We start from the raw sequence: 55692 nt of genomic DNA on the forward strand, positions 1-55692 counted from the left end.
GCTGGCCCTAATAGGCCAGCCGCCTTTTCTTTTTCAAAATGTCAGCGCTGCCACAGATCTGAAGTCATGCGCCTCATGTTTGCTGCGCGACAGCGCAGCCCGGAAGGGCTGGGTGATCTCCCACAGGGAAACGCTGTACCTGTGGGAGCGGGCGTGCCCGCGAACGAGGGCGAAGCCCTCGCAATGGGCCTTAACGCGAAGCCAGCAGCGCCTTGCCGCGGGCGACGGCCGCACGCACCTGCGCCGGTGCGGTACCACCAATGTGGTTACGGGCATTCACCGAGCCTTCCAGGGTCAGCACGGCAAACACGTCCTGCTCGATCTGGTCGCTGAACTGGCGCAGTTCGTCCAGGCTCATTTCGGCCAGGTCCTTGCCGGTGTCCACGCCATACTTCACCGCGTGACCCACGATCTCGTGGCAGTCACGGAACGGCAGGCCACGGCGTACCAGGTAGTCGGCCAGGTCGGTAGCGGTGGAGAAGCCGCGCAGGGCCGCTTCACGCATGATGGCGTGCTTGGGCTTGATGGCCGGGATCATGTCGGCAAAGGCACGCAGCGAGTCGCGCAGGGTGTCGGCGGCGTCGAACAGCGGTTCCTTGTCTTCCTGGTTGTCCTTGTTGTAGGCCAGTGGCTGGCCTTTCATCAGGGTCAGCAGGCCGGTCAGGGCGCCGAACACACGGCCGCTCTTGCCACGTACCAGTTCCGGCACGTCCGGGTTCTTTTTCTGCGGCATGATCGAGCTGCCGGTGCAGAAGCGGTCTGGCAGGTCGATGAACTGGAACTGCGCGCTGGTCCACAGCACCAGCTCTTCGGAGAAGCGCGACAGGTGCATCATCGCCACGCTGGCGGCGGCGCAGAATTCGATGGCGAAGTCGCGGTCCGACACGCCGTCCAGCGAGTTGCCGGCCACGGCTTCGAAGCCCAGCAGCTTGCAGGTGAGCTCGCGGTCGATCGGGTAGGTGGTGCCTGCCAGCGCGGCGCTGCCCAGGGGCATGCGGTTGGCACGCTTGCGGCAGTCGACCAGGCGCTCGTAGTCGCGGCTGAGCATTTCGAACCAGGCCAGCAGGTGGTGGCCGAAGGTGACCGGCTGGGCAGTTTGCAGGTGGGTGAAGCCGGGCATGATGGTTTCGGCTTCACGCTCGGCCTGCTCCAGCAGGCCCTGCTGCAGGCGGGTGATTTCGGCCAGGATCAGGTCGATTTCGTCGCGCAGCCAAAGGCGAATGTCGGTGGCCACCTGGTCGTTGCGGCTACGGCCGGTGTGCAGCTTCTTGCCAGTGATGCCGATACGGTCGGTCAGGCGTGCCTCGATGTTCATGTGCACGTCTTCGAGGTCGACACGCCAGTCGAAGGTGCCAGCCTCGATCTCGCCCTGGATGGTCTTCAGGCCATCGATGATGGTGTCGCGCTCGGCATCGCTGAGCACGCCGACCTGCGCCAGCATGGTGGCATGGGCGATCGAACCCATGATGTCGTGGCGGTACAGGCGCTTGTCGAAATCGACCGAGGCGGTGAAACGGGCGACGAAGGCGTCGACGGGTTCACTGAAGCGGCCGCCCCAGGACTGATTGGTCTTGTCGGTGCTCATGGATTCACTCATTGCAGGCGTGAACGAAAAAGTGGCGCCGATGATAGCAGGGTTTGGGCCGGCCGCCGCAGGGCGCTGGTCGACAGAAATGCGCGGAAAACGATAGAGAAGGATTTGCAGGAATGAACGGCAGTGTTCCACGGACCGTCTACAGTTGGACAGAGGACTGGCAGTGAATCTGCCGGCCGAGTGAATCTTTGGCCTTCGCACCGGTCTAGAGCGTGACCTTAGTGTCGCTCGAACCATACCTGTCTACGCTATACCTGTGCGAGACTCATTCAGGAATCCAGCGCAATTATGAATGTCCTGATCGTTGATGACGAACCCCAAGGCCGTGAGCGCCTTAGCCGGCTGCTCGGCGAACTGGAGGGTTACACCGTGCTGGAGCCTAGCGCCACCAACGGCGAGGAGGCCCTGGCGCTGATCGAAAGCCTCAAGCCCGATGTGGTCCTGCTGGACATCGGCATGCCAGGCCTGGATGGCCTGCAGGTTGCTGCTCGCCTGTGCGAGCGCGAGGCGCCTCCGGCGGTGGTGTTTTGCACCGGGGACGATGAATACGGTGCCGAGGCTTTCAAGGACAGTACCCTCAGCCATGTGACCAAACCTTTCCAGGCCCAGGCCTTGCGCGATGCCCTGCGCAAGGCCGAAAAGCCCAACCGCGCCCAGTTGGCGGCGCTCACCAGGCCGGCCAATGAAGGCGGCGGTCCGCGTAGCCACATCAGTGCCCGCACGCGCAAAGGCATCGAGCTGATCCCTTTGCCCCAGGTGATCTATTTCATTGCCGACCACAAGTACGTGACCTTGCGCCACGAGGCCGGGGAAGTGTTGCTCGACGAGCCGCTCAAGGCCCTGGAAGACGAGTTTGGCGAACGCTTCGTGCGTATCCACCGCAATGCCCTGGTCGCCCGTGAGCGTATCGAACGCTTGCAGCGCACGCCGCTGGGGCATTTTCAGCTATACCTGAAAGGCCTGGACGGTGACGCCCTGACCGTCAGCCGGCGCCATGTGGCCGGTGTGCGCAAGATGATGCAAACCCTCTGAGCCTGTACCGGCCCAATCGCCGGCAGGCCAGCTCCCACAGGTATAGTGTCAGCCTTGAGCCTTGCACGGCTTCTGTGGGAGCTGGCTTGCCGGCGATTGGGCGGTACAGGTAAGCACAGGATCCTGATCCACATCTGCTAGCGATACCGGCGATGCTGTTATCATCGACAGCATTTCTCTGGATCGGGGCGTTCCATGTCCACTCGCGAAATCCGCATTGCCACCCGTAAAAGTGCCTTGGCCCTATGGCAGGCCGAATACGTCAAAGCCCGCCTCGAGCAGGCCCACCCCGGTCTGCTGGTAACCCTGGTGCCCATGGTCAGCCGTGGCGACAAGCTGCTCGACGCGCCGCTGGCAAAGATCGGTGGCAAGGGCCTGTTCGTCAAGGAACTGGAAACCGCCCTGCTGGACAACGAAGCCGACATCGCCGTGCATTCGATGAAGGACGTGCCCATGGACTTCCCCGAAGGCCTGGGCCTGTACTGCATCTGCGAGCGCGAAGACCCGCGCGATGCCTTCGTTTCCAATACCTTTGACAGCCTCGATGCGCTGCCTGCCGGCAGCATCGTCGGTACCTCCAGCCTGCGTCGCCAGGCCCAGTTGCTGGCGCGTCGCCCGGACCTGCAGATCCGCTTCCTGCGCGGCAACGTCAACACCCGCCTGGCCAAGCTGGATGCCGGTGAGTACGACGCTATCATCCTCGCCGCCGCCGGTTTGATCCGCCTGGGCTTCGAAGACCGCATCACCTCCACCATCAGCGTCGATGACAGCCTGCCGGCTGGCGGCCAGGGCGCGGTGGGCATCGAATGCCGCAGCGCCGACCAGCAAATCCACGCGCTGCTGGCGCCGCTGCATCATGCCGATACCGCCGACCGGGTGGTGGCCGAGCGCGCCCTGAACAAACGCCTGAATGGCGGCTGCCAGGTACCGATTGCCTGCTATGCGGTACTGGAAGGTGACCAGTTGTGGCTGCGTGGCCTGGTCGGCCAGCCCAGCGGCGGTACCCTGCTGGTGGCCGATGCCCGCGCTCCACGTACTGCCGCCGAAACCCTGGGCGTGCAGGTGGCCGAGGACCTGCTGGGGCAGGGCGCCGAGGCCATCCTCAAGGAAGTCTACGGCGAGGCCGGCCACCCGTGAGTTCGTGGCGCCTGTTGCTGACCCGGCCTGCCGAGGACTGTGCGGCACTGGCGCAAAGCCTGGCAGCGGCGGGGGTAGCCAGCAGCTGCCTGCCGCTGCTGGCAATCGAGCCCGTCGCTGTGGACAACCAGCAACGCCTGTTGCTGGAAGGCCTGCAGGGCTTCCAGGCGATCATCGTGGTCAGCAAGCCGGCAGCCCGGTTGTTGCTTGAGCAACTGGCCGATGCCGGCCTGCAGCCACCCGTGCAAGGCTGGTTCACTGTGGGCGAGGCAACCGCCGCCGTGCTGCAGGGCGCGGGCCTGGCGGTGAGCTTCCCCCCACGTGGCGATGACAGCGAAGCGTTGCTGGTGCTGCCGGCCCTGCGCCAGGCAGTTGCCGTGCCGGCACCGCGGATCTTGATCGTTCGTGGTGTCGGAGGTCGCGAACTGCTGGCAGAGCGTCTTGCAGAGCAAGGTGCTAGTGTCGATTATCTGGAACTGTATCGTCGCTGCCTGCCGGCTTACCCGGCGGGCACCCTGATGCGCCGCATCGAAGCGGAACGCCTCAATGGCCTGGTGGTCAGCAGTGGGCAGGGTTTTGAACACTTGCAGCAGATGGCCGGCGCCGATTGGCCGCAGCTGGCGCGTCTGCCGCTGTTCGTGCCCAGCCCTCGGGTTGCCGATCAGGCCAGGGCCGCCGGGGCCCAACAGGTTGTGGATTGCCGTGGCGCCAGTGCCACGGCCTTGCTGGCAGCCGTGCAGCGCAGCGCTGCACCTGCCTCTTAAGGCGCTAAGCTGAACGCGATGCGCCCCCATGCAAAGGATGGATACGTGAGCGAGACTGTCTTGTCCAATAACGATCAGCCGTCGGCACAGGCGCCGGCGGAACCCGTCACCACCCCACCTGCCAAGCGCTCCGGCAGTGGCCTGGCAACGCTGGCCCTGCTGTTGGGCGCGGCCGGGGTGGCGGTAGGTGGCTGGGGTGTCTGGCAGGTGCGTCAACTGCAAGGCAGCGAATTCAACCAGGGCCAGCACATCGAGGCGCTGAACCAGCGCGCCGAGGCCCTGCAGCAGCGTGAGCAACAGATCAGCGCGCAACTGGCCAGCCTGCCAGCGGCCAGCGAGCTGGAAGACCGCCGCCGCCTGGTGGCACAGTTGCAGGGCGACCAGCAACGTCTCAGCCAGCGGCTGGAAACCATACTGGGCGAAAGCCGCAAGGAATGGCGCCTGGCCGAGGCCGAGCACCTGCTGCGCCTGGCCACCCTGCGTCTGTCTGCGCTGCAGGACATCACCAGTGCCAAGGCCTTGGTCGAGGGGGCGGACGAGATCCTGCGCGAGCAGAGCGATCCGGGTGCCTTCGCCGCCCGTGAGCAACTGGCGCACAGCCTGGCCACGCTCAACAGCACCCAGCAACCGGACCGTACCGGCCTGTTCCTGAAACTGGCCGCTCAGCGCGAGCTGGTGCAGCAACTCAGCGCCCAGTCGCCGGAGTTCGACACCAATGCCGATGCCTTGGGCGCGCTCACCGCCGATGGTGACGGCGCCAGTCGCCTGTCCCAATGGTGGGCCGAAATCTCCAAGTACTTCCAGATCGACTTCAACGCCGATGACAACGTGCGTCCGCTGCTGGCCGGGCAGCAACTGAACCAGCTGCGCCTTGCCCTGAGCCTGACCATCGAACAGGCCCAGTGGGCAGCGCTCAATGGCGATAGCAAGGTCTACACCCAGGCGCTGGACGACGCCCGCAGCGTGCTGCTGGCCAACTTCAACGCCGACAACCCGCAAAGCAAGGCCATGCTTGACAGCCTCAATGCCTTGGCCGAACAGCCGGTGTCGGTGGTTACCCCTGACCTCAGCGAAAGTCTGGCCGCAGTGCAGGCCTATATCCAGCGCCGCCACCTGCCGGCCGATGCTGAAGGGGGCAAGCCATGAAGCGTGTCTACCTGCTGGCCGTGCTGGCGATCGTGGTCGCCGCGGCGCTAGGTATCGCGGTCGCCAAGCACAGCGGCTACGTGCTGATTTCCTATGGCAGCTTCCGCTACCAGTCGGGGCTGTGGGCGGCCTTGGCCGGCTTGCTGGTTGTGGTGCTGTTGCTGTGGCTGGTGCGCTACCTGGTCGGCCTGGTGCTGACTTCCAGTGGCGTGGTCAACCCGTGGTCGCGGCGTAATCGCAGCCGGCGTGTTCGTCTGGCCATCGAGCAGGGCCAGCTGGACCTCGCCGAGGGCCGTTGGGCCAGTGCCCAGCGCCATCTGCACCGTGCCGCCGAGGCCGAGCGCCAGCCGTTGCTGTATTACCTCGGTGCCGCGCGTGCAGCCAACGAGCAAGGCCGAACCGAAGACAGCGACAACCTGCTGGAACGTGCCCTGGAGCGCCAGCCGCAAGCGGAACTGGCTATCGCCCTGACCCATGCGCAATTGCAGATGGACCGTGGCGAAAGCGACGGCGCGCTGGAAACCCTGCTGGCCATGCAGGAGCGCCACCCGCACAACGGCCAGGTGCTGCGCCTACTGCAGCGCCTGCACCTGGAACGCGGCGACTGGTCTGCCCTGATCCGCCTGCTGCCTGACCTGCGCAAGGGCAAGGTGCTGCCGGCCGCCGAGCTGGCTGCCCTGGAGCAACGTGCCTGGGGCCAGAACCTGAGCCTGGCCACCACCCGTGGCGAGGATGCGCAAAGCGCCCGTCAGGCTCTGGAGCGCGCCTGGCAGCAACTGACCGCGGCCCAGCGCCAGGAGCCACAGCTGGTGCTGGCCTATGCCGAGCAATTGCGCCAGGTGGGTGCCCAGAGCGAAGCGGAACAAGTGCTTCGCACCGCCCTCAAGCGTGAATACGAAAGCCACCTGGCCCGCCTGTACGGCCTGGTGCGCGGCGATGACCCGGCGCGCCAGCTGCAAACAGCCGAAGGTTGGCTCAAGGCCCACCCGCAAGATGCCAGCCTGCTGCTAACCCTGGGCCGTCTGAGCCTGCAGAACCGCTTGTGGGGCAAGGCGCGGGACTACCTGGAAAGCAGCCTGCGCATGGAACGCAACCCCGAGGCCTGTGCCGAGCTGGCGCGCCTGCTCGCCGGCCTTGGCGAGACCGAGCGCAGCAACCAGCTGTTCCAGGAGGGCCTCGGCCTGCTGGATGAGCGCCTGCTGGCCCTGCCTTTGCCCGAAGGCGTACGCGCCTGACCTACCCCAGGGCCCGCGCAAAGGTGCGGGCTTCGGGGGCGGGTAACTTTTCTCTCTGCGTAAGTTAAATCTGCAGTCCATTTCTTCAGACGTTTCCTACCGCACGGTTGGAAATTTCCTTCGCGATTCAGCGACTTGTCATTGCTGTCGCGCCTTGAAACAAAGCGCGTCTTTCCTCTACCGTTTCAAGCCACTTCATTATCCCGGGACCTTCACCACCCATGCTGCCGGCCCGTTTGCGCACCTTTTTCCTACCTGCCTGCCTTGCTGCACTGGCGGTACTGGCCGCGTCCTTCCACCTGGAAAGCGTCCTCGGGCTGGTGCCCTGCCCGTTGTGTTTCAGCCAGCGCCTGCTGCTTGGCCTGTACGCGCTGCTGTGCCTGGCGGCGGTGCTGCAGGCACCGGGTACGGCGGGCATTCGCTGTTACGCGCGGGCGACGCTGGGCTGTTCGCTGGCCGGGGCGCTGCTGGCAGCGCGACATGTCTGGTTGCAAGGGGATGACGGGGCCATTCCAGTCTGCCCGGTGCCGCTCGGGCGGCTGTTCGAGCAATCCTGGGGCGAGGCAGCCCGGCAATTGTTGTTCGGCGGCCCGGATTGCAACTCGCTGACCTGGAGCTTTCTCGACCTGACTCTGCCCGAGTGGAGCCTGTTGGCGTTCCTGCTGCTGGCAATGCTGCCCTTGAGTTGCCTGCTGGCGTATCGTTTCCGCACCCTGGCGAGAACATGACCTGGCGCAAGGTTGCGCCATTGGCACGACCAATGGCCGTGTAACAGGGTATTAAACACTTGTATGAACTTTGTCCGCTGCGTACCTTGAAGGGCAGCACGCGCGGGAATAATCTCCCAGCACGCATACCGAAAACACAACTGCTCGATGCCGCCTGCTGATGTCACCTTTGTGCTGCACGGTCGTGGTGCGAGGTGCAGCGGCATCTACCCAGAAGGGAAGAGATTGCCATGCTCGATAGTTGTCAGAACGCTCAGGAACGCTGGGGTGGGGTTCACAAACTGATCGACCGCTGGCTGGAGGAGCGCCAGGAACTGGTGCAGGCTTTCCGCGCGCTGCGCGATGCCAAGCCGGCCTTCGCCGACAAGGACACGAACGGGGACTTTTGCGCGCTCCTCGTTGACTACGTTTCGGCGTGGCATTTCGAAGTCTGCGAGCAGTTGGTCAGTGAGGCCAAAGCCTTCGGCGACGAGAAGGCGCTGAAGCTGGCCGAAGAGATCAACCCACGGATCAACGACAGTACTCAGGTCGCATTAGCCTTCAATGACCATTGCGCCAAGGGTGAGTGCAAGGACACCGAACGCTTTGCCGAAAAGCTGGGCAAGCTGGGTGGCCTGCTGCACGAGCGCTTCGAACTTGAAGACTGCCTGATCGAAGTGTTGCACAACGCGCACAAGGAAGAAGGCGCATTACCGGCGTGAGTGTTGGCGTCAGTCGCCAACCGCCAGCAGTTCTATCTCGAACACCAGGGGGGTGTAGGGTGCAATCAGGTCGCCCGCACCCTCGGCGCCATACGCTAGCGCCGACGGGATCACCAGGCGCCATTTGGCGCCAGCGTGCATCTTTGGCAAGGCCACCTGCCACCCTTCGATGACTGAGTCCAGGCTGAACCACTGGGGCGTCTGGTTCTGGTCGAACACCGAGCCGTCTGGCAGCCTGCCCACATAGCGCACCTGCACCTTGCCACCGGCTTTGGATTGCGCGCCCGTGCCTGCTTGCAGTTCGCTGTAGAGCACACCCTCCGGTAGTTCATGCACGCCATAACGACCACGCTCGTTGGCCATGAAGCGTGTTTCGGCAGCTTGCAGCTTCTGCATGGCGGCATCGCCTTCCCGTGCTTCCTGCTGCTGGAGCAAAGCCTGCATGCGTGCCTTGTCGAGTTTCAGCGGTTGCCCTTGATAGGACTGGCGCAGGCCTTCTACCAGCGCATCCAACTGCAGGCCCGGCATATCCTGGCGCAGCCGCTCACCCAGGCTGGCGCCGATGCTGTAGGCGAGGTCATGTTCTTCGCTGTCGGCCAGGGCGATGGGTGCCAGCAGGCATAAACCTAAAAGAAGATATCGAGGCATGGTCAGTTCCTGCGCCAATGAGCGGGGAAGTATGCCAGTGTTCCGTTTTGTATTGTGTGCTCGCGGTCCTTGCAGGAGCGGCCTTGTGTCGCGACAGGGCTGCAAAGCAGCCCCGGCAATATCTGCGGTGGTGCTGAAATCCAGGGGCTGCTCCGCAGCCCATCGCGACACAAGGCCGCTCCTGCAGGAGTGCTGTGCAATACAGATAACTGCCAAATATCAGCAATGATTTATTCAGCAACTACACTTGCTCGGAGCTGCAAGATAACAACTTTGCCCAGGCATGCAACGCGGCGTAAACAATACTGTCAACATGCCCTAGCGGCGGTAGCAGCAGAAGCATAGTATGAGCCGCAATCTCGTCAGCCAGGAGGTAAACCATGTCGGCTAAAAAGAAGCCAGTAAGCACGCCGTTACACCTGCTCCAGCAACTTTCGGGCAGCTTGCTCGAACACTTGGAAGATGCCTGCTCGCAAGCGCTGGCTGATGCGGAAAAACTGCTGGCCAAGTTGGAAAAGCAGCGTGGCAAGGCCCAGGAAAAACTGCACAACGGTCGCCTGAAACTGCAAGACGCGGCCAAGGCAGGTAAAGCCAAGGCGCAGACCAAGGCGCAAAAAGTCATTGGAGAACTTGAAGAACTGCTCGACTCCCTCAAAGAACGTCAAACCCAGACTCGTTCTTATATTCAGCAACTCAAGCGCGATGCCCAGGACAGCCTCAAGCTGGCCCAAGGTGTAGGCAAGGTTCGCGAAGCTGCAGCCAAGGCGCTTGACCAGCGTGCTGCCAAGACCTCCAAACCGGCAGCCGCCAAACCCGTCACCAAGGCTGCTGCGGCCAAACCTGCAGCCAAGCCGGCCGCCAAGGCCACTGCTGCTGCCAAACCTGCAGCCAAGCCAGCCGCCAAGGCCACTGCTGCTGCCAAACCTGCGGCCAAGCCAGCCGCCAAGGCCGCTGCTGCAGCCAAACCAGCTGCCAAAGCCACTGCTGCTGCCAAGCCTGCAGCGAAGCCAGCCGCCAAGGCCACTGCTGCTGCCAAGCCTGCAGCGAAGCCAGCCGCCAAGGCCACTGCTGCTGCCAAACCTGCAGCCAAGCCAACTGCCAAGGCAACTGCTGCTGCCAAACCTGCGGCCAAGCCAGCCGCCAAGGCCACTGCTGCAGCCAAACCTGCTGCCAAGCCAGCAGCCAAAGCCACCGCAGCCGCTAAACCTGCAGCCAAGCCAGCGGCGGCCAAAACGCCAGCCAAAGCCGCTGCTGCCAAGCCGGCCGCGAAACCAGCTGCCGCCAAGGCTCCAGCACGTACGGCCGCCAAACCCGCCGCCAAGCCAGCAGCTGCCAAGCCTGTTGCCAGCAAGCCAGCCGAAGCCAAACCGGCTACGCCAGCCGCCAGCACTCCGGCCGCCGCGACCAACTCGGCCACCCCGGCAGCTTCGGTAGCGCCATCGGCACCTGCCAGCACCCCGGCTCAGGCACCGTCTTCGGCGTCCTGAAGCGCTGCCGCCGCGACGCGCAACCGAACCAGCGCGTCGTGGTGGCGGGCCTGGTCCGGCGCCAGCCGGTCCAGCCAGTCTTCCATGGGCTCATGGGCGCCCACCGGCCACTGTTGCGAACGCTCCTGCAAGCGTTCCAGCAAGGTTTTCTCGGCCTGTAACTCCAACCCCTTCACCTGCTCACGCAACGCCGCCAGCTGCGCATTACTTTGCGCTGCTGCTCGCCACTGTTGGCGCAAACTACGTAATGGGTTGACCACTTCGCGCTGCCAGGGCTCGGTAACCTCGCGCAATGCCTGTACGCGTTCGTCCCGCACGGCCACGCCACGCGCCTGCAGCCAGGTTGCGCACAGCAGCAGACAGACATCGCCACCCAGCGCCTGCAGTTCAAGGCAGGCGGCTTCCACGCCGGGCCTGGCGTACAGGGCCAGGGCGTGATTCCACAGGTCGGTGTGCATGGTTCCACTCGCGCTATGGGCCGAGGAAGCTGGTAGACTCCGCGACCATCATGATCAGACTATCCAACCTCACTTTACAGCGTGGTCCGCAGCGCTTGCTAGAAGGCGCCGAGATGACCCTGCACACCGGTCACAAGGCCGGCCTGATCGGCGCCAACGGCGCCGGAAAATCCAGCCTGTTCGCCTTGCTGCGCGGTGAGCTGTCGCCCGATGCCGGCGATTGCCAGCTGCCCGGTGACTGGCGCATCGCCCACATGCGCCAGGAGGTCGATACCCTCGACCGCCTGGCCGTGGACTATGTGCTCGACGGTGACGTGCGCCTGCGCAAGGTCCAGGCCGAACTCGCTGCGGCCGAGCAGGCCCACGACGGTACCGCCCTGGCGCGCCTGCACATTGAGCTGGATAGCGCCGACGGCTATACCGCCGACGCCCGCGCACGCAAGCTGCTGGCCGGCCTTGGTTTCACCAACGAACAGATGGACCGCCGCGTCGGCGACTTCTCCGGTGGCTGGCGGATGCGCCTGAACCTGGCCCAGGCCCTGATGTGCCCCTCCGACCTGCTGCTGCTCGACGAGCCCACCAACCACCTGGACCTGGACGCTATCCTGTGGCTGGAGGACTGGCTCAAGGGCTACCCCGGCACGTTGTTGCTGATCTCCCACGACCGCGACTTCCTCGATGCCGTGGTCGACCATGTGCTGCACGTCGAGCAGCGCAAGCTGAATCTGTACAAGGGCGGCTACACGGCCTTCGAGCGCACCCGGGCCGAGCGCCTGGCGCAACAGCAGCAGGCCTACGAGAAACAGCAGGCCCAGCGTGCGCACATGGAAAAGTACATTGCCCGCTTCAAGGCCCAGGCCACCAAGGCCCGCCAGGCACAGAGCCGGATCAAGGCACTGGAGCGCATGGAGGAGCTATCGGCGGCGCATGTCGATTCGCCGTTCGACTTCGTTTTCCGCGAGTCGCAGAAAATCTCCAGCCCGCTGCTGAGCCTGTCCGAAGGCCGCCTGGGCTACGGTGACAAAGCGATCCTCGACAAGGTCAAGCTGCAGCTCACCCCCGGTGCGCGCATTGGCCTGCTCGGCCCCAACGGCGCTGGCAAGTCGACCCTGATCAAGAATCTCGCTGGCGAGCTCGAGCCATTGTCGGGCCGCCTGGTGCGAGGTGAGAACCTGGCCGTGGGCTACTTCGCCCAGCACCAGTTGGACTCTCTGGACGACAAGGCCAGCCCGCTGCTGCACCTGCAGCGCATTGCCCCCACCGAACGTGAGCAGACCTTGCGCGACTTCCTGGGCGGCTTCGACTTCCATGGCGACCGCGTCGACGAGCCGGTGGTGAACTTTTCCGGTGGTGAAAAGGCTCGCCTGGCACTGGCCCTGATCGCATGGGAAAGACCGAACCTGTTGCTGCTCGACGAACCGACCAACCACCTCGACCTGGAAATGCGCCTGGCGCTGACCATGGCCCTGCAGGAGTTTGCCGGTGCCGTGGTGGTGGTGTCGCACGACCGTCACCTGCTCAAGAGCACCACCGACGACTTCCTGCTGGTGGCCGACGGCAAGGTCGACATCTTCGATGGTGACCTGGACGACTACAGCCGCTGGCTGGTCGAGTACCGCCAGCGCAGCGCGCCAGCCAGTACCACCCCGGTCAACCCGGACAAGACCGACAAGAAGGCCCAACGCCAGGCTGCCGCAGCCTTGCGTCAGCAACTGGCCCCGCACAAGAAGGCTGCCGACAAGCTGGAAGCCGAGCTCAACCAGGTGCACGCGCAACTAGCCGAGATCGAGACCGCGCTGGGTGATGGTGGCCTCTACGACGCTTCGCGCAAGGACGAGTTGCGTGACCTGCTGGCGCGCCAGACCAAGCTGAAGCAGCGCGAAGGCGAACTGGAAGAGGCCTGGATGGAAGCGCTGGAAACCCTCGAAAGCATGCAGGCCGAGCTCGAGGCGCTGTCCTGATGGAGGAACTGCGTTCGCTGCTGCCAGGGCAATGGATGGACACCTTCTGGCTGGGCTTGCAGATACTGTTGATCCTGGTAGTGGCCTTCGTCCTGCAGCGCATCGTTGCACGCGGGCTGAGCCGCCTGAGCCAGCGTTACCCGTTGCCGCCGGAGCTGTTGGTGCCGGTGCGTGGCGGCCTGCGCTGGCTGATCATGGGCAGCGCGTTGCTGTTCGTGCTGGAGCGCCTGGGTGTGTCGGCGACTGTGCTGTGGACAGCACTGTCCGGCTTCGTCGCGGTGGCAGCAGTGGCTTTCTTCGCCATGTGGAGCGTGCTGTCCAACCTGCTGTGCGCGGTGCTGATCTTCACCGTCGGGCCGTTTCGTATTGGTGATGTGGTCGAACTGGTCGACACCCTCGACAAGCCGGGCGTCAAGGGCCGGGTGATTGCCATCAACCTGCTGTTCACCACGCTGATGGAAATGCCCGAGGCGGGCGGGGCGCTGGTGCAGGTGCCCAATAGCCAGTTCTTCCAGAAGTCAGTACGGCGCTGGCGCGGGGCTGAGGTGCAGACGATGCACAAAGAGGCGCCCGCCGAAGCGGACTGATTAATCCTGTACCGTCCTCTTCGCAGCACAAGGCTGCTCCTACAGCGACCGCGTAACTCTGTAGGAGCAGCCTTGTGCTGCGAAGAGGACAGTACAGGTAGAACAAATCCTGCAAAATTTACTGGTTATTTTTTCACCAACACCTTAGCTTAACGTTTTGCAACAAATGTCCGAGCGAGGTGTGTGATGTCGATGGAAGTGTGGTTGGGCTTCTTTGCCGCCTGTTGGGTGATCAGCCTTTCACCCGGCGCCGGGGCGATTGCCTCGATGTCCAGTGGCTTGCAATACGGTTTTTGGCGTGGTTACTGGAACGCCCTGGGCCTGCAACTGGGCCTGATCCTGCAGATCGCCATCATCGCCGCCGGCGTCGGCGCTGTTCTGGCTGCCTCGGCCACAGCGTTCCAGATCATCAAGTGGTTCGGTGTCGCCTACCTCGTCTACCTGGCCTACAAACAGTGGCGTGCGCTGCCCTTGGACATGAGCGATGAATCCGCCGTGCGTCCGATCGGAAAACCGCTTAGCCTGGTGTTCCGTGGTTTCCTGGTCAACGTCAGCAACCCCAAGGCGCTGGTGTTCATGCTGGCGGTGCTGCCGCAGTTCATCAATCCGCATGAACCGTTGTTGCCCCAGTATGTGGCGATCACCGTGACCATGGTCGCCGTGGATATGCTGGTGATGGCGGGGTATACCGGGTTGGCTGCGCGGGTGTTGCGCCTGCTGCGTACGCCCAAACAGCAGAAGCGTTTGAACCGGACTTTCGCCGGGTTGTTCATTGGCGCGGCCACCTTCCTGGCGACTCTGCGTCGCGCGCCAGTCTGACAGACCGTATGTAGGCCATTCGCGGGCTTGCCCGCGAATGGGCCACCTCTATTTCTGCTTGTCCACCAACCCCTTGAGCAAATCCACCGGCAGCGGAAAGACGATGGTCGAGCTCTTGTCCCCGGCAATCGTCCCCAGCGTCTGCATGTAGCGCAACTGCATCGCCCCTGGCTCCTTGCTCAGCATCTGCGCCGCCTGCATCAACTTCTCCGACGCCTGCAACTCACCCTCGGCATGGATCACCTTGGCCCGCCGTTCACGCTCGGCCTCGGCCTGGCGGGCAATGGCGCGCACCATCGATTCGTTGAGGTCTACGTGCTTGATCTCGACGTTGGCCACCTTGATACCCCAGGCATCGGTCTGTGCATCAAGCACCTGGCGAATGTCCGAGTTCAGTTGCTCGCGTTCGGCCAACAGTTCATCCAGTTCGTGCTTGCCGAGCACCGCGCGCAGCGTGGTCTGGGCCAGCTGGCTGGTCGCCACGAGGAAATCCTCGACCTGGATGATCGCCTTCTGCGGGTCGAGCACTCGGAAGTAGAGCACGGCGTTGACCTTGACCGAGACGTTGTCGCGGGTGATCACATCCTGAGGTGGTACATCCAGCACCACGGTGCGCAGGTCAACCCGCACCATTTGCTGGATTACCGGGATCAGCAGGATCAGCCCCGGCCCCTTCACCTGCCAGAAGCGCCCCAGTTGGAACACCACGCCGCGCTCGTATTCACGCAGGATGCGGAACGCCGACAGCAACAGCATCGCCAGCACGATCAGCACCGCGCCGAAGCCCAATTGCATGAACATGGTCATTCTCCTTGCGCCGCGGGCGCGGCGGCGCTCACTTCCAGCATGACGCCATGGCGCGCGGTCACCCGCACGTTCTGGCCCGCTTGCAGTGGCGTTGCACACTGCGCCTGCCATTGCTCGCCCTGGGCCAGCACAAAGCCACAGAACGGGTTGCCCGCCATCACCTGTGTGACAGTGACCAGGCTGCCGACCAGGCCGGCGTCACCGCTGACCAGCGCCCGTCGGCGGGCCTTGAGGGCCATGCCCAGCACGCCGCCGATCAGCAGCGCCGAGAGCACCGCCAGGATCCCGATCAGGGTCAACGGGATACCGAAACCAGGGGCGTCAGTGTCGATCAGGATCAGCGCGCCGACCACGAAGGCGACAATGCCGCCAAAGCCGACCACGCCGAAACTGGGCAGAAAGGCTTCGGCAATCATGAAGGCGATGCCGAGCAATATCAGCGCCACCCCGGCGAAGCTCACCGGCAACAGCTGCAGGGCATATAGCGCCAGCAGCAGGCATATACCGCCGACCACGCCACCGACCGTCGAGCCGGGGTTCATGAATTCGAACAGCAGGCCGTACACACCGATCATGATCAGAATCAGCGCCACGCTGGGGTTGGTGATGACTGCGAGCACCCGTGTGCGCCAGTCCGGCAGGTGCTCGATGAGGCTGGCGCCGGCAGTCTGCAGTTGCTGGGGCTGGCCAGCGACAGTGAGCGTTTTGCCATCGAGCTTGTGCAGCAGGTCACTCAGGTCATCGGCCATCAGGTCGATAACGTCAAGCCTCAAGGCCTCGCTGGCGGACAGGCTGACCGCCTCGCGCACGGCCTTCTCCGCCCAGTCGGCATTGCGCCCGCGCAGCTGCGCCAGGCCACGGATGTAGGCTGCCGCATCGTTGACCTGCTTGCGCGCGAGGGTATCGTCATCGCTGCCTTTGGCCTTGTCATCCTTGGGCGTGCCTGGCGGAGCACCGACCTGCACGGGGGTTGCGGCCCCCAGGTTGGTACCGGGCGCCATAGCCGCGACATGGCTGGCATAGAGGATGTAAGTGCCGGCGCTGGCGGCGCGGGCTCCGCTGGGGGCGACGAAGGTTGCGACCGGCACTGGGCTGGCGAGAATCGCCTTGATCATCTGGCGCATGGCGCTGTCCAGCCCGCCCGGGGTGTCCATGCGGATAACCACCAGTTGTGCACCCTGTGCCTTGGCCTGGTCGAGGCTGCGCACCAGGTAGTCGACGCTGGCAGGGCCGATGGCGTCATCGACACCCAGTACCCAGACTGCACCAGGCGCTGCCTGACCGCCTGGCGTGATACCAAGCAGCAACAGCAGCAATAGCCAGCGCCAGCAGCGGGCGATCACCTGTCGTCACCTCGTTTGCCTCTATTGCACAAGTTTAGCCCTGCCTGCTGGTACCCGGCCTAAAATTGGAAATTGGGGGGCGAAACCGGAGGTGCATCATGCGTATGGCAAAGACCCTGCAGGATCGCCTGGACAAGGCCAACTGCGATTACGACATCATTCCCCATCCACATTCGGCCACCAGCCTGGAGTCGGCCCGTACGGCCGGCGTGCCCGCCGAGCGGGTCGCCAAGTCGGTGATGCTCGATGACCGTCATGGCAACTACATCATGGCCGTGCTACCGGCCAACCGGCATCTGGACATGACCAAGGTGCGCATGTCCGGGGCCTGGCAACTGACCCGTGAAAGCGGCCTGCCGAGCCTGTTCGGCGACTGCGAGCGCGGTGCCGTACCGGCGCTGGGCGATGCCTACCAGATAAAGATGCTGCTTGATTCGAGTCTTACCCGCCAAGGCGATGTCTATCTGGAGGCGGGTGATCACGATCACCTGATCCACATGAGCATGGAGCAATATCTGAAGCTGGTGCCGCGCGCCGAAGTGCGTGAGCTCAGCTGATGCTCTCAACCCATGCCGGGCCGGCATCGTCGACGACCGGTCTGGCGACGAGGAGGAACCATGGATAATACGATTCATCCTTTGTCTGAGATTTTCAAACAGCTGGGGCTGTCTGACGATCCGGTCGATATCGACCGTTTCATCACCACCCATTCGCCGCTCGATGACGATATAAAGCTGGTTGATGCGCCTTTCTGGAGCGATTCCCAGCGCGATTTCCTGAAAGAGAAGTACATCGCTGATGACGACTGGATTCCGATGATCGACCAACTGAACGAGGCGCTGCACCTGCGCAAAAAATAAAGCGCCGAGTGGTGCCTGACGAGTGATTGGCCGTTGCTATGCTCAGGAAAACAACAAGGGGATAGCGCGATGAAAGATCCCTACGCACCGGGCTTCTGGTGCTCCGTGACGATCCTGGGCACATTGACGGCCAGTTATTTCTACGGCATACGGCAAACGCAACAGATGAACCAGGCAGTGCACTTCCTGTATGCCGCTGCCGCCGTCACCGTGGCGGTTGCACTGGTGGCGCTGACCTGGATCGCCTGGCAGCAATTGCACCTGAACAAGCGCGAGGTGGTGCAGGGGCGAACGTTGCTGACCATCTGGAACACCAAAGTTGCGCTGCGCCGCGTCGAGACGGTGTTCGACCGCTACTTCTGGGGCAGCTACTGGCATTCGGGGCGCACCTTCGAAGAGGTCATGGGCGAGCTCAAGGGCACGCCGCTGGAGCAGAGCCTGGATGCCCTGAAACGCCAGTGCCGGTTGCTTGACCGCGAAGTCCATGACCACCATCACCACTGGCTGGCCAATGCCCGCGACCTGTCCAGCGTGGCCCAGGCCATGGCCCGTGAACGCTACCAGCTGGATCTGGGCGAACCAACCCGCAGCGGCAACGGCAACACTGCCGTGCTCAATCGGGATCTGGAAGTGCTGGTGTACACCTGGTCGGCGCGCCTGCGCAGCTTCGACCATCAGCTGGACGAACTGGAGCGCGCCTACCATTGAGGCGCTTCATTCACCGCGTATGTATTGCTCCAGTTTCAGGATCAGGTTTGCCTGTTCGGCGATGGTTTCCTTGACCAGGTCACCGATCGACAGCAGGCCGAGCAGCTCGCCATTGCTGACCACCGGCAGGTGGCGCAGGTGGCGGTTGGTCATCAGGTTCATGCAGTACTCGAGGTTCTGCTTCGGTTCCACGGTGACCACCGGCGCACTCATGATCTCGCGCACAGGGGTGGCGGCGGACGAGCGGCCCTTGAGTACCAGCTTGCGCGCATAGTCCCGTTCACTGACGATACCCACCACCTGGTTGGCCTCGACCACCGGGAGTGCACCGACGTTTTTTTCCGCCAGCATTTTCAGTGCGTCGAGTACCGAGTCATCCGGGCCGATGGTGTACACGGTCTGATGCTGGGACTTGGTCTTGAGGATTTGTTCGACGGTCTTCATACGGGCCTCTGCTGGGAAAAAGCGATGTCTCGGAGTAAATAAAGCATCCGGCACGGCGCTCTGCACGGCAATGCAGGAAACGGCATCGAGTCGATTGAAAAACGTCATGAGCGGTCGCCTGTACCGGCCTATTCGCGGCTAAAGCTACTCCTACATGTACCTGTGGGAGCGGCTTTAGCCGCGAAGAGTTCGGTACAGCCAATCAGAGCTTCGGCATCTGCCCGATCCGCGCCACCATCTCGCTCACCACCTGCAAGTCCAGCATGAACTGCTCAACGGTCTTGAACTCGTTGTCGTTGTGCCCGGTGTACTTCACATCCGGCATGGCCAGGCCGAACTGCACGCCGTTAGGCAGGTCGTGTACCGAGGTGGCGCCCGCCGAGGTACCGAACTCGTGCTTCATGCCTAGGTTCTCGGTGGCCACGTCAAGCAAGGCCTTGACCCATTCGCCCTCGGGGTTGCGGTACATCGGCTCGTCCAGGCTGTATTCGAAGGCCACCGAGGTATGGCTCTGCCGGGTCCATTTGCCCAGCTTGTCAGCCAGTTCGTCCTTGATCGTGGCGATTGGCTTGCCTTTCGGAATGCGCAGGTTCACCGCCAGTTTCAGGCCTTTTTCATCCACCCCGACAAAGGTCAGCGAGGCGGTCAGAGGGCCCATGAACGAATCCTTGAAGGCCACGCCGAGCTTGTTGCCCAGGTAGTCCAGGCCCCAGTTGTCGGCGGCGTAGCGGGCGGCATCGGTGAAGTGGTTGTGCTTGAGCGGCACATCCTTGCCCAGGCCGTTGATGAAACCAAGCATGCGCGCCACCGGGTTGACCCCGGACTCCGGCTCCGAAGAGTGGGCGGAAACGCCGGTCACGGTGAGCAACACCTGCTTGCCATCGGCCTTGGCGGCGATGCTGAAGTCGCCGCCATTGCGCTTCACGTAATCGGCGCCGGCTTTTTCCAGCTGGCTGGCCAGCTTCGCCGGGTTGTCGGTGACCAGGGTCGCGACCGAGGTTGTCGGGATCTGGTTGGTGGCCAGGCCGCCGGTCAGGTTGACGATCTCGGCACCCTTGCCACTGGCCTGGCGCTTGCTGAAGCTGGCCATGATCGTGCCGTAGCCTTTCTCGGCGATGACCACCGGGTAGCCGCCATCGAGGGCCAGGTTGTAGTCGGGCGTGGGGTTGCGCTCGAAGTAGTAGGGGATGGCATCACCGCTGGTTTCTTCAGTGGTGTCTATCAGCAGCTTGAACTGGCGGGCCAGCGGCAGGTTTTCGTCCTTGGCCACTTTCAGCGCGTACATCGCCACGACAATGCCGTTCTTGTCGTCTTCGGTGCCGCGGCCGTACATGCGGTCACCGACCAGGGTGACCTTGAACGGGTCCAGGCGCGTGCCATCGGCCAGCTTCCAGTTGTCCGGGTTGACCGGCACCACGTCGGCGTGGGCATGGATGCCGACCACTTCCTTGCCGCTACCCAGCGAAATCTCGTACACCCGGTTGTCGATATTGCGGAAAGCCAGGCCGAAGCTGTCGGCCAGGGCCTTGATCTTGTCGGCGATCCTGAGGAACTCGGGGTTCTCGTGCTGCGGCGTGCCTTCGACGTTGAAGGTGGGGATGGCCACCAGTTCACGCAGGGTTTCGCTGGCAGCCTTGCCGTACTTGATGCGGGTATACAGGCCGAGCAGGCGGTTGATCTCGTTCTGCTGCTCGGCGGCCAATGGCTTGCCGGCCAGGTAGGCATCCAGGGTTGCCGCGAGGTTGTCGGCCTTGGCCAGGTCGCTGCCTTTGAGCTTGCCGAGGAACTGCTTGAAGTCGCTTGGGTCGCTGCCGTCGAAGGCTTTGACGATGGCCGCGGACTGCTGCTGGGTAAGGTTGGCCTGTGCCGGTTGGGTGAACAGGCCGATGCTGGCCAGCAGCAGGGTGATGGCGGTAAGTTTTTTCAGATGCATGGTTGTGCGCATTCCTTCGCCAATCATTGTTGTGGGTTACCCGTCGGGAAACGGGAAGACGCCCACGCTAACACCAATGACCCGTGGCACGGGAGTGCCAGAAACGCGACATGTCGCACAAACGAAAAAGCCCCGGGCGCGTTGCCGGGGCCTTTCCAGTGCTTCCAACGGTGATTACAGCCCGTTGGGCAGGAACCTCGTGGCACCGCTGACATCGTCGATCTTCTTGATGCGGAAGGCCTTGATGCAGGTTTCGTTGCGGGTATTGCTGTCCGGGCAGTATTGCTGGACGAAGTCGTTGAAGGCCATGTCCTGGCCATTCACGCTGAGGACGCGCTTGAAGTACTCGCCCTGGATGCCCTGCGCCTGACGCGATGCGGTCATTTCCTGGTCGACGACCAGGCGACCGTGCAGGTCGACGGTGGGGAACTTGGCTTCTTCCTGCAGGCAGCCGCTCAGCAGCAGGCCGGCCGTGGCCAGCATGATCAGACGTAGCATGATGTTGTCTCTGCAACGGGCGGTCACGGCCTGCGGGCCGGGACCGCACCTGGATGGTTACTCGCCGAACAGGCTGCCGGCGCGTTTCACTTCCGCCTTGCCGGCGTCCTCGAGCAGCGACTTGGCGCCCGAGGTGACGTTGCGTGCGGAGTCTGCATTGGACTGGATCACGTCGGTGCGTGCAGCGCTGTCGCGCAGTTCGGCATCGATGTAGTCGTTGGCGCGGGCGACCTTTGCCTTTTTCGCTTGCAGGGCCAGGCGACGCTCTTCCAGCTCCAGCGCGCGCAGGTCGTCCTCGTAGGCTTCTTCGCGGGTCTGCACGCGCTTGCGCTCGGCTGCTTGCGCCTGCTGTTTCTCGGCGGCACGCTGCGCGGAGGCACGTTGGGCCGCTGCGCGCTGCTGGCGGGCAGCAGCTTCGCGAGCTTCGGCGCGCTGCTCGGCGGCGGCGGCCTGGCGCAGGCGTTCGGTTTCCAGAGCGGCTTCGGATTGCTTGGTCTGCTGTTCGATCTGGTAGAGCTGATCGAACTGGCCCGCCATGGCAGTAGCGGCAGACAGTGCGAGGGCGGTGCCCAGAACAATGTGCTTCATGTGCTTCATGTGCTCAGGCCTCAGCTCTTTTTCGGATCTGGGCAGGTCGCATTTGGCTGGATGCGGGTTTCGTTGGAGATGGTCATGACCATCAGGGAGATGCCCCCCACTTCGAAATCGCACGGGCGGCCAACCTGGGCGGAGGTGTAGATCTTGCCATTTTCCGAGTAGCCGATCAGTACGCCAGGCACCAGCGAGGTATCGCTGACCAGGGACCCTGCCAGTGCGCCGGCGCCACCGCCTGCCACGCCGCCGATGATCGCGGTGTCCTTGTTGTGGCCTGCACCCAGCGCCGCGCCACCCAGCGCACCCAGTACACCACCCACCATCATTGCGGCTTTCTGGTTCTTCTCGTTGCTGACCTTGATCTTGGTCGGCGAGACCGTGATGATTTTCACGGTCTTGGCTTCCTGCTGGGTGTTTACCTGGCTGGCATCGAACACATCGGATTGGTATTGCTCACCGGTCGCCTGGCAACCCACGAGGGTGGCGGCGATGGTCAAGGCCAGACAGTGTTTCAGCATTTTCATTCCTGATTCCCTGGAGGGTATGGTTAACCTTGCGACGATCCATCTGAAGGATGAGGCATAATGCCACTATTCTAGGCAGATGGATCCAACCAGGTAAAGCCATCAGGACTAAAGCCGGCTTCAGTAAGCGCCAAACGAAATAACGCGAGCAGGCCGACACTGTTTTGCAGAAACGACAAAGCCCGCGCAAGGCGGGCTTTGTGAGGGATATGGCGCACTCGGCGGGATTCGAACCCACGACCCCTGCCTTCGGAGGGCAGTACTCTATCCAGCTGAGCTACGAGTGCAACGCGCACGCATGATACCCATCTGATCCGATGGCGTCCATCGCCTTGATCTGTAGCTGTTTTTACTTTCTGCCACGAAGAAGGCGAAGTGCGGCGCGGGAGCCTGGAGGGGAGGTGCTGGTGGCGCTGAGGGTGCACAGTCGACAACCAGGTAGCATGGGTTACCGGGCCCTGCTAATCGACCTGGCCCAGGCGTTCTGATTCATCCCTTCCTGCAAGGCCGTCGGTCCTCCCATCTCATTTCCAACAGCTCGGTCGTCTAACCTGTATTGGCCTCTTCTTCGTGGGCAGGCCCGCGAAGAGGCCCGTTGCCATTATGCAAATGATGAAATTTCCGCCAGGGTGTTCAACCATTCGTTCTTTTTTTCGAACAGCCTATTGTCCTACACCCCAGCAGCCGCTTAGCATTCGTTTGAGATTTCAAACGCTCGATGCCCTGCCTTGGGCGCTTTTCAACAATCAACAATTCGGGAAGCCGACATGCAGCTCAAAGACGCTCAGTTGTTCCGCCAGCAAGCCTACATCAATGGTGAGTGGCTGGATGCGGACAACGGCCAGACCATCAAGGTCACCAACCCGGCCACTGGTGAAGTCATCGGTACCGTGCCGAAGATGGGCACCGCGGAAACCCGCCGCGCCATCGAAGCCGCCGACAAGGCCCTGCCGGCCTGGCGTGCCCTGACCGCCAAGGAGCGTTCGGCCAAGCTGCGTCGCTGGTTCGAACTGATGATCGAGAACCAGGACGACCTGGCTCGCCTGATGACCACCGAGCAAGGCAAGCCGCTGGCCGAAGCCAAGGGCGAAATCGCCTACGCTGCCTCGTTCATCGAGTGGTTCGCCGAAGAAGCCAAGCGCGTCTACGGTGACACCATCCCGGGCCACCAGCCAGACAAGCGCCTGATCGTCATCAAGCAGCCAATCGGTGTTACCGCGGCCATCACCCCGTGGAACTTCCCGGCCGCCATGATCACCCGTAAAGCCGGCCCGGCCCTGGCCGCTGGCTGCACCATGGTGCTCAAGCCTGCCTCGCAGACCCCATACTCCGCCCTGGCCCTGGTCGAGCTGGCCCACCGTGCCGGCATCCCGGCTGGCGTGCTGAGCGTGGTTACCGGCAGCGCTGGCGAAGTTGGCGGCGAACTGACCGGCAACTCCCTGGTCCGCAAGCTGTCCTTCACCGGCTCGACCGAAATCGGTCGCCAGCTGATGGAAGAATGCGCCAAGGACATCAAGAAGGTTTCCCTGGAGCTGGGTGGCAACGCCCCGTTCATCGTGTTCGACGACGCCGACCTGGACAAGGCGGTCGAGGGCGCGATCATCTCCAAGTACCGCAACAACGGCCAGACCTGCGTCTGCGCCAACCGTATCTACGTGCAGGACGGCGTCTACGACGCGTTCGCCCAGAAGCTGGCCGCCGCTGTTGCCAAGCTGAAGATCGGTAACGGCCTGGAAGAAGGCACCACCACTGGCCCGCTGATCGACGGCAAGGCTGTCGCCAAGGTCCAGGAACACATCGAAGACGCCGTTGGCAAAGGCGCCAAGGTACTGTCCGGTGGCAAGATCATCGAAGGCAACTTCTTCGAGCCGACCATTCTGGTGGACGTACCGAAGACCGCTGCCGTCGCCAAGGAAGAGACCTTCGGCCCGCTGGCGCCGCTGTTCCGCTTCAAGGACGAGGCCGAAGTCATCGCCATGTCCAACGACACCGAGTTCGGCCTGGCCTCGTACTTCTACGCCCGCGACATGAGCCGTGTGTTCCGTGTTGCCGAAGCCCTGGAATACGGCATGGTAGGTATCAACACCGGCCTGATCTCCAACGAAGTGGCACCGTTCGGTGGCATCAAGGCTTCGGGCCTGGGCCGCGAAGGTTCCAAGTACGGTATCGAGGACTACCTCGAAATCAAATACCTGTGCATCAGCGTCTGATAGCACGGTAAAGGCTTTACCTCTGCCAGCGGGGCGCGAGAGCGACGTCTCGCTGGCCTTTTTTACATCGCAGTACCTGGTGGCCAGGGCGTTCACGGCAGTCGATCAACGAATACTGTTCGCGAGCACTCCCAGCCACCCCCGAATAAAAGCGCCACTCCAAACCGGCGCAATGAGGGCATTATGAGCAAGACCAACGAATCCTTGATGCAACGTCGTGTAGCCGCCGTCCCACGTGGCGTTGGCCAGATCCACCCGATCTTCGTCGATACCGCGAAGAACTCGACCGTGATCGACGTTGAAGGCCGCGAACTGATCGACTTCGCCGGCGGCATCGCAGTACTGAACACCGGCCACCTGCACCCGAAAGTGGTTGCGGCCGTGCAAGAGCAGCTGACCAAGGTCAGCCACACCTGCTTCCAGGTGCTGGCCTACGAACCCTATGTAGAGCTGTGCGAAAAGATCAACAAGCTGGTCCCAGGCGACTTCGACAAGAAGACCCTGCTGGTCACCACCGGTTCCGAAGCCGTTGAGAACGCCGTCAAGATCGCCCGTGCCGCCACTGGCCGCGCTGGCGTAATCGCCTTCACCGGCGGCTACCACGGCCGTACCATGATGACCCTGGGCCTGACCGGCAAGGTCGTGCCGTACTCCGCTGGCATGGGCCTGATGCCAGGTGGCATCTTCCGCGCTCTGTTCCCTAGCGAACTGCACGGTATCAGCGTTGACGACGCCATCGCCTCGGTCGAGCGCATCTTCAAGAACGACGCCGAGCCGCGCGACATCGCCGCGATCATCCTCGAGCCGGTACAAGGCGAAGGCGGCTTCCTGCCAGCGCCGAAAGAGCTGATGAAGCGCCTGCGCGCCCTGTGCGACCAGCACGGCATCCTGCTGATCGCCGACGAAGTACAGACCGGCGCTGGCCGTACTGGCACCTTCTTCGCCATGGAACAGATGGGCGTTGCGCCTGACCTGACCACCTTCGCCAAATCCATCGCTGGCGGCTTCCCGCTGGCCGGTGTGTGCGGCAAGGCCGAGTACATGGACGCCATCGCTCCTGGCGGCCTGGGCGGCACCTACGCCGGTTCGCCGATCGCTTGCGCCGCGGCCCTGGCCGTGATCGAAGTGTTCGAAGAAGAGAAACTGCTGGACCGCAGCAAAGCTGTGGGTGAGCGCCTGACCGCTGGCCTGCGCGAAATCCAGAAGAAGTACCCGATCATCGGCGACGTCCGCGGTCTGGGCTCGATGATCGCTGTCGAAGTCTTCGAGAAAGGCACTCACACCCCGAACGCAGCTGCCGTTGGCCAGGTTGTCGCCAAGGCTCGCGAGAAGGGCCTGATCCTGCTGTCCTGCGGTACCTACGGCAACGTTCTGCGTATCCTGGTTCCGCTGACCGCAGAAGATGCTCTGCTGGACAAAGGCCTGGCTATCATCGAAGAGTGCTTCGCTGAAATCGCCTGATGTGACGTGCTTCAGAAAAAACCCGCTTCGGCGGGTTTTTTTTGTGCCCAGGAAAGCCTTGGGGCGCTATCGTTGTCGAAGGATTTGCTCAGGAAGCTGCGATGGACTGTGTGGCAGGGCTATTCAGGAGTTGGCGATGAACGCTGCAGACCCCACCCCACCAAGCGTACTTATTGTCGAGGGCGACCCCTGGGTACGTGACATGCTCAGCGAAATGCTGCTGAGCGTGCGCTGTGATGCCCGCCTGCAGCTCTGCGCCGACGGCTCGCAGGCCTTGAGCGCGCTGTCGAGCAAGCCCGACCTGATCATTGCCGCGCGCGAACTGGCAGGTGTCGATGGGCTCGACCTGTTGCGCAAGGTACGCGCGAAAGGCTCGAGGTTGCCGTTCATCCTCATGAGCAACCGCATTGACAGTGCCAGTGTGCATGAGGCGTTGCCCCTGCACCCCACTGCCTACCTGAGCAAGCCGCTGAACCTGGAAACTCTTCGCAAGCGCCTGGAAGAGCTGCTGCTGGCGGTTGGCGAAGAAATCGCCTGCCCGGTGCCGGCCTTGCAGCCAGGTGCCAGCCTGCCGGCCTACCTCGAGCAGCGTCGCGCTACCGCCGATGGCGGGCCGCTGCTGGCCGATGTGCAGGTGGCGATCAAGCGCGCGCTCAACCCCCAGGGCCTGAACCTGAGAGTGCTCGAAGAGGAAGTGCAGGGCGACCCGCAGATCACCGCTGTGCTGATTGCGGCGGCCAACAGCGCAGCGCTGCACCGCGAAGCACCAGTGCAGACGCTGCTGCAGGCCTTGAACAAGCTTGGCAGCACCCAGAGCATGAACCTGATCCTTGGCATGACCCTCAAGCGCAGCGCTCGCCTCAGCGACCCGCTGCTGGCGGAGCATGCTGCCCGCTACTGGGAGTTGTCGCTGCACGCTGCCGAATATGGCCGCACCTTGGCACGCATACTCGAGCTGGACGAAGGGCGTTGTTATTGCGCGGGGTTGCTGCATTGCCTGGGCGACCTGGCGGTGCTGCGCTGCCTGCAGGAATGGCGGCTGGCCGGGGGCGAGCTGGATGAGGACCAGGTGCAGCTGTCGCTCAATGAGTTCGGTGCGGCGTTCGGCTCGGCGCTGCGTACGCGCTGGCGGTTGCCGCTGGGGTTGCGCGAGTTGATCGCGGCGATCTACCAGCTGGGCGGCGGGGTGTACTCGCGGGAGATCCTGGCCATGAACCTGGCCGGGCAGTTGTCGCGGCTGTCGGCCGAGCAGGGGCTGGAGAAGGTGGCCAGCAGCAAGACCGCGCGCCTGCTCAAGCTTGGCCTGCCGGAGCTGAGGCGGTTGCGTAAGGTGGAGAACCCGGAGGTGAAGCCGCAGCAGGAAGAACCGCCTTTAGCTGAGGGTGAAGTTTCGGGCTGAGGTCTTGGGGCCGCTTTGCGGCCCATCGCGACACAAGGCCGCTCCTACACGGGTACGCGGTTGCCGGTAGGAGCGGCCTTGTGTCGCGATAGGGGGGCAAAGCCCCCCCAAGGCTCAGCCGCGGACGATCTGGTTCTTGCCCTGGCGCTTGGCCTGGTACATCGCCGCATCGGCCCGGGCATACAGGCTGTCCAGCGCCACATCCTCGTCAGTCAGCCCGGTCACCCCCTGGCTCACCGTCACCCCGTAGGTCTGCTCCCCATGGCTGAAGCTCAGCCGCTGGATCTGCCGCTGCAAGCGCTCGGCAATCTGCTCCGCGACCTGGGCACTACAGCCGGGGAACACTGCCGCAAATTCCTCGCCACCAATGCGCCCGAACAGGTCACCTCGGCGTAGTACGGCCTTGCCGCTGTCGGCGATCTGCTGCAGCACCTGGTCGCCTTCCTGGTGACCGTAGCTGTCGTTGATGCGCTTGAAGTCGTCGATGTCCAGCAGCAGGAAGGCCAGTGGTGTACCGTCTTCGCGGGCGCTGTCGAAGGCTTGCTGGGCGCATTCGAAAAAGTGCCGGCGGTTGCTGCTCTGGGTCAGCACGTCGGTGGTGGCCAGGCGCTGCAGTTCACCTTCGAGCTGCTTCTTCTCGGTGATGTCTTCTGCGATGCCGACGATGATCACCCGGTCGCCATCGCGTTGCTGGTTGATGTAGCACTTGTCGCTCAGCCAGCGCAACTGGCCGTCGGCATTGAGGATGCGGTACTCGCGGTCTTCCACCGAGCCCTTGAGCAGTACCTGGGCCAGGCTGCGTTCGGCGAACTCCAGGTCGTCGGGGTAGATGCTGTCTCGCCACTCGTTGTAGTCGGCCAGCACCAGGCTGGCCGAGCGGCCGAAGATGCGTTCGTAGGCGGGGCTGACGTAAAGCACCTGACGGGTTTCCCAGTCGAAGGCCCATAGCACCGCATTGACGCTATCGAGCAGCGAGCTGAACAGCTGTTCGCGCTCGCTCAGGCGGGCAACCTCGCCTTGGGCGTGGAGTAGCGCAAGCAAGGTCTGGGCGGCTTCCGGAGGCGGGGTGCCGGGCAGTGTCGTCGGAATGTTCTTGGCCATGTGCACGGAGCAGATCTCGGCGTGAAAGCGTGCGGCCAGCATCTGGCCCGCCACGCGGGCGATGTGCCAGATATGAGTGTAAACGAGAGGGCGAAGTTCCGGGCGGCACGCCCAGCCAAAGGGGCGTGCCGATCAACGGCGGTCAGGCGCCGGTCGGGCGCAGGGAGTACGTCTTCAGCTGTGCCGCGAAGTCCCGCAGGGCGTGGATGCCGCTGGTTTCCGCCTCATGTACCCAGTCCTTCATGGCGGCCAGCATGTCGTGGCCGTTGGCGCTGGTGCGCGCCCAGATCTGCTGCAGGGCCAGGCGTTTTTCGTAGATGGTCTTCAGCGCCTGGCTGTGGGCGAGCATCGACTCGATGCGCACATGGTGACGGTCTTCCAGCAGGCTGGTCTCGCGCGACAACAGGCGCTTGGCGCGGCGGAAGTGATGGCGCAGCGAAGCATCGACGCGGGCCAGCTCCTGCTTGACCAGCGGGCCGATCACCAGCTTGCGGTACTGGGCCATGATCTGGAAGCGGTTGTTGAGGATGGCCATGGCGGTGTCCATGTCCAGGCTGGCCTTGCCTGCCACCCGGTGGGCGATGGGCGCCACGCGCTGTACCTTGGCCAGGCGCAGCAGGCAGAACAGGCGGATCCACGCCCAACCCATGTCGAACTCCCAGCGCTTGACCGACAGCTTGGCCGAGTTGGGGTAGGTGTGGTGGTTGTTGTGCAGCTCTTCGCCACCGATGACGATGCCCCACGGCACCAGGTTGGTCGCGGCGTCGCGGCACTCGAAGTTGCGGTAGCCGAGAGCGTGGCCCAGGCCGTTGACCACGCCGGCGGCCCAGAACGGAATCCACATCATCTGCACTGCCCAGATGGTGATGCCGATGGTGCCGAACAGCAGCAGGTCGATTACCGCCATCAGCGCGATGCCGCCCAGCTTGTAGCGCGAGTAGAGGTTGCGCTCGATCCAGTCGTCCGGGCAGTTCTTGCCATAGATGCGCAGGGTTTCAGGGTTGCGCGCCTCTTCCCGGTAAAGCTCGGCACCCTTGCGCAGCACCGTGCCCAGGCCCTTGTACAGCGGGCTGTGCGGGTCGTCGGGGGTTTCGCATTTGGCGTGGTGCTTGCGGTGGACGGCGGTCCATTCGCGGGTGTTCTGCGCCGTGGTCAGCCACAGCCAGAAACGGAAGAAGTGCTTGAGCGCGCCATTGAGCTCCAGGGCCCGGTGCGCGGAGTAGCGGTGCAGGTAGACCGTGACGCTGACGATGGTCACGTGGGTCATCAACAGTGTAATGCCGACCAGTTGCCAGGCCGACAAGTCGAGCAGGCCGTTGTACCACATAGGTGTAAATACCCTCGGAATGCAGGAGGAGGGGCTGATTATCCCTTGGGCAGGAAATAAATACAGTTACCCGTTCAGATAGGAAGTCACGACATGTTTCAGCCTTTATAATGCCCCATCATTTTTCATGGGCAATTGCACCCGACATGTCTGTTTCCGTTCGCGACGCCTTGCGCATGGCCGCGCTGTATGTGGTGCTCTCGATCCTCTGGCTGACGCTGGCCGAGGTGGTGTTGCACGGCATGACCGACGACCCCCTGGCACTGACCGTGGGCCGGCAGATCAACGTGGTGGTCTGGGTGCTGCTCAGCGCCTTTCTGATCTATGTGTCGCGGGTGCGGCTGCTTGACTTCATCGGTGTTGGCGCGCGTATGCGTGGTGAAGACCGTGAACGCCTGCGCATGGCTGCGGCAGTGTTCGACAGCACCCTCGAAGGCGTGCTGGTGACAGACCGCCATGGCCTGATCGTGCACGTCAACCGTGCCTTCATGCGTATCACCGGCTACCAGCAGGACGAGGTCATCGGCCAGCGCCCGAACAAGTTCAAGTCGGGCCGCCATGGCCTGGCGTTCTACCAGCAGATCTTCGCCACTCTGGCGGAAAAGGGCGAGTGGAGCGGCGAAATATGGAACCGGCGCAAGAGCGGTGAAATCTACCCGCAATGGCAGACCATTTGCGCCATCCGCGACGATCAAGGCGAGCTCAGCCATTACGTGGCGGTGTTCAGCGACATCAGCGCGATCAAGCATTCTGAACAGGAACTGGCCTACCTGGCTCACCACGACCCGCTGACCGACCTGCCCAACCGCCTGCTGTTCAACGACCGGGTCGAGCAGGCGCTGGCCGCAGCCCAGGCCAACAAGCGTGGTTGTGCCCTGCTGTTGCTGGACCTGGACCATTTCCAGAGCATCAACGACGGCCTTGGCCACACCATTGGCGACCAGTTGCTGAAGCTGGTGGGCGAGCGCCTGGCAGAGGTGCTGCGCAGCGGCGTGACCCTGGCGCGCCTGGGGGGCGACGAATTTGGCGTGCTGGCGGAAAACTGCCATGAGGTTGGCCAGGCGGGCAAGCTGGCGCAGGGCATCATCGAGCGCATGCGCGAGCCGTTCCAGTTCGACGGTCACCGCCTGTTCATCAGCGTCAGCGTGGGCATCAGCCTGTTTCCCAGCGATGCCTTGAGTGCCGAGCAGTTGCTTCGCAATGCCGACTCGGCGTTGTACAAGGCCAAGAGCAATGGGCGGGCCTGCTATGCGCTGTACACCGAAGAACTGACCGCTCACGCCCAACACCGGGTCGAAACCGCCGGCGAGCTGCGCCGAGCCTTGGAGCAGGACGAGCTGCGGGTGTTCTACCAGCCGGTGCACGACCTGGCGACCGGCCGCCAGGTCGGCGTCGAAGCCTTGGTGCGTTGGCAGCACCCTCAGCGCGGCCTGGTGCCACCGGGCGAGTTCATCCCGATTGCCGAGCGTACCGGGCTGATTGCCGAGATCGACGCCTGGGTATTACGCCAGGCGTGTCGGCAGATGGTGCGATGGCAGGGTGAAGGGCGGCAGTTGGCATTCGTGGCGGTGAACATCTCCAGCCGCCTGTTTGGCCAGCACGAGTTGTACCAGCAGGTGGCCGAGGTGCTGGACGAAACCGGCCTGGCCCCGGCCTTGCTGGAGCTGGAGGTGACCGAGAGCGCGGTGATGGAGGACCCGGAGGTGGCGCTGGAGCAGTTGCATCGCCTGCGCGAGCTGGGGGTGACCTTGGCTATCGACGACTTTGGCACCGGTTATTCATCGCTGCTGCGGCTCAAGCGCTTGCCGGTGCAGAAGCTGAAGATCGACCAAGGCTTCGTTGCCGGGTTGCCGCTGGATGAGGACGACATCGCGATCGTTCGGGTGATCATCGCCCTGGCCCGCAGCATGGGCATGCAAGTGCATGCAGAGGGCATCGAGCAGGCCGAGCAGGCCAGCTTCCTGCTGCATGAGCTGTGTCAGCTTGGGCAGGGGTACTGGTTCGGGCGGCCGGTGCCTGCCGGGGATTTGTGCTGGGGTTGAGATCGCCGGGGCCGCTTTGCGGCCCCCGAACTATCGTTTGTTCAAGCCTTTCGCCAACCGGTCGCCACCCAACTGGATCAACGCCACCAACGCCACCAGCATGGCAATCACGGTCAGCATGATCTGGCTGTCGAAGCGCTGGTAGCCATAGCGGTAGGCGATATCCCCCAAGCCCCCGGCACCGATCGCTCCGGCCATGGCCGAGGAGTTGATCAGGGTCACCAGGGTAATGGTGAAGCCCCCGACAATTCCCGGCAGCGCCTCGGGCAGCAGCACGTGCCAGACGATGTGCCAGCGCCGGCAGCCCATGGCCTGTGCAGCCTCCACCAGGCCGTGGTCGACTTCGCGCAGGCTGACCTCGGCAATCCGCGCGAAGAACGGAGTGGCGGCAATGGTCAGTGGCACCACTGCCGCCCACACGCCATACGTGGTACCCACTACCAAGCGGGTGAAGGGGATCAGCGCGACCATCAGGATCAGGAACGGGATCGAGCGGAACAGGTTGACGAATGCACCCAGCACCCGGTTCAGCAGCGGCGCCTCGAAGATCCCGCCCTTGTCGCTGGTGACCAGCAGCACCGCCATCGGTACCCCCACCAGCAGGGCGATCAGCGACGACACACCGACCATCAGCAGGGTATCGAGCAAACCTTCCAGCAGGCGATCAAACCACATGGCCCAGTACCTCCACGTCCTCAGCCCAGCGACGGGCGCGCTCCAGCAATTGATGGGTGTCGTGCGGTGAGTGCTGCACCGACAGGATCAGCTGCCCCAGGGCATGCTCGCCAATGGTTTCCACACCACCCTGCAGCAGGCGTACGCGGCCGCCAAGCTCGTTGAACAGGGCAGACAGTTCGGGCTCGCCGAGCAGGGTCAACCTCAGTACCACGGCACTGTCGCGGCTTGCCGGGCTGGCCCGAAGGCTGGCTCGCAGCGCGGCTGGCAACCTGGCTTGCAACGGTGCCAGCAGGGTACGGGTGACTTCGTGGCGTGGTGAGCCAAACACCCGCCAGACCTCACCCTGCTCGACCACTTCTCCACGTTCAAGCACCACTACCCGGTGGCAGATATCGCGGATTACCGCCATCTCGTGGGTGATCAGCACGATGGTCAGGCCCAGGCGCTGGTTGATGTCGCGCAGCAGTTCGAGAATGGAAGCAGTGGTCTCCGGGTCCAGCGCAGAGGTGGCCTCGTCGCACAGCAGGATCTCGGGGTCATGCACCAACGCCCTGGCAATGCCCACGCGCTGCTTCTGCCCGCCGGACAGCTGCGCCGGGTACACGTGGTGCTTTTCCCGCAGGCCCACCAGCTCCAGCAGTTCGCGTACCTTGCGCTGGCGTTCGGCCTTGGCCACGCCGGCCACCTTGAGGGGCAGCTCGACGTTCTGCCACACGGTCTTGGCCGACATCAGGTTGAAGTGCTGGAAAATCATGCCGATACGCCGGCGCAGGGCTACCAGGTGCTCCTCGTCGAAGGGCGCGATGTCCACCTGGTCGATCAGCACCCGCCCCTGGCTGGGTTGCTCCAGGCGGTTGATGGTACGCAGCAGCGATGACTTACCGGCGCCGCTGCGGCCGATGATGCCGAAGATCTCGCCATGGCGGATGTTCAGGTCGATGCCTTGCAAGGCCGGTTGCGCCTGGCCCGGGTAGGTCTTGCCCAGGCCGATGAAGCGCACATGGGCTTCATTGACCTCCGGGCGCAAGGCCTGCTCCCTGGCCGTTGGCGGCAGTGGTTGTGCGGTGGGCGCCCGCAGCGCGCTGGCCTGGCTCATATCAGCCCTCCCAACCGGCCTGGTAGAGCTTGCCGTGGGCTTTGTCCAAGGCTGCGCGCACCACTGGCGAGTGCTGGTAGATGTCGACGAACTTGGCCAGGCGTGGGTCGTCCTTGCTTTGCGGTCGAATGACGAACTGGATCACGTATTCCTTGTTCTCCAGGCCGTCGAACAGTAGTGCGGAGCCGGCGTCGAAGCTGTTGGCCAGGCGGATGTAGGCCGGGTAGCCCTGCACCAGGTCGGCGTCGTCATAGGCGCGAACCAACTGTACGGCCTCGACCTGAAGGATCTTCAGCTTTTTCGGGTTGGCGACGATATCGTCCTCGGTGGCCTTGTAGCCGACCCCCGGCTTGAGGGTGATCAGCCCGGCCTTGGCCAGCAGCTGCAGGCCACGGCCGCTGTTGATCGGGTCGTTGGCGATGGCCACGCTGGCGCCTTCGGGCAGGTCGGCGAAGCTCTTGTACTTTTTCGAGTACAGGCCGACGTTGTTGATGATGCCCGGGGCGTAGGGCACCAGGTTGAAGCCTGCAGCCGTCTTGGCGTTTTCCAGGAACGGGATGTGCTGGAAGTAGTTCGCGTCGATGTCGCCGCTGTTGAGGCTGACGTTGGGTGCGATCCAGTCGCTGAACTCGACCAGCTTCACTTCCAGACCTTGCTTGTGCGCTTCTTCCACTGCGGCTTCCAGCGGGATGGCAAAGGCCGAAGTTGTACCGATCTTCAGCGGTTCGGCAGCCAGCGCGCTGGCGGACAGGCCGAGAGTGAGGGCAATGGCCGCGACGGGCCGGAACAGTTTATCAAGCATGGTGCAGGGCTCCAGTCGGGGCAGGGGTAGAGGTAAAGCGGTAAGCCGAGCCAGGGTGGTCGGCGGGCAAATGCGGGTGGTCGGCCTGGAAGAGTTTTTCGCGCAGGGTGCCTTTGGCGTAGGCGGTCTTGTAGCGGCCACGCTGTTGCAACTGCGGGATGACCAGGTCGATGAAGTCCTCGAAGCTTTCCGGGGTTACGGTGCGGGTCAGGTTGAAACCGTCCAGGCCGGTTTCATCGACCCAGGCGATCAGCTGTTCGGCCACCTGCTCGGGCGCGCCGACCAGAGTCACGTAACGGCCACCCAGGGCGTGCTGCTGCAGCAGGCGCCGGCGGGTCCAGGCGTTGTCCTGCAACTGGCGCGTGGCCGACTGGATGGCGTTGCCCTGGCTGAAGGCAATCGGCTCGTCCAGGGCGTAGGCGGCGAAGTCGATGCCGGTGGACGCTGCGAAGTGCGCGACCCCGGCCTCGGCGCTGGCATGGCGCAGGTACTCGGCATGCTTGGCCTGGGCCTGCTGCTCGGTGGCGGCGACGATCACCGTGATGCCCATGAACACCTTGACCGCTTGCGAGTCGCGGCCAGCGGCTTGGGCGGCGGCGCGCACCTTGTCGACCTGGTCGCGGGTGGCGGCCTTGTCCTGGCCACTGATGAACACGCATTCGGCATGGTTGCCGGCGAAGGCCAGGCCACGCTGCGAGCTGCCGGCCTGGAACAGTACCGGTGTACGTTGCGGCGAGGGCTCGCACAGGTGGTAGCCGTCGACCTTGTAGAACTCGCCCTGGTGGTTGACCTTGCGCACCCTGTCGGGCCTGGCATAGACGCGCTGCTGGCGGTCGGCGACCACGGCATCGTCAGCCCAGCTGCCTTCCAGCAGCTTGTACAGCACCTGCAGGTACTCGTCGGCCTGGTCGTAGCGGCGGTCATGCTCGGGTTGCTGCGCCAGGCCCATGGCCCGGGCGGCGCTGTCGAGGTAGCCGGTGACGATGTTCCAGCCCACCCGGCCATGGCTCAGGTGGTCCAGGGTGGAAAGGCGCCGGGCGAACAGGTACGGCGCTTCGTAGGTGAGGTTGGCGGTAAGGCCGAAGCCCAGGTGGCGGGTGACGGCGGCCATGGCCGAGACCAGCAGCAGCGGGTCGTTGACCGGCAGCTGGATCGACTCCTTGAGGGTGACGTCCAGCGACTGGCCGTAGATGTCGTAGGTGCCGACGATGTCGGCGATGAAAAGCCCGTCGAACAAGCCGCGCTCCAGCAGCCGCGCCAGACTGGTCCAGTAGTCCAGGGTCTTGTACTGGGTCGAGGTGTCTCGTGGGTGGGTCCACAGGCCGTGGTTGATGTGCCCGATGCAGTTCATGTTGAAAGCATTGAGCAGGATCTGCTTGGCCATCAGATGGTCCCCCGGCGTGGTGGGTTGGCATCATTGAGGTAGTAGTTGCCGATGGCGTGGTACTTCCAGCGCACCGGGTCGTGCAGGGTGTGCACGCGGGCGTTGCGCCAGTGGCGGTCAAGGTTGTGTTCGGCCAGGGTGGCCTGGCTGCCGCCCAGTTCGAACAGGGTGGTGCCGGCCGCGAGGGAAATCTCGGTGCTGATGGCGCTGGCCTCGGCCACCGCGATGGACGCGGCGGCCACGTTTTCGGCAGTGCTGTCGTCGCGGGCGCGGTCCAGATATTCGCCCGCGCGCTCCAGCAAGGCTTCGGCGGCGTGCAGACGGATCGCCAGATGGCCGAAACTCTTCAGCGTCAGCGGGTCATCGCTGGCCTTGTCCAGGCCGGAGTCGACCCAGGGGCGGCTGCGGGTGCGCACGAAGTGCAGGGCATCTTCGTATGCGGCGCGGGCGATGCCGGTGTCGATGGCGGCATGAAGGATCTGCGCCAGCGGGCCGACCGGGGTGGGGCGTTCGAAGGCGCTCTGGAACGGCACCACGTCGGCGGCACTGACATACACGTTATCGAACACCACCGAGCCGCTGCCGGTGGTGCGCTGGCCGAAGCCGCTCCAGTCGTCGATCACCTGCAGGCCCTGGCTGTCGGCCGGGACGAAGGCCAGGTGCTGCACGCCCTGCTCATCGACCACCGAAGTGGGAATGCGCTGGGCGTAGATGGCGCCGGTGGAGTAGAACTTGCGGCCGTTGATGCGAAAACCATCGCCGTCGCGGGTCAGGCGAGTGGTGCGGTCGTTGGCGGTCTTGGTGCCCAGTTCGGCCAGGGCATTGCCGAAGCGGCTGCCGGCCAGTACTTCGGCGTACAGGCGCTGTTGCTGTTCGGGTGTGCCGTTTACCCGCAGCACTTCCAGGCCGTAGAAATGGTTTTGCGGGATTTGCCCGAGCGAGCCGTCAGCCTGGGCGATGCGGGCGATGACCTTGGCCAGGGTGACGTTGGACACGCCGGCGCCGCCGAAGGCCTTGGGTACGCTGATGGCCCACAGGCCGGAGCGAGTAAACAGTTCCAGTTCGGCGTGCGGCAGACGGCGCTCGCGGTCGCGCAGGGCGCTGTCGCGGCGCAGGTGTCGGGCGACTTCTTCGGCGACGTTCAGGGCCTGGGTGTCGCTGGTGATGATGTTTGTAGTCATGGTGTTTCTCCGGGGCCTCGGGGCCGCTCTGCGGCCCATCGCGACACAAGGCCGCTCCTACAGGAGGTACGCGATCCCTTGTAGGAGCGGCCTTGTGTCGCGATGGGCTGCAAAGCAGCCCCAAGGCCCTTAAATCAGATCCAGGAATGCCGTGCAGGCAAGGTGCCGTTGAGGTGGTAAGCGCCAACCGCGTGGTACTTCCAGCGCACCGGGTCATGCAGGGTGTGCACCCGGGCATTGCGCCAGTGGCGGTCGAGGTTGAACTCGGCGAGGGTGGCGCGGCTACCGGCCAGCTCGAACAGCTTTTCGCTGGCCTGCAGGGCAATCTCGGTGGTCAGTACCTTGGCCTCGGCCACAGCGATCGAGGCCCGCGCTGCGCTTTCTGCATCGATCGGCTCGGCGTTGACCTCGTCGAGGACCCGCGCGGCCTTGCGCAGCAGGGCTTCGGCGGCGTGCAGCTCGAGCTTCAGGCGGCCGATGTCGGCGATTACGTAAGGGTCGTCGCTGGCGCGGTCGACCTTGGCTTCGATCCATGGCCGGGCCTTTTCGCGCACGAAGCTGATGGCGTCCTCGATCGCTGCTTCGGCAATGCCAGCATCGATCGCCGCCTGGATCAGCTGCGAGGCAGCGCCCTGGATGTTGGGAATGTCGCGCTGGCGCCAGTTGTCGATCACCAGGTCGGCATCCACCGGGACCTGGTCGAGCAGCACGGTGCCGCTTGCAGTGGTGCGCTGCCCGAAACCGGACCAGTCATCGACGATGCGCAGCCCCGGGCTGCCTCGGCGGACGAATGCCAGGCGCTGGCGACCTTCGTCGTCCAGTGCCTTGACCGCCACCCAGTGGGCGAACAGGGCGCCGGTGGAATAGAACTTCTCGCCGCTGATGCGATAGCTGTCGCCGACGCGGGTGATCCTGGCCTTGAGGGTCAGGGTGTCCTTGGTGCCGCGTTCAGGGCCGGCATTGCCGATGCGCCAGCCATCGAGCACGCTGCGGAAGATCACCGCCTGCTGCGCCTCGGTGGCAGTCAGGCGCAGCAGTTGCAGCATGCCGAACTGGTTCTGCGGGATTTGCCCCAGGGCCGGGTCGGCGGCGCTGATGAGGCGGAACACTTCAGCCACGGTCTCGAACGACACCTCCGGGCCGCCATGTGCCTTGGGTACGCTGATGCTACCAAGGCCGCTGCGGGTGAACAGTTCGATCTCGGCCCATGGCAGTTTGCGTTGCTGGTCGCGGCGGGCGGCCTGCTCGCGGGCGACCTCGGCCAGTTCGCGGGCTGCTTGCAAGGCTTCGGCGTCGTTGCGTAGAACCTTGGCCGGCAGCAGCAGGGGCGAGCTGTCGAGATCGCTGTGGAATTGGGTATCGGGTTGGCTGGACATCAGTACCGCTCCTTGGCTGCACTCAATGCCCTGGCGTTCCGCACTGGGGTGATCGTGATCCTGACCATTCCTGACCTCGCAAATGAATTATGTCGCTAACAGCTGATCGCGACAGATGTGTGCTGGTCCGGTGGTCCGGTTTATATACCCTAATGCTTTATAAAAAGTTTATGAACTAACTCTTTGGAATATGTATAGAAGGGGGATTTTGCTGCGGATGTGCCGGCCTCTTCGCGGGCACGCCCGCTCCCACAGGTACAGCACAGATCTTGAAATCGGTGCCACACCTGTGGGAGCGGGCGTGCCCGCGAAAAGGCCGCAACAGGTTTACTCGGAGGCAGCAGTCCCCAGGAACTTGCGCAAGAACTGCCGGGTACGCTCTTCCTTCGGCGCCGCAAACAGCGCCTTGGCCTCGCCCTGCTCCACGATCACGCCCTTGTCGAAGAAGATCACCCGGTTCGCCACATCCCGGGCAAAGCTCATCTCGTGGGTAACGATGATCATGGTGCGCTTCTCCTCGGCCAGGCCGCGGATGGTCGCCAGCACTTCACCCACCAGTTCGGGGTCCAGCGCCGAGGTCGGCTCGTCGAACAGGATCACCTCCGGCTCCATTGCCAAGGCGCGGGCGATGGCCACCCGTTGCTGCTGGCCACCGGACAGGCGCCGCGGGTAGGCGTCTTCCTTGCCGGCCAGGCCGACCTTGGCCAGCAGGCGCCGGCCCAGTTCGATCGCCTGCTCGCGGGGTGTCTTCTTGACGATCACCGGCCCCTCGATCACGTTTTCCAGGGCGGTGCGATGAGGGAACAGGTTGAAGTTCTGGAACACGAACCCGGCCTGCTGGCGCAAGCGGCGAATCGCACTTTGCTGCCCACCCAGCGGGCGGTTGGCGTCGATGATGATATCGCCAATCTGGATCTGCCCGGCATCGGGTGTTTCCAGCAGGTTCAGGCAACGCAGGAAGGTTGTCTTGCCCGAGCCGCTTGGGCCGATGATGGCCACCACTTCGCCGGGTTGTACGGTCAGGTCGATACCGTTGAGCACGGTCTGGCCTTTGAACCGCTTGGTCAGGCCTTTGACTTCAATCATGCTCAATGCTCCTGGTCATGCTGGTTGACTCGCGCTTCCATGCGGTTCTGGAAGTGCGCGAGGATGCTGCACAACACCCAGTAGATGACCGCCACCGCCACGTACATGGTGAACACTTCGAAGGTGCGTGCGGTGATCAGCTGGGCCTGGCGGAACAGCTCGGGCACCTGGATGGTTGCCGCCAGGGCAGTGTCCTTGACCAGCGAGATGAAGCTGTTGCCCAACGGCGGCAGTGCGGTGCGCAAGGCCTGGGGCAGGATCGCCCGGCGCATGGCCTGGACGCGGGTCATGCCGATACTGGCGGCGGCTTCCCACTGGCCACGGTCGATCGAGGAAATCGCCGCGCGCAGGATTTCGCAGATGTAGGCGGCCATGTTCAGCGACAGGCCGATCAGCGAAGCCGGGATCGGGTCGAGTTCGATGCCGATCTGCGGCATGCCGAAGTAGATGACGAACAGCTGCACCAGCAGCGGCGTGCCGCGGAAGAACGACACGTAGACCCGCGCCAGCCAGTTCAGGGGCAATATCTTCGACAACCGCATCAGTGCCAGGGCAAAGCCCAGCACCAGGCCGAAGAACATGCCGCCAACACTGAGCAGCACTGTATAGCCCGCGCCCTTCAGCAGGAAGGGCGCGGAGTCGACAACGAGTTGCAGGCTTTCAGCGATCATTTGGTGACATCGGCACCGAAGTATTTCTCGGACAGCTTGGCCAGCGTGCCGTCAGCCTTGAGCTTGTCCAGCGCCTTGTTGATCGCTGCCAGCAGTTCCGGTTCACCCTTGCGCAGGGCCACGCCGCTTTCCAGGCGCGAGAAGGCATCGCCGGCCAGTTCGGTGTCCTTGGCTTTTTGCGCGTATTCCAACGCGGCCAGGCGGTCGATCAGGATGGCGTCGATACGGCCGTTGCGCAGGTCGGCGAACTTGCTCGGGTCGTCTTCATAGGTGCGCACATCGGCTTGCGGCACGTCCTTCTTGACCCATTGCTCGTAGTTGGTGCCCAGGCCTACACCGACCTTCTTGCCTGCCAGGTCTGCGGCCTTGTGGATGTTCAGCTGCTCGGCCTTCTTCTTCAGGATCAGCGCCTGGATGCCGGAGATAGTGTAAGGCTCGGAGAAGTCATACTTCTTCTTGCGCTCTTCGGAAATGGTCACCTGGTTGATCACCACGTCCAGGCGCTTGGATTCCAGTGCGGCGAGGATGCCGTCCCACTTGGTCGGCTGCACCTTGGCCTTTACCCCGAGCTCCTTGGCCAGCAGCTCGGACAGTTCCACTTCGAAGCCGGTCAGCTTGCCGTTTTCGTCCTGGAAGCTGAACGGTGGGTAGGTGCCTTCGAGGCCGACGTTGATCACGCCTTTTTCCTGGATGGTCTTCAGCTGCTCGCCAGCGAAGGCCTGACTGAGCAGGCCGGCACCCAGCAGGAGTGCCAGGCTGGCGTTGAGTAGCGGTTTGGCGAATTTCGACATTTCAGAGCCCCGCGCTTGTTGTGTAAGTAGTGGGTGGCGACTATAGGGTCGGCTGCTTAGGTCAGGAAATACTAAAAAATTATTTTGTTATTTCCTTTTGGTTTTTGCCAGGTGCTGGCTGCATTGAGGGTAGGCGAGGTTGCCTGCTCCGTCATCGCGGCTTATGCCTGACTTAGCGCAGGATGGAATAAAGCGTTGTTTTTTCCAAGGGATGGATTTGCCGTAGAGTGGATTGCATGTAGGCAGGTCCGGCCTCTTCGCGGGTAAACCCGCTCCTACAGAGACCGCACAGGCATCGAAACCTGTGCAGTCCCTGTAGGAGCGGGTTTACCCGCGAAGAGGCCTGGCCTGGCGATAAAAATAGTTGGCCTCTTCAGGCAGGAGAAAACCGTGAGCGAACAACCTTCATCCGGGCACTGGCAGTTGCAGAGCATCGTCACCGGCCTGCGCGGCGCCCGTGAACAATGGCGCACCCGCAATGGCCGCAGCAGCGGCGAGCAGGGCGGGCGTGAGCTGCCTTCACGCGAAGCGATGCGGCACATCCTGGAGCAACTGTGCGGCGCACTGTTCCCCATGCGCCTTGGCCCAGTCGACCTGCGCGAAGAAAGCGAAGACTTCTACGTCGGCCATACGCTGGATGCCGCCCTGACCGCCCTGCTGGCCCAGGCCCGCCTGGAGCTGCGCTACGCCGCACGGCAAAGCAAGGGCGAACTGGCCGGCGTCGATGCCCATGCGCTGAGCCTGGTGCAGGGATTCGCCGCCGCCCTGCCGGGCCTGCGCGTACTGCTGGACACAGACGTGCTGGCCGCCTATCACGGCGACCCGGCTGCGCGCAGTGTTGATGAAGTGCTGCTGTGCTACCCGGGCATCCTGGCGATCATCCACCACCGTCTGGCGCACCATCTGTACAAGGCCGGCCTGCCGCTGCTGGCGCGCATCAGCTCGGAGCTGGCGCATTCGGCCACGGGGATCGACATTCACCCCGGGGCGCAGATCGGCCCGAGCTTCTTCATCGACCATGGTACCGGCGTGGTTATCGGCGAAACCGCGATCATCGGCGAGCGTGTGCGCATCTACCAGGCGGTGACCCTGGGCGCCAAGCGCTTCCCCAGCGATGAATCGGGCACCCTGCACAAGGGCCTGCCACGCCACCCGATCGTCGAGGACGATGTGGTGATCTATGCGGGGGCCACGGTGCTGGGGCGGATCACCATCGGCAAAGGCTCGACCATTGGCGGTAATGTGTGGCTGACCCGCAGTGTGCCGGCCGAGAGCAACATTACCCAGGCCAACCTGCAGCTGGATTGCCAGGACAAGAACTGATCTGGCATTTCCTTGGCCTGTACCGGCCCTTTCGCGGGTAAACCCGCTCCCACAGGGACCCCACAGATCTTGAATCTTGTGCAGTACCTGTAGGAGCGGGTTTACCCGCGAAGAGGCCCGTGCAGGAGGGCACCAATCAGCGCCCCAATTCGCATTGAAATCCGATCCATGTTTAACTTGAACGCTTGTTCAATGAAAAAACGCTGGTCCGCTGCCGGTGTTCAACAGGAGGATTCCTTTGCTGAACCCGTTCATTCCGAGCCTTACGTCATTCGACGAGGTGCGCCCCCGATGAGTGCACCGACCCCTTCCCTTGCCAATGGCAAGATCCGCATGAACCCCCCGGTGTTCTATTTCGCGGCAAGTTTCATCCTCATCTTCGGCCTCGTGGTCATTTCCTATCCGCAAGCAGCAGGCGACTGGTTGCTGGCGGCGCAGAACTGGGCGGCCAACACGGTCGGCTGGTACTACATGCTGGCGATGACGCTGTACCTGGTCTTCGTGGTGGTCACCGCCTTGTCCGGCTACGGCAAGATCAAGCTCGGTGCCGACCACGACGAACCCGAGTTCAGCTACCTGTCGTGGGCCGGCATGCTGTTTGCCGCCGGCATCAGCATCACCTTGTTCTTCTTCTGCGTGTCCGAACCCCTGACCCACATGCTGCAGCCGCCCCAGGGCGAAGCGGGCACGGCCGAGGCCGGGCGCCAGGCGATGCAGATCCTGTTCCTGCACTGGGGCCTGCATGGCTGGGGCGTGTTCGCCTTCGTCGGCATGGCCCTGGCCTACTTCGCCTACCGGCACAACCTGCCGCTGGCCCTGCGTTCGGCGTTGTACCCGTTGATCGGCAAGCGCATCAACGGGCCGATCGGTTATGCGGTGGACGGTTTCGGCATCATCGCCACGGTGTTCGGCCTGGGTGCCGATATGGGTTTTGGCGTGCTGCACCTGAACGCCGGCCTCGACTACCTGTTCGGCATCGACCACAGCCAGTGGGTGCAAGTGCTGCTCATCACCCTGATGATGGGCGCGGCGGTGGCCGTGGCGGTCGCCGGGGTGGAGAAGGGCGTGCGGGTGATGAGCGACATCAACCTGTTCCTGGCCTGCGCGCTGTTGCTGTTCGTGTTGTTCGCCGGGCCTACCCAGCACCTGTTCAACACGCTGATCCAGAACCTCGGCGACTACCTGGGTGCCTTGCCGCGCAAGAGCTTCGACGTTTATGCCTACGGCGAGAACCGCGACTGGCTGGGCGGTTGGACGGTGTTCTACTGGGCCTGGTGGATTGCCTGGGCGCCGTTCGTGGGCCTGTTCATCGCCCGCATCTCCCGTGGCCGCACCATCCGCGAATTCGTCTTTGGTGTGCTGTTGATTCCGCTGGGCTTCACCTTGGCGTGGATGTCGATCTTCGGCAACAGTGCCCTGGACCAAGTCATCAACCACGGCATGACCGCGCTGGGCCAGTCGGCGCTGGATAACCCGTCGATGAGCCTGTACCTGCTGCTGGAGACCTACCCTTGGAGCAAGACGGTGATCGCCGTGACGGTGTTCATCAGCTTTGTGTTCTTCGTCACCTCGGCCGACTCGGGCACCGTGGTGCTGTCGACCTTGTCGGCCAAGGGCGGTGATGCGGACGAGGATGGGCCGAACTGGCTGCGTATCTTCTGGGGGGCGATGACCGCGCTGATCACCAGCGCGCTGCTGTTCGCCGGCAGCATCGACTCGCTGAAGTCGGCGGTGGTGCTGACCTCGTTGCCGTTCTCGCTGATTCTGCTGTGCATGATGTGGGGGCTGCACAAGGCGTTCTACCTGGAGTCGCAACGGCAGATCGCACAGATGCATTCGCTGGCCCCGTTCGCCCAGTCACGCCGCGGCCGTGGCGGCTGGCGCCAGCGTCTGAGCCAGGCGGTGCACTTCCCGTCGCGTGATGAGGTGTACCGCTTCATGGACGACGTGGTGCGCCCGGCAATTGCCGATGTGCGTGAAGTGTTCGAGCAGAAGGGCCTGGTGCTGATTACCCAGGACGACCCGAGTCACGACAACGTCAGCCTGAAGATTGGCCATGGCGAGGAACAGCCGTTCATTTACCAGGTGCAGATGCGTGGTTACTTCACGCCATCGTTCGCCCTGGGTGGGCTGGGTACGCAGGAATTGAAGAACCGCCGCTACTACCGGGCGGAGGTGCACCTGAGCGAAGGCAGCCAGAACTATGACCTGGTCGGCTACAGCAAGGAGCAGATCATCAACGACATCCTCGACCAGTACGAACGGCACATGCAGTACCTGCATCTGGTCCGCTAGATCGCTGGGGCCGCTTTGCGGCCCATTCGCAGCACAAGGCTGCTCCTACAAGGGATCGCGCTTCCCTGTAGGAGCAGCCTTGTGCTGCGAATGGAGGCCAAAGGCCTCCCGGTTTCAGAAGGGCGCATCCCCGAGGATGGTCGCCCGATGCATCACCCGCCGGTTCGGTCGGTAGTCATCCACCGCAAAATGCTGGGTCACGCGGTTGTCCCAGAACGCCACGTCATTCTCCTGCCACCGCCAGCGAATGCTGAACTCCGGCCGCGTCGCATGGGCGAACAGCAGTTTCAACAGTGCCTCGCTTTCCAGTTCGCTCAGCTCATTGATGCGCGTGGTGAACCCTTCATTGACGAACAACGCCTTGCGCCCGCTCACCGGATGCGTGCGCACCACCGGGTGTGACAGCGGCGGGTTGTTCCGCCGGGTTGCTTCCCAGCGCGCCAGGTCTTCCGGCGTGGTACCAAAGCGCTCCAGCGGGAACGACTTGGTGAAGTCATGGGTGGCGGTCAGCCCGTCGAGCATCTCGCGCAGCGGCGCCGACAAGGCTTCGAAGGCAGCGATGCCGCTGGCCCAAAGGGTATCGCCGCCGTAGGCCGGCAACTGCTTGGCGCTGAGTACCGCGCCCAGGGCCGGGGTCGGCAGGAAGGTCACATCGGTGTGCCACACGGCGTTGTCGCGCACATCGGTCACCGCCGTGTCGAGGATAAGCACCTGCGGGGTTTCCGGCACGTTGGGATAGATAGGGTGGATGTGCAGGTCGCCGAAGCGGGCGGCAAACCGCGCCTGCTGCTGCGGGTTGATCGGCTGGTCGCGGAAGAACAGCACCTGGTGCTGCAGCAGCGCCTGCTCGATGGCGTCTCGTTCTTCGACGGTGATATCGCGGCTGATGTCCACGCCGCTGATCTGGGCGCCGAGCGCCGGGCTGAGGGGGGAGATGGTCAGGCTCATGTCGGTCTCTTCAATCAGGCGCCAGGCTGCTGGCGTGGTCAACAGGATTCAGTGGCTCTGCCCGTGCCAAGGCACCAGTTTGCGTTGCAGGGCACGCAGGCTCATTTCCAGTGCGAAGGCGATCAGGGCGATCAGCAAAATCCCCAGCACCACCACATCGGTGACCAGGAACTGCGCCGCCGACTGCACCATGAAGCCCAGGCCGCTGGTGGCGGCGATCAGCTCGGCGGCCACCAGGGTCGACCAGCCAACCCCCAGACCAATGCGGATGCCGGTGAGGATGTCGGGCAGGGCGCTGGGCAGGATCACGTGGCGGATCAGCTGGGCCTTGGTCGCGCCGAGCGACTGCGCTGCACGCAGCTTGGCCGGGTCGACCGTGCGCACGCCGGTGGCAGTGGCAATGGCGATAGGAGCGAAGATTGCCAGGTAGATCAGCAGCACCTTGGACAGCTCGCCGATGCCGCACCAGATGACGATCAGCGGCAGGTAGGCCAGCGGCGGGATCGGCCGGTAGAACTCGATCAGCGGGTCGAGAATGCCGCGGGCCACTCGGTTGTAGCCTATGGCGATACCCACCGGGATGGCGGTGAGGGTGGCGGCAAGCAGGGCCACGCCGATGCGCCCCAGGCTGGCACCCAGGTGCTGCCACAGGCTGGCATCCATATAGCCTTGGGTCAGCAGGGGCCCGGCCTTGGCCAGGATGTCGGCGGGCGAAGGCAGGAACAGCGGCTCGATCCAGCCGGCCGCGGTCACCAGCCACCAGGCCAACAGCAGGCTGGCCAGGGTCAGGGTGCTGATCCAGCGGGTGGGCAGGGGGCGGCGCAGCTTGGTGGCTGGCCGGGGTTGGGTGTTGCGCTTGCCGGTGACCGGCAGGTCCAGGCTGCTCATGCGCGCTCCTGCAGGCTTTGGCGTTGAGAGAACACCCGCGCCAGTACGTGCTCGCGGGTTTCGATAAAAGCCGGGTTGGACTTGATAGCCCGCGCCGATTCACCCGCTGCGTAGCGCTGGCCGAAGTCCAGTTGCAGGCGCTCCACCACGCGCCCCGGGTTGGGCGCCAGCAGTACCAGTTCACTGGCGAGGAACACGGCTTCTTCGATGTCGTGGGTAATCAGGAACACCGGCTTGGCGGTGCGTTGCCATACCTGCAGCAACAACTCCTGCATCTGCTCGCGGGTGAAGGCATCAAGTGCGCCGAACGGTTCGTCCATCAGCAACACTCGTGGATCGGCTGCCAACGCCCGGGCCAGGCCAACACGCTGCTTCTGGCCACCGGACAATTGCCAGATACGCCGTTCGCCAAAGCCGTCGAGGTCGACCAGGGCAAGCATTTCGCGGGCCTTGGCCTCACGCTCGGCGCGTGGCACGCCGGCCAGTTCCAGGCCGAATGCGACGTTGCCCAGCACGTTCTGCCAAGGCAGCAGCGCATCGTCCTGGAACACTACGCCGCGCTCGGCGCCGGGGCCCTGGACGGGCACGCCGTCCAGGGTGATGCGCCCGCCGCTGGGGGCGACGAAGCCTGCGATGAGGTTGAGCAGCGAGGTCTTGCCACTGCCGGAAGGGCCCAGGGCCACCAGCAGCTGGCGTGGCCCCAGGCTCAGGTTGATGTCGGCCAGCACCGGGGTTTCGGCGCCGGGGTACTGTGCGCTGATGCGCTCCAGTTCGAGCAAGGCCATGGCAGGCTCCGGTCGGTTTCTACAGGCTTAGTTGGGGAGGTACTTGGCGCTGACGGAGGGCGAGTAGTCCGGCAGCACCGCGTCGACCTTGCCTTGCTGCTTGAGGAAGGTGGCCGTGTCGGTCAGCGCTTGGGTGGTCGGTGTGCCCAATGCATTGGCCTGGTCGACGGCCAGTGGGTACACGTTGCCCTGCAGCAGCACCGGGATGTCGGCAGGCTTGGCGCCCGAAAGTTTGGCCAGCTTGCTCACGTTGTCGGGGTTGGCCAGCCAGGCTTGTGGGTTCTTGCGGTAGTCGGCGTAGGCGTCGAGAGTGACCTTGGCAAAGGCCTTGACCACGTCGGGGTGCTTGGCGGCGAAGTCCTTGCGCACGATCCATGCGTCGAAGGTTGGTGCGCCTTTCTCGGCCAGCTCGCCGGAGGTGATCAGCACCTTGCCGTTTTCCTTGGCCACACCCAGGGCCGGGTCCCAGACGTAGGTGGCATCGATGTCGCCGCGCTTCCAGGCGGCAATGATTGCCGGTGGCGCCAGGTTGAGGATCTGCACCTTGGCCGGGTCGATGTTCCAGCTCTTCAGCGCGGCCAGCAGGCTGTAGTGGCCGGTGGAGACGAAAGGCACGGCGACTTTCTTGCCGACCAGGTCTTGCGGAGTCTTGATGCTGTCGCGGGCGACCAGTGCTTCACCGGCGCCAATCTGCGTGGCGATCAGGAAGGTCTCGACCGGCAGCTTGCGGGAGGCTGCGGCGGCCAGCGGGCTGGAGCCCAGGTAGCCGATCTGTACATCGCCGCTGGCTACGGCGGTGATCACGTCGGCGCCGTTATCGAATTTGCGCCAGTCGATGCTGGCCTTGCTGGCTTTTTCGTAATCGCCATCGACCTGCGCCACCTTGGCCGGGTCGACGGTGGTCTGGTAGGCCACGGTCAGGTCAGCAGCCTGGGCCAACCAGCTGGCGCTGGCGAGGGTCAGGGCGGCGAACAGGCGCAGCGGGGCGTGCGGGATCATGGTGAACCTCTCGTCAGGCAATCGGTGTGGTGGATGACGAGAAGGCTAATTGATCTAAGAAATGTAAAATAAATAACTTTTTTGCATTAGCTTAGGAGCCAATGGTTTGAGACGCGTTAACAGGGAAACGCTGTGATTTCGCTCAATGGTGAAATCCGAGAGTGCTGCTAGGCTTTTTCGTCCCGATAGAACGATACGGAATTAGGTTATGAGCAAACGTTTGCAAATAACTATTGGTTATGAAAAGCATGCTGCTTCTAACGAATAGCAGTAATAATTCCTAACATATTCCTTAAAAATCTTACCAATTCATAAAACGGTCATTTTGGATTTATAGGATTGTCATTATCCTGTAGCGCAGCTGGCGTCTTAGACCAAAGTCGCGAAACGTTTAGAAACGATTGACTTTACGGTCACGCTTTGGGACTAAATCGCCAATCCACGGTGAGCGGGGCAGCAGATCCCGCCACCAGAGATACACAAGAATTAGAACGTAGAGGAGCAAAACATGTACAAGTCCAGCCTGGCCCTGGCCGTGGCACTGGGGGTTCTCGCCCAACAAGCAGGCGCTGCCGGTTTCGTTGAAGACAGCAAGCTGTCGCTCAGCTCGCGCACCATGTACTTCAACGATGACAACCGCGAAAGCGGTATCGACCAGAAAGAAAGCGGTCAGGGCTTCAAGCTCGACTACCTGTCTGGTTTCACCGAAGGCACCGTAGGTTTTGGTGTCGACGTCCAGGCTTTGTGGGGCATTCACCTGGATGGTGGCCGTGGTAGCCGTCCAGATGCCAACAACACCTTCTTCCCAAGCGACTCCGATGGTTCGGCAGTTCACGACTGGGCACGCATTGGTGGTAACGCCAAGGCTCGCTTCTCCAAGACCGAGGTCCACTACGGTAGCGCCTTGGCGCCTATGCTGCCGATCCTGGTCTCCAACGACGGCCGTCTGCTGCCGCAGACCTTCGAGGGTGGCACCCTCCAGTCGAAGGAAATCGACAACCTGACCGTCAACGCAGGTCAACTGACCCACGCCATGGGTCGTGCTTCGAGCAACCGTACCGGTCTTTCCGTTTCTGGCGCCTTCCGCGACAGCAACAAGTTCCAGTTCGCCGGTGGTGACTACAAGCTCACTCCCGACCTGACCCTGCAGTACTACTACTCGAACCTGGAAGACTTCTACAAGCAGCACTTCCTGGGTGCTACCCACGTCTTCAAGATCGCCGACAACCAGTCGTTCAAGACCGACCTGCGCTACTTCGATAGCCGCAGCGACGGCAAGAATGGCGAGACCGGTTACGCCTTCGACAACAACGGTGGCTACGCGAAGAACACAGGCGAGGTCGACAACAAGACCTGGAGCGCCATGTTCACCTACACCCTGGGTGGCCATGCGCTGATGGTCGGTCACCAGCAGGTAGGTGACGATGGTGGTTTCGTCTGGCTGAACCAAGGTAGTGTCCGCAAGGACGGCTCCACTTCGTCGCTGGAAGGCAATGGCGGCTCGAGCTTCTACCTGTTCACCGACAGCATGATCAACCAGTTCGCTCGTGCCGGTGAGAACACCACCTTCGGTCAGTACTCCTATGACTTCGCGTCCCTGGGCGTTCCAGGCCTGAAGGCTTCGGTGGCCTACTTGCGTGGCGACGACATCCGCAACAAGTCGGGTGACGGCAGCTATAACGAATGGGAACGTGACGCACGCGTCGACTACACCCTGCAGCAAGGCACTCTCAAAGGCCTGGGCTTCAGCCTGCGTCAGGGCGTCTACCGTGGTAGCGGTGAGAGCAGCGCGGACAAAGACCAGACTCGCTTCATCGTGAACTACACTTACAACTTCCTGTAAGCCGTAGCTGAACAAGAAGCCTCGCCTATTGCGAGGCTTTTTTGTGTCTGCAATTTCGTATATATTTTGGTTATAAATAAATCAGTATTTATTCTTTTTATTTTTAATCGAATGCAGGCACATTGAACCCACACGGTACAGAACCCAGCACAGGAGCCGCAGCCCATGAGCCTAAAACTCGGCGATATCGCCCCCGATTTCGAACAGGATTCCAGCGAAGGCAAGATCCGCTTCCACGAGTGGCTGGGCAACAGCTGGGGGGTGTTGTTCTCTCACCCAGCCGACTTCACCCCGGTGTGCACCACCGAGCTGGGCCTGACCGCCAAGCTGAAGGACGATTTCGCCAAACGCGGGGTCAAGGCCATCGCCCTGTCGGTGGACCCGGTCGATTCGCACCACCGCTGGATCGATGACATCAACGAAACCCAGAACACCGTGGTCAACTTCCCGATCATTGCCGACGCCGACCGCAAGGTGTCCGACCTGTACGACCTGATCCACCCGAATGCCAGCGACACCCTGACCGTGCGCTCGCTGTTCGTCATCGACCCGAACAAGAAGGTGCGCCTGACCATAACCTACCCGGCCAGTACCGGGCGCAACTTCAACGAAATCTTGCGGGTGATCGACTCGCTGCAGCTGACCGATAACCACAAGGTCGCCACGCCAGGTAACTGGCAGGACGGTGACGACGTGGTAATCGTGCCCTCGCTGAAGGACGAGGAAGAGATCAAGCAGCGTTTCCCCAAAGGTTACCGGGCGGTCAAACCCTATCTGCGGCTGACTCCGCAGCCCAATCGTTAAAGGATTCCTCGTTGCATTGCTCTTAGCCAAAGCAGGGATATTCGGGCCGTTTCGACGGCCCTTTTTTATGCCTGCTGAAACTGCGTTGGCTTCTTCGTGGGTAAACCCGCTCCCACAGGGATAGCGCAAGTCTCAGGCCTTGTGCGGTCCCTGTGGGAGCGGGTTTACCCGCGAAAGTGCCAAAACAGTTTTTTGATAAAAATGGAATAAACAAATGAAAAAATATGATTTCTAGATATATGCGGAGGCTGTTAATGTCACCTCCAACAGAACACAAGGAAGCGCTGCAATGCTGGTCGTCTCAATCGGTGGTAGCCCAAGTACCCGTTCACGCTCCGGCGTGCTGCTGGAGCGTTCTCGCCAGTGGCTGCAGGACCGTGGCGTCGAGGTAGTGACGTTCCAGGTGCGCGACTTTCCCGCCGAAGACCTGCTGCACGCTCGTTTCGACAGCCCGCAGGTGCAGCACTTCCAGCAGCTGGTCGCCCAGGCCGATGGCCTGATCGTCGCCACGCCGGTGTACAAGGCCTCGTTCGCCGGAGCCCTGAAAACCTTGCTCGACCTGCTGCCCGAACGCGCCCTGGCACACAAGATCGTGTTGCCTATCGCCACCGGCGGCAGCATCGCCCACATGCTGGCGGTGGATTACGCACTGAAACCCGTGCTGTCGGCACTCAAGGCGCAAGAGACCCTGCAAGGGATCTTCGCCGACGACAGCCAGGTCGCCTACGCAGAAGGCTCCAGGCCCGCGCAGCTGGTAGCGGCGCTGGAAGAACGCCTGCAGGACGCGCTGGAAACCTTCCACGTTGCACTAGCCCGCCGGCCGCGCCCCGTGGCGCCCGGCATATTGAACGAACGCCTGATCAGCGCTCGCTGGAGCATCTGACCGGCCCAACCCGCTTCACCACCTTACTCGCCCGACAACGAGGCAAGCAGGTGCAACCCGAACCCACTCGCACAGGAGAGCGCCATGCGCACAGTCTTCTTGCGTCGCGGTCTGGTCGCCCTGTTTGCGGCGGCTGTGTCCTTCGGCGCCATCACCCAAGCCCAGGCCGAGAGCCTGCGTATCGGTTACCAGAAATACGGCACCCTGGTGCTGCTCAAGGCCAAGGGCACGCTGGAAAAGCGCCTGGCCGAGCAGGGCGTGCAGGTGCAATGGACCGAGTTCCCCGGCGGCCCGCAGCTGCTTGAGGGGTTGAACGTCGGCTCCATCGATTTTGGCGTCACCGGTGAAACCCCGCCGGTGTTCGCCCAGGCCGCCGGTGCCGACCTGCTGTACGTCGCTTACGAGCCGCCAGCGCCGCACAGCGAGGCGATCCTGGTGCCGAAGGGCTCTCCGATCCAGTCGGTCAAAGACCTCAAGGGCAAGAAAGTCGCTCTCAACAAAGGCTCCAACGTTCACTACCTGCTGGTTCGCGCCCTGGAAGACGCCGGCCTGAAATACAGCGACATCCAGCCGGTGTACCTGCCCCCGGCCGACGCCCGCGCGGCCTTCGAGCGCGGCAGCGTGGACGCCTGGGTGATCTGGGACCCGTACCAGGCTGCCGCCGAGAAACAGCTGCAGGCTCATGCCCTGCGTGACGGCAAGGGCCTGGTCGACAACCATCAGTTCTACCTGGCCACCCGCAACTACGCGACCCAGCACCCGGCGGTGATCAACACCCTGATTGAAGAAGTGCGTGCCGTAGGTGAATGGTCCCAGGCCAACCCGCAGGAAGTGACCGACCAGGTCGCGCCGCTGCTCGGCCTGCCCGCCGATATCACCCTGACTTCGGTCAAGCGCCAAGGCTACGGTGCCGCGCCGCTCACCCCGGAAGTGGTGGCCGCGCAACAGAAGATCGCCGACACGTTCCAGGCACTGAAACTGATTCCCAAGCCGCTGAGCATCAAGGACGTGATCTGGACACCCCCGGCCAAGGTCGCCAGTGCGCCTTGATTGATTCGCCCGCGTCGGGGCGCCGCCCTGGCTGAGCCCCCTTGAGGAGACAACTCCAATGAGCCTTAATATCTTCTGGTTTCTTCCTACCCACGGTGATGGCAAGTACCTGGGCACCTCCGATGGCGCCCGCGCGGTCGACCATGGCTACCTGCAGCAGATCGCCCAGGCGGCCGACCGGCTCGGCTTTGGTGGCGTGCTGATACCTACCGGGCGCTCCTGCGAGGACTCCTGGCTGGTCGCGGCATCGCTGATCCCGGTGACCCAGCGGCTGAAGTTCCTGGTCGCCCTGCGCCCCGGGATCATTTCGCCGACCGTGGCGGCACGCCAGGCAGCAACCCTTGATCGCCTGTCCAACGGCCGCGCGCTGTTCAACCTGGTGACCGGTGGTGACCCGGACGAGTTGGCCGGTGACGGCCTGCACCTGAACCATCAGGAACGTTATGAAGCCTCTGTAGAGTTCACCCGTATCTGGCGCAAGGTGCTGGAAGGCGAGGTGGTCGACTACGACGGCAAGCACATCCAGGTGAAGGGCGCCAAGCTGCTCTACCCGCCGATCCAGCAACCACGCCCGCCACTGTATTTCGGTGGTTCCTCCGAAGCCGCACAGGACCTGGCCGCCGAGCAGGTCGAGCTGTATCTGACCTGGGGCGAGCCGCCGAGTGCGGTTGCTGAAAAAATCGCCCAGGTGCGTGCGAAAGCCGCCGCTCAGGGCCGCGAAGTGCGCTTCGGCATCCGCCTGCACGTGATCGTGCGGGAAACCAACGAAGAAGCCTGGGCCGCTGCCGACAAGCTCATCTCGCACCTGGACGACGACACCATCGCTCGCGCCCAGGCCTCGCTGGCGCGCTTCGACTCGGTCGGCCAGCAACGCATGGCCGCCCTGCACAACGGCAACCGTGACAAGCTGGAGGTCAGCCCCAACCTGTGGGCCGGTGTCGGCCTGGTGCGTGGCGGTGCCGGTACCGCGCTGGTGGGGGATGGCCCGACCGTCGCGGCACGCGTCAAGGAATACGCCGAGCTGGGCATCGATACCTTCATCTTCTCCGGCTACCCGCACCTGGAAGAGTCGTACCGGGTGGCCGAGCTGCTGTTCCCGCACCTGGATGTGCAACGCCCGGAGCAAGCCAAGGCCGGCGGCTATGTGAGCCCGTTTGGCGAAATGGTGGCCAACGACATCCTGCCCAAGTCCGTTGCGCAGAGCTGAGGGCCAGGCCATGAGTCGTGCAACTTCCAACAACCTTGGCCAGCGCCTGGCGCCATGGGCGCTGCCGGTACTGCTGCTGGCAGCCTGGCAACTGGCGGTCAGCGCCGGCTGGCTGTCGACGCGCATCCTGCCCGCGCCCAGCGCCGTGGTCAGCGCCGGCGTCGAGCTGGTGCGCAGCGGCGAGATCTGGACCCACCTGGCCATCAGTGGCTGGCGTGCCGGGCTGGGCTTCGTCATCGGTGGCAGCATCGGCCTGGTGCTGGGCTTCATCACCGGCCTGTCGAACTGGGGCGAACGCCTGCTCGACAGCTCGGTGCAGATGATCCGCAACGTGCCGCACCTGGCGCTGATCCCGCTGGTGATCCTGTGGTTCGGTATCGACGAGTCGGCAAAGATCTTTCTGGTGGCGCTGGGCACGCTGTTCCCGATCTACCTGAACACCTATCACGGCATCCGCAACGTCGACCCAGCACTGGTGGAAATGGCGCGTAGCTATGGCTTGTCCGGCTTCAACCTGTTCCGCCAGGTGATCCTGCCCGGAGCATTGCCTTCGATCCTGGTAGGCGTGCGCTTTGCCCTGGGCTTCATGTGGCTGACCTTGATCGTTGCCGAAACCATTTCGGCCAATGCTGGCATTGGTTACCTGGCGATGAACGCCCGCGAGTTCCTGCAGACCGACGTGGTGGTGCTGGCCATCGTCCTGTATGCCGTGCTCGGCAAGCTTGCCGACATCGCAGCCCGGGGCCTGGAGCGAGTGTGGCTGCGCTGGCACCCGGCCTATCAAGCGGCGAAGAAGGAGGGCGCATGACCGTACTCAAGGAACAGCCGCCACGCCTGCTGCGTGGCATCCCGCTGGCTTCCAGCGGCCTGCGCAAGACCTTTGGCCAGCGCGAAGTGCTGAAGGGGATCGAGCTGCATATTCCTGCCGGCCAGTTCGTCGCGATCGTCGGCCGTAGTGGCTGCGGCAAGAGCACCTTGCTGCGCCTGCTGGCCGGTCTCGACCAGCCCACTGCAGGCCAGTTGCTGGCCGGTGCCGCGCCGCTGGAACAGGCCCGCGAAGAAACCCGCCTGATGTTCCAGGATGCGCGCCTGCTGCCATGGAAGAAGGTGATCGACAACGTTGGCCTGGGCCTGTCTGGCGACTGGCGCCCGCGCGCGCTGGAAGCGTTGGAGTCGGTTGGCCTGGCCGATCGCGCCAATGAATGGCCGGCGGCTCTGTCGGGTGGCCAGAAGCAGCGTGTGGCCCTGGCCCGGGCGCTGATTCACCAGCCGCGCCTGCTGCTGCTGGACGAGCCGCTCGGTGCGCTGGATGCATTGACCCGTATCGAGATGCAGCAACTGATCGAACGCCTGTGGCGTCAGCACGGCTTCACCGTGTTGCTGGTTACCCACGATGTCAGCGAGGCAGTCGCCGTGGCTGACCGGGTGATCCTGATCGAGGACGGCGAAGTCGGGCTCGACCTCACTGTCGACCTGGCACGGCCTCGGGCGCGTGGTTCGCACCGCCTGGCCGCGCTGGAAAGCGAAGTGCTCAACCGTGTTCTGTCGGCCCCGGGCGCTGCGCCCGAGCCGGATCCTGTAGCCCCTTTGCCCACGCAACTGCGCTGGGCGCACTGACTCACTTACCAGACTGAAGCCATAGAGAAGGAATCAAATCATGACCATCAAAGCCATCAACGTTCGCAACCAGTTCAAAGGCACCGTGAAGGAAATTCTGGAAGGCCCGGTACTGTCGGAAATCGACGTGCAGACCGCCTCGGGCATCGTCACTTCGGTCATCACCACCCGCTCCGTGCGTGAGCTGGAGCTGCAGGTGGGCAGTGAAGTGATTGCCTTCGTGAAATCGACTGAAGTGTCCATCGCGAAGCTGTGATGGGTGTGGACCATGGGGCTGCTGTGCAGCCCTTCGCGGGCACGCCCGCTCCCACAGGTACTGCGCAGGTTTCAGGTTTTGCGCGGACCCTGTGGGAGCGGGCGTGCCCGCGAAGGGCCGCACAGCGGCCCCAATGATCTCAGCTGGAACGCTTCGCCAGAAATGGCGGCAGATACAACCC

At 63.3% G+C, this 55692-nt stretch carries 54 protein-coding genes and 1 tRNA gene (1 of these 55 only partly in view); 28 read left to right on the forward strand and 27 right to left on the reverse strand.

The window, feature by feature from the left end; genetic code table 11:
* Positions 1 to 190: 190 nt before the first annotated feature.
* Positions 191 to 1585 carry an argininosuccinate lyase gene (gene argH / locus WM94_RS05610; protein WP_025337274.1) on the reverse strand — a complete coding sequence of 465 codons (1395 nt, stop codon included), beginning with the start codon at positions 1583 to 1585 and terminating at the stop codon, positions 191 to 193.
* Between the two features lie 297 nt (positions 1586 to 1882).
* On the opposite strand from argH, the gene WM94_RS05615 reads away from it, so the two are divergent.
* The 7 genes from WM94_RS05615 to WM94_RS05645 all read left to right on the forward strand — a co-directional run bounded on the left by WM94_RS05615 (position 1883) and on the right by WM94_RS05645 (position 8337).
* Entirely contained in the window at positions 1883 to 2626 is a 744-nt protein-coding gene (locus tag WM94_RS05615) for a LytTR family DNA-binding domain-containing protein (RefSeq protein ID WP_015268539.1), read from the forward strand.
* A 195-nt stretch (positions 2627 to 2821) separates the two neighbouring features.
* On the forward strand, positions 2822 to 3763 hold the full coding sequence (gene hemC, locus WM94_RS05620) for a hydroxymethylbilane synthase (protein WP_025337275.1): 942 nt from the start codon (positions 2822 to 2824) through the stop codon (positions 3761 to 3763).
* The gene (locus WM94_RS05625) at positions 3760 to 4527 is read left to right on the forward strand and encodes a uroporphyrinogen-III synthase (protein WP_061550659.1); all 768 of its coding nucleotides are present in this window, start codon (positions 3760 to 3762) and stop codon (positions 4525 to 4527) included. Before hemC ends, WM94_RS05625 begins: the two co-directional genes overlap by 4 nt.
* A gap of 45 nt (positions 4528 to 4572) precedes the next feature.
* Positions 4573 to 5673, forward strand: a complete 1101-nt coding sequence (locus tag WM94_RS05630; protein WP_061550660.1) for a uroporphyrinogen-III C-methyltransferase — start codon at positions 4573 to 4575, stop codon at positions 5671 to 5673.
* A complete protein-coding gene (locus WM94_RS05635) occupies positions 5670 to 6908 on the forward strand; it encodes a heme biosynthesis protein HemY (protein ID WP_015268543.1) in 1239 nt (412 codons plus the stop codon). Before WM94_RS05630 ends, WM94_RS05635 begins: the two co-directional genes overlap by 4 nt.
* 221 nt (positions 6909 to 7129) lie before the next feature.
* Entirely contained in the window at positions 7130 to 7636 is a 507-nt protein-coding gene (locus WM94_RS05640; protein WP_039614273.1) for a disulfide bond formation protein B, read from the forward strand.
* A gap of 230 nt (positions 7637 to 7866) precedes the next feature.
* Complete coding sequence (locus WM94_RS05645) at positions 7867 to 8337, forward strand: Rsd/AlgQ family anti-sigma factor (protein WP_023662697.1); 471 nt, start codon at positions 7867 to 7869, stop codon at positions 8335 to 8337.
* A 9-nt stretch (positions 8338 to 8346) separates the two neighbouring features.
* On the opposite strand, the gene WM94_RS05650 is transcribed toward WM94_RS05645, so the two are convergent.
* Positions 8347 to 8985: an FKBP-type peptidyl-prolyl cis-trans isomerase gene (locus tag WM94_RS05650; protein WP_061550661.1), complete on the reverse strand. Its 639-nt coding sequence runs from the start codon at positions 8983 to 8985 to the stop codon at positions 8347 to 8349.
* A gap of 380 nt (positions 8986 to 9365) precedes the next feature.
* Between WM94_RS05650 and WM94_RS05655 the strand changes: the two genes are divergently transcribed.
* A complete protein-coding gene (locus WM94_RS05655; RefSeq protein ID WP_061550662.1) occupies positions 9366 to 10472 on the forward strand; it encodes an AlgP family protein in 1107 nt (368 codons plus the stop codon).
* On the opposite strand, the gene WM94_RS05660 is transcribed toward WM94_RS05655, so the two are convergent.
* On the reverse strand, positions 10448 to 10930 hold the full coding sequence (locus WM94_RS05660; protein ID WP_061550663.1) for a TIGR02444 family protein: 483 nt from the start codon (positions 10928 to 10930) through the stop codon (positions 10448 to 10450). The genes WM94_RS05655 and WM94_RS05660 overlap by 25 nt on opposite strands.
* Before the next feature lie 50 nt (positions 10931 to 10980).
* Here WM94_RS05660 and WM94_RS05665 point away from each other — a divergent pair, with 50 nt between their 5' ends.
* From WM94_RS05665 to WM94_RS05675, 3 genes are all read left to right on the forward strand, one after another.
* Positions 10981 to 12891, forward strand: a complete 1911-nt coding sequence (locus tag WM94_RS05665; protein WP_015268549.1) for an ATP-binding cassette domain-containing protein — start codon at positions 10981 to 10983, stop codon at positions 12889 to 12891.
* Positions 12891 to 13478, forward strand: a complete 588-nt coding sequence (locus tag WM94_RS05670; protein WP_061303786.1) for a mechanosensitive ion channel family protein — start codon at positions 12891 to 12893, stop codon at positions 13476 to 13478. The genes WM94_RS05665 and WM94_RS05670 overlap by 1 nt, the downstream gene beginning before the upstream one ends.
* 186 nt (positions 13479 to 13664) lie before the next feature.
* Entirely contained in the window at positions 13665 to 14297 is a 633-nt protein-coding gene (locus tag WM94_RS05675; RefSeq protein WP_015268551.1) for a LysE family transporter, read from the forward strand.
* Between the two features lie 48 nt (positions 14298 to 14345).
* Here WM94_RS05675 and WM94_RS05680 read toward each other — a convergent pair whose 3' ends face one another.
* Both WM94_RS05680 and WM94_RS05685 read right to left on the reverse strand, forming a co-directional pair.
* Positions 14346 to 15098, reverse strand: a complete 753-nt coding sequence (locus WM94_RS05680) for a slipin family protein (protein ID WP_015268552.1) — start codon at positions 15096 to 15098, stop codon at positions 14346 to 14348.
* A 2-nt stretch (positions 15099 to 15100) separates the two neighbouring features.
* Positions 15101 to 16447: a nodulation protein NfeD gene (locus WM94_RS05685; protein WP_061550664.1), complete on the reverse strand. Its 1347-nt coding sequence runs from the start codon at positions 16445 to 16447 to the stop codon at positions 15101 to 15103.
* A 98-nt stretch (positions 16448 to 16545) separates the two neighbouring features.
* Here WM94_RS05685 and WM94_RS05690 point away from each other — a divergent pair, with 98 nt between their 5' ends.
* The 3 genes from WM94_RS05690 (at position 16546) to WM94_RS05700 (ending at position 18015) form a co-directional block, all read left to right on the forward strand.
* Positions 16546 to 17004, forward strand: a complete 459-nt coding sequence (locus WM94_RS05690) for an aminoacyl-tRNA deacylase (RefSeq protein WP_003260230.1) — start codon at positions 16546 to 16548, stop codon at positions 17002 to 17004.
* Positions 17005 to 17064: 60 nt separating this feature from the next.
* The gene (locus WM94_RS05695; protein ID WP_003260231.1) at positions 17065 to 17307 is read left to right on the forward strand and encodes a DUF2789 domain-containing protein; all 243 of its coding nucleotides are present in this window, start codon (positions 17065 to 17067) and stop codon (positions 17305 to 17307) included.
* Between the two features lie 69 nt (positions 17308 to 17376).
* Complete coding sequence (locus WM94_RS05700) at positions 17377 to 18015, forward strand: hypothetical protein (protein ID WP_023661301.1); 639 nt, start codon at positions 17377 to 17379, stop codon at positions 18013 to 18015.
* Between the two features lie 6 nt (positions 18016 to 18021).
* Here the strand turns inward: WM94_RS05700 and WM94_RS05705 are convergent, their stop codons facing one another.
* The 6 genes from WM94_RS05705 to WM94_RS05730 form a co-directional block, all read right to left on the reverse strand.
* Positions 18022 to 18459, reverse strand: coding sequence for a CBS domain-containing protein (locus WM94_RS05705; RefSeq protein WP_003260233.1), 438 nt, complete (start codon positions 18457 to 18459; stop codon positions 18022 to 18024).
* 202 nt (positions 18460 to 18661) lie between these two features.
* Positions 18662 to 20392 (reverse strand): dipeptidase, encoded by a 1731-nt coding sequence (locus WM94_RS05710; RefSeq protein ID WP_061550665.1) that lies wholly within the window; start codon positions 20390 to 20392, stop codon positions 18662 to 18664.
* A gap of 174 nt (positions 20393 to 20566) precedes the next feature.
* A complete protein-coding gene (locus WM94_RS05715; RefSeq protein WP_015268559.1) occupies positions 20567 to 20890 on the reverse strand; it encodes a hypothetical protein in 324 nt (107 codons plus the stop codon).
* Between the two features lie 57 nt (positions 20891 to 20947).
* On the reverse strand, positions 20948 to 21478 hold the full coding sequence (locus WM94_RS05720; protein ID WP_015268560.1) for a DUF5384 family protein: 531 nt from the start codon (positions 21476 to 21478) through the stop codon (positions 20948 to 20950).
* Positions 21479 to 21498: 20 nt separating this feature from the next.
* On the reverse strand, positions 21499 to 22002 hold the full coding sequence (locus WM94_RS05725) for a hypothetical protein (RefSeq protein ID WP_015268561.1): 504 nt from the start codon (positions 22000 to 22002) through the stop codon (positions 21499 to 21501).
* A 216-nt stretch (positions 22003 to 22218) separates the two neighbouring features.
* Positions 22219 to 22295 (reverse strand) — tRNA-Arg (locus WM94_RS05730).
* 480 nt (positions 22296 to 22775) lie between these two features.
* Between WM94_RS05730 and gabD the strand changes: the two genes are divergently transcribed.
* The 3 genes from gabD to WM94_RS05745 all read left to right on the forward strand — a co-directional run bounded on the left by gabD (position 22776) and on the right by WM94_RS05745 (position 27078).
* Positions 22776 to 24218: an NADP-dependent succinate-semialdehyde dehydrogenase gene (gabD, locus tag WM94_RS05735; protein WP_015268576.1), complete on the forward strand. Its 1443-nt coding sequence runs from the start codon at positions 22776 to 22778 to the stop codon at positions 24216 to 24218.
* A gap of 183 nt (positions 24219 to 24401) precedes the next feature.
* Positions 24402 to 25679, forward strand: coding sequence for a 4-aminobutyrate--2-oxoglutarate transaminase (gene gabT, locus WM94_RS05740; protein WP_003255866.1), 1278 nt, complete (start codon positions 24402 to 24404; stop codon positions 25677 to 25679).
* Positions 25680 to 25815: 136 nt separating this feature from the next.
* The gene (locus WM94_RS05745) at positions 25816 to 27078 is read left to right on the forward strand and encodes a response regulator (RefSeq protein ID WP_061550666.1); all 1263 of its coding nucleotides are present in this window, start codon (positions 25816 to 25818) and stop codon (positions 27076 to 27078) included.
* 114 nt (positions 27079 to 27192) lie between these two features.
* On the opposite strand, the gene WM94_RS05750 is transcribed toward WM94_RS05745, so the two are convergent.
* Both WM94_RS05750 and desA read right to left on the reverse strand, forming a co-directional pair.
* On the reverse strand, positions 27193 to 28221 hold the full coding sequence (locus WM94_RS05750; protein ID WP_015268579.1) for a sensor domain-containing diguanylate cyclase: 1029 nt from the start codon (positions 28219 to 28221) through the stop codon (positions 27193 to 27195).
* A 100-nt stretch (positions 28222 to 28321) separates the two neighbouring features.
* Positions 28322 to 29506, reverse strand: a complete 1185-nt coding sequence (desA, locus tag WM94_RS05755; RefSeq protein ID WP_039614263.1) for a delta-9 fatty acid desaturase DesA — start codon at positions 29504 to 29506, stop codon at positions 28322 to 28324.
* A gap of 146 nt (positions 29507 to 29652) precedes the next feature.
* Here desA and dibA point away from each other — a divergent pair, with 146 nt between their 5' ends.
* Positions 29653 to 31548 carry a phosphodiesterase DibA gene (dibA, locus tag WM94_RS05760; RefSeq protein ID WP_061550667.1) on the forward strand — a complete coding sequence of 632 codons (1896 nt, stop codon included), beginning with the start codon at positions 29653 to 29655 and terminating at the stop codon, positions 31546 to 31548.
* 30 nt (positions 31549 to 31578) lie between these two features.
* Here the strand turns inward: dibA and WM94_RS05765 are convergent, their stop codons facing one another.
* The 9 genes from WM94_RS05765 to tcyJ all read right to left on the reverse strand — a co-directional run bounded on the left by WM94_RS05765 (position 31579) and on the right by tcyJ (position 40613).
* Positions 31579 to 32223: a methionine ABC transporter permease gene (locus tag WM94_RS05765; RefSeq protein ID WP_008096606.1), complete on the reverse strand. Its 645-nt coding sequence runs from the start codon at positions 32221 to 32223 to the stop codon at positions 31579 to 31581.
* A complete protein-coding gene (locus WM94_RS05770; protein ID WP_061550668.1) occupies positions 32213 to 33322 on the reverse strand; it encodes a methionine ABC transporter ATP-binding protein in 1110 nt (369 codons plus the stop codon). Before WM94_RS05770 ends, WM94_RS05765 begins: the two co-directional genes overlap by 11 nt.
* 1 nt (position 33323) lies before the next feature.
* Positions 33324 to 34124, reverse strand: a complete 801-nt coding sequence (locus WM94_RS05775) for a MetQ/NlpA family ABC transporter substrate-binding protein (RefSeq protein WP_061550669.1) — start codon at positions 34122 to 34124, stop codon at positions 33324 to 33326.
* Complete coding sequence (locus WM94_RS05780) at positions 34117 to 35508, reverse strand: LLM class flavin-dependent oxidoreductase (RefSeq protein WP_061550670.1); 1392 nt, start codon at positions 35506 to 35508, stop codon at positions 34117 to 34119. The genes WM94_RS05775 and WM94_RS05780 overlap by 8 nt, the downstream gene beginning before the upstream one ends.
* Entirely contained in the window at positions 35508 to 36689 is a 1182-nt protein-coding gene (locus WM94_RS05785) for an SfnB family sulfur acquisition oxidoreductase (protein ID WP_061550671.1), read from the reverse strand. The genes WM94_RS05780 and WM94_RS05785 overlap by 1 nt, the downstream gene beginning before the upstream one ends.
* 134 nt (positions 36690 to 36823) lie before the next feature.
* Positions 36824 to 38065 (reverse strand): SfnB family sulfur acquisition oxidoreductase, encoded by a 1242-nt coding sequence (locus WM94_RS05790; RefSeq protein ID WP_061550672.1) that lies wholly within the window; start codon positions 38063 to 38065, stop codon positions 36824 to 36826.
* Positions 38066 to 38392: 327 nt separating this feature from the next.
* Positions 38393 to 39151: an L-cystine ABC transporter ATP-binding protein TcyN gene (gene tcyN / locus WM94_RS05795; protein WP_061550673.1), complete on the reverse strand. Its 759-nt coding sequence runs from the start codon at positions 39149 to 39151 to the stop codon at positions 38393 to 38395.
* Between the two features lie 2 nt (positions 39152 to 39153).
* Entirely contained in the window at positions 39154 to 39822 is a 669-nt protein-coding gene (gene tcyL, locus WM94_RS05800) for a cystine ABC transporter permease (protein WP_003255849.1), read from the reverse strand.
* Entirely contained in the window at positions 39819 to 40613 is a 795-nt protein-coding gene (tcyJ, locus tag WM94_RS05805) for a cystine ABC transporter substrate-binding protein (protein WP_015268587.1), read from the reverse strand. Before tcyJ ends, tcyL begins: the two co-directional genes overlap by 4 nt.
* Before the next feature lie 390 nt (positions 40614 to 41003).
* Here tcyJ and epsC point away from each other — a divergent pair, with 390 nt between their 5' ends.
* Complete coding sequence (epsC, locus tag WM94_RS05810; RefSeq protein ID WP_061550674.1) at positions 41004 to 41936, forward strand: serine O-acetyltransferase EpsC; 933 nt, start codon at positions 41004 to 41006, stop codon at positions 41934 to 41936.
* Positions 41937 to 42269: 333 nt separating this feature from the next.
* Positions 42270 to 44231 (forward strand): choline transporter BetT, encoded by a 1962-nt coding sequence (gene betT, locus WM94_RS05815; RefSeq protein ID WP_167506610.1) that lies wholly within the window; start codon positions 42270 to 42272, stop codon positions 44229 to 44231.
* Positions 44232 to 44345: 114 nt separating this feature from the next.
* Here betT and tauD read toward each other — a convergent pair whose 3' ends face one another.
* From tauD to tauA, 4 genes are read right to left on the reverse strand one after another with little or no spacing between them, the layout of a single operon-like run.
* A complete protein-coding gene (tauD, locus tag WM94_RS05820; protein ID WP_061550720.1) occupies positions 44346 to 45179 on the reverse strand; it encodes a taurine dioxygenase in 834 nt (277 codons plus the stop codon).
* Positions 45180 to 45227: 48 nt separating this feature from the next.
* Entirely contained in the window at positions 45228 to 46067 is an 840-nt protein-coding gene (tauC, locus tag WM94_RS05825; protein ID WP_061550676.1) for a taurine ABC transporter permease TauC, read from the reverse strand.
* Positions 46064 to 46852 (reverse strand): taurine ABC transporter ATP-binding subunit, encoded by a 789-nt coding sequence (gene tauB / locus WM94_RS05830; protein ID WP_061550677.1) that lies wholly within the window; start codon positions 46850 to 46852, stop codon positions 46064 to 46066. The genes tauC and tauB overlap by 4 nt, the downstream gene beginning before the upstream one ends.
* A 27-nt stretch (positions 46853 to 46879) precedes the next feature.
* The gene (gene tauA, locus WM94_RS05835) at positions 46880 to 47851 is read right to left on the reverse strand and encodes a taurine ABC transporter substrate-binding protein (protein WP_061550678.1); all 972 of its coding nucleotides are present in this window, start codon (positions 47849 to 47851) and stop codon (positions 46880 to 46882) included.
* Positions 47852 to 48359: 508 nt separating this feature from the next.
* On the opposite strand from tauA, the gene WM94_RS05840 reads away from it, so the two are divergent.
* The 8 genes from WM94_RS05840 (at position 48360) to WM94_RS05875 (ending at position 55511) form a co-directional block, all read left to right on the forward strand.
* Positions 48360 to 49694: an OprD family porin gene (locus tag WM94_RS05840; protein WP_061550679.1), complete on the forward strand. Its 1335-nt coding sequence runs from the start codon at positions 48360 to 48362 to the stop codon at positions 49692 to 49694.
* 165 nt (positions 49695 to 49859) lie between these two features.
* Positions 49860 to 50498: a peroxiredoxin gene (locus WM94_RS05845; RefSeq protein WP_013970445.1), complete on the forward strand. Its 639-nt coding sequence runs from the start codon at positions 49860 to 49862 to the stop codon at positions 50496 to 50498.
* A gap of 289 nt (positions 50499 to 50787) precedes the next feature.
* Complete coding sequence (gene ssuE, locus WM94_RS05850) at positions 50788 to 51381, forward strand: NADPH-dependent FMN reductase (RefSeq protein ID WP_054573384.1); 594 nt, start codon at positions 50788 to 50790, stop codon at positions 51379 to 51381.
* Positions 51382 to 51465: 84 nt separating this feature from the next.
* Entirely contained in the window at positions 51466 to 52431 is a 966-nt protein-coding gene (locus tag WM94_RS05855; RefSeq protein WP_039614252.1) for a sulfonate ABC transporter substrate-binding protein, read from the forward strand.
* A 58-nt stretch (positions 52432 to 52489) separates the two neighbouring features.
* A complete protein-coding gene (gene ssuD, locus WM94_RS05860; protein WP_061550680.1) occupies positions 52490 to 53638 on the forward strand; it encodes an FMNH2-dependent alkanesulfonate monooxygenase in 1149 nt (382 codons plus the stop codon).
* Between the two features lie 10 nt (positions 53639 to 53648).
* Positions 53649 to 54446 (forward strand): aliphatic sulfonate ABC transporter permease SsuC, encoded by a 798-nt coding sequence (gene ssuC, locus WM94_RS05865; protein ID WP_061550681.1) that lies wholly within the window; start codon positions 53649 to 53651, stop codon positions 54444 to 54446.
* The gene (gene ssuB, locus WM94_RS05870) at positions 54443 to 55255 is read left to right on the forward strand and encodes an aliphatic sulfonates ABC transporter ATP-binding protein (RefSeq protein WP_013970450.1); all 813 of its coding nucleotides are present in this window, start codon (positions 54443 to 54445) and stop codon (positions 55253 to 55255) included. Before ssuC ends, ssuB begins: the two co-directional genes overlap by 4 nt.
* A 40-nt stretch (positions 55256 to 55295) precedes the next feature.
* Positions 55296 to 55511 (forward strand): molybdopterin-binding protein, encoded by a 216-nt coding sequence (locus WM94_RS05875; protein ID WP_003255829.1) that lies wholly within the window; start codon positions 55296 to 55298, stop codon positions 55509 to 55511.
* A gap of 139 nt (positions 55512 to 55650) precedes the next feature.
* On the opposite strand, the gene WM94_RS05880 is transcribed toward WM94_RS05875, so the two are convergent.
* On the reverse strand, positions 55651 to 55692 hold the end of the coding sequence (locus WM94_RS05880; RefSeq protein WP_061550682.1) for a TetR/AcrR family transcriptional regulator. The gene runs 591 nt beyond the window's last position; 42 of the gene's 633 nt are visible here — the last part of the coding sequence; its start codon lies off the right edge, out of view; its stop codon occupies positions 55651 to 55653.

The sequence above is a fragment of the Pseudomonas sp. ABFPK genome, from assembly GCF_001586765.1.
Classification (GTDB): Bacteria; Pseudomonadota; Gammaproteobacteria; order Pseudomonadales; family Pseudomonadaceae; genus Aquipseudomonas; species Aquipseudomonas asiatica.

What these genes read in the sequence shown, in the direction of transcription:
- argH (WP_025337274.1), bottom strand. Translation starts at nt 1,585, where the DNA reads ATGAGCACCGACAAGACCAATCAGTCCTGGGGCGGCCGCTTCAGTGAA.
- WM94_RS05615 (WP_015268539.1), top strand. Translation starts at nt 1,883, where the DNA reads ATGAATGTCCTGATCGTTGATGACGAACCCCAAGGCCGTGAGCGCCTT.
- hemC (WP_025337275.1), top strand. Translation starts at nt 2,822, where the DNA reads ATGTCCACTCGCGAAATCCGCATTGCCACCCGTAAAAGTGCCTTGGCC.
- WM94_RS05635 (WP_015268543.1), top strand. Translation starts at nt 5,670, where the DNA reads ATGAAGCGTGTCTACCTGCTGGCCGTGCTGGCGATCGTGGTCGCCGCG.
- WM94_RS05640 (WP_039614273.1), top strand. Translation starts at nt 7,130, where the DNA reads ATGCTGCCGGCCCGTTTGCGCACCTTTTTCCTACCTGCCTGCCTTGCT.
- WM94_RS05645 (WP_023662697.1), top strand. Translation starts at nt 7,867, where the DNA reads ATGCTCGATAGTTGTCAGAACGCTCAGGAACGCTGGGGTGGGGTTCAC.
- WM94_RS05650 (WP_061550661.1), bottom strand. Translation starts at nt 8,985, where the DNA reads ATGCCTCGATATCTTCTTTTAGGTTTATGCCTGCTGGCACCCATCGCC.
- WM94_RS05655 (WP_061550662.1), top strand. Translation starts at nt 9,366, where the DNA reads ATGTCGGCTAAAAAGAAGCCAGTAAGCACGCCGTTACACCTGCTCCAG.
- WM94_RS05660 (WP_061550663.1), bottom strand. Translation starts at nt 10,930, where the DNA reads ATGCACACCGACCTGTGGAATCACGCCCTGGCCCTGTACGCCAGGCCC.
- WM94_RS05665 (WP_015268549.1), top strand. Translation starts at nt 10,981, where the DNA reads ATGATCAGACTATCCAACCTCACTTTACAGCGTGGTCCGCAGCGCTTG.
- WM94_RS05670 (WP_061303786.1), top strand. Translation starts at nt 12,891, where the DNA reads ATGGAGGAACTGCGTTCGCTGCTGCCAGGGCAATGGATGGACACCTTC.
- WM94_RS05675 (WP_015268551.1), top strand. Translation starts at nt 13,665, where the DNA reads ATGTCGATGGAAGTGTGGTTGGGCTTCTTTGCCGCCTGTTGGGTGATC.
- WM94_RS05680 (WP_015268552.1), bottom strand. Translation starts at nt 15,098, where the DNA reads ATGTTCATGCAATTGGGCTTCGGCGCGGTGCTGATCGTGCTGGCGATG.
- WM94_RS05690 (WP_003260230.1), top strand. Translation starts at nt 16,546, where the DNA reads ATGCGTATGGCAAAGACCCTGCAGGATCGCCTGGACAAGGCCAACTGC.
- WM94_RS05695 (WP_003260231.1), top strand. Translation starts at nt 17,065, where the DNA reads ATGGATAATACGATTCATCCTTTGTCTGAGATTTTCAAACAGCTGGGG.
- WM94_RS05700 (WP_023661301.1), top strand. Translation starts at nt 17,377, where the DNA reads ATGAAAGATCCCTACGCACCGGGCTTCTGGTGCTCCGTGACGATCCTG.
- WM94_RS05705 (WP_003260233.1), bottom strand. Translation starts at nt 18,459, where the DNA reads ATGAAGACCGTCGAACAAATCCTCAAGACCAAGTCCCAGCATCAGACC.
- WM94_RS05710 (WP_061550665.1), bottom strand. Translation starts at nt 20,392, where the DNA reads ATGCATCTGAAAAAACTTACCGCCATCACCCTGCTGCTGGCCAGCATC.
- WM94_RS05715 (WP_015268559.1), bottom strand. Translation starts at nt 20,890, where the DNA reads ATGCTACGTCTGATCATGCTGGCCACGGCCGGCCTGCTGCTGAGCGGC.
- WM94_RS05720 (WP_015268560.1), bottom strand. Translation starts at nt 21,478, where the DNA reads ATGAAGCACATTGTTCTGGGCACCGCCCTCGCACTGTCTGCCGCTACT.
- WM94_RS05725 (WP_015268561.1), bottom strand. Translation starts at nt 22,002, where the DNA reads ATGCTGAAACACTGTCTGGCCTTGACCATCGCCGCCACCCTCGTGGGT.
- gabD (WP_015268576.1), top strand. Translation starts at nt 22,776, where the DNA reads ATGCAGCTCAAAGACGCTCAGTTGTTCCGCCAGCAAGCCTACATCAAT.
- gabT (WP_003255866.1), top strand. Translation starts at nt 24,402, where the DNA reads ATGAGCAAGACCAACGAATCCTTGATGCAACGTCGTGTAGCCGCCGTC.
- WM94_RS05745 (WP_061550666.1), top strand. Translation starts at nt 25,816, where the DNA reads ATGAACGCTGCAGACCCCACCCCACCAAGCGTACTTATTGTCGAGGGC.
- WM94_RS05750 (WP_015268579.1), bottom strand. Translation starts at nt 28,221, where the DNA reads ATGCTGGCCGCACGCTTTCACGCCGAGATCTGCTCCGTGCACATGGCC.
- desA (WP_039614263.1), bottom strand. Translation starts at nt 29,506, where the DNA reads ATGTGGTACAACGGCCTGCTCGACTTGTCGGCCTGGCAACTGGTCGGC.
- dibA (WP_061550667.1), top strand. Translation starts at nt 29,653, where the DNA reads ATGTCTGTTTCCGTTCGCGACGCCTTGCGCATGGCCGCGCTGTATGTG.
- WM94_RS05765 (WP_008096606.1), bottom strand. Translation starts at nt 32,223, where the DNA reads ATGTGGTTTGATCGCCTGCTGGAAGGTTTGCTCGATACCCTGCTGATG.
- WM94_RS05770 (WP_061550668.1), bottom strand. Translation starts at nt 33,322, where the DNA reads ATGAGCCAGGCCAGCGCGCTGCGGGCGCCCACCGCACAACCACTGCCG.
- WM94_RS05775 (WP_061550669.1), bottom strand. Translation starts at nt 34,124, where the DNA reads ATGCTTGATAAACTGTTCCGGCCCGTCGCGGCCATTGCCCTCACTCTC.
- WM94_RS05780 (WP_061550670.1), bottom strand. Translation starts at nt 35,508, where the DNA reads ATGGCCAAGCAGATCCTGCTCAATGCTTTCAACATGAACTGCATCGGG.
- WM94_RS05785 (WP_061550671.1), bottom strand. Translation starts at nt 36,689, where the DNA reads ATGACTACAAACATCATCACCAGCGACACCCAGGCCCTGAACGTCGCC.
- WM94_RS05790 (WP_061550672.1), bottom strand. Translation starts at nt 38,065, where the DNA reads ATGTCCAGCCAACCCGATACCCAATTCCACAGCGATCTCGACAGCTCG.
- tcyN (WP_061550673.1), bottom strand. Translation starts at nt 39,151, where the DNA reads ATGATTGAAGTCAAAGGCCTGACCAAGCGGTTCAAAGGCCAGACCGTG.
- tcyL (WP_003255849.1), bottom strand. Translation starts at nt 39,822, where the DNA reads ATGATCGCTGAAAGCCTGCAACTCGTTGTCGACTCCGCGCCCTTCCTG.
- tcyJ (WP_015268587.1), bottom strand. Translation starts at nt 40,613, where the DNA reads ATGTCGAAATTCGCCAAACCGCTACTCAACGCCAGCCTGGCACTCCTG.
- betT (WP_167506610.1), top strand. Translation starts at nt 42,270, where the DNA reads ATGAACCCCCCGGTGTTCTATTTCGCGGCAAGTTTCATCCTCATCTTC.
- tauD (WP_061550720.1), bottom strand. Translation starts at nt 45,179, where the DNA reads ATGAGCCTGACCATCTCCCCCCTCAGCCCGGCGCTCGGCGCCCAGATC.
- tauC (WP_061550676.1), bottom strand. Translation starts at nt 46,067, where the DNA reads ATGAGCAGCCTGGACCTGCCGGTCACCGGCAAGCGCAACACCCAACCC.
- tauB (WP_061550677.1), bottom strand. Translation starts at nt 46,852, where the DNA reads ATGGCCTTGCTCGAACTGGAGCGCATCAGCGCACAGTACCCCGGCGCC.
- tauA (WP_061550678.1), bottom strand. Translation starts at nt 47,851, where the DNA reads ATGATCCCGCACGCCCCGCTGCGCCTGTTCGCCGCCCTGACCCTCGCC.
- WM94_RS05840 (WP_061550679.1), top strand. Translation starts at nt 48,360, where the DNA reads ATGTACAAGTCCAGCCTGGCCCTGGCCGTGGCACTGGGGGTTCTCGCC.
- WM94_RS05845 (WP_013970445.1), top strand. Translation starts at nt 49,860, where the DNA reads ATGAGCCTAAAACTCGGCGATATCGCCCCCGATTTCGAACAGGATTCC.
- ssuE (WP_054573384.1), top strand. Translation starts at nt 50,788, where the DNA reads ATGCTGGTCGTCTCAATCGGTGGTAGCCCAAGTACCCGTTCACGCTCC.
- WM94_RS05855 (WP_039614252.1), top strand. Translation starts at nt 51,466, where the DNA reads ATGCGCACAGTCTTCTTGCGTCGCGGTCTGGTCGCCCTGTTTGCGGCG.
- ssuD (WP_061550680.1), top strand. Translation starts at nt 52,490, where the DNA reads ATGAGCCTTAATATCTTCTGGTTTCTTCCTACCCACGGTGATGGCAAG.
- ssuC (WP_061550681.1), top strand. Translation starts at nt 53,649, where the DNA reads ATGAGTCGTGCAACTTCCAACAACCTTGGCCAGCGCCTGGCGCCATGG.
- ssuB (WP_013970450.1), top strand. Translation starts at nt 54,443, where the DNA reads ATGACCGTACTCAAGGAACAGCCGCCACGCCTGCTGCGTGGCATCCCG.
- WM94_RS05875 (WP_003255829.1), top strand. Translation starts at nt 55,296, where the DNA reads ATGACCATCAAAGCCATCAACGTTCGCAACCAGTTCAAAGGCACCGTG.